Annotated in this window: 50 protein-coding genes and 1 pseudogene (1 of these 51 running past the window's edge); 25 read left to right on the forward strand and 26 right to left on the reverse strand. The window is 69.4% G+C overall.

Annotated elements, in window-relative coordinates:
* Positions 1-1,484, forward strand: a pseudogene (locus AB6807_RS05145) (hemagglutinin); the annotation flags it as partial.
* 33 nt (positions 1,485-1,517) lie between these two features.
* The gene (locus AB6807_RS05150; protein WP_371084155.1) at positions 1,518-2,474 is read left to right on the forward strand and encodes a YadA family autotransporter adhesin; all 957 of its coding nucleotides are present in this window, start codon (positions 1,518-1,520) and stop codon (positions 2,472-2,474) included.
* A gap of 144 nt (positions 2,475-2,618) precedes the next feature.
* Here the strand turns inward: AB6807_RS05150 and AB6807_RS05155 are convergent, their stop codons facing one another.
* The 10 genes from AB6807_RS05155 to AB6807_RS05200 all read right to left on the reverse strand — a co-directional run bounded on the left by AB6807_RS05155 (position 2,619) and on the right by AB6807_RS05200 (position 14,361).
* The gene (locus AB6807_RS05155; protein ID WP_371083730.1) at positions 2,619-4,214 is read right to left on the reverse strand and encodes a filamentous hemagglutinin N-terminal domain-containing protein; all 1,596 of its coding nucleotides are present in this window, start codon (positions 4,212-4,214) and stop codon (positions 2,619-2,621) included.
* Between the two features lie 156 nt (positions 4,215-4,370).
* Entirely contained in the window at positions 4,371-6,074 is a 1,704-nt protein-coding gene (locus tag AB6807_RS05160; protein ID WP_371083731.1) for a ShlB/FhaC/HecB family hemolysin secretion/activation protein, read from the reverse strand.
* A gap of 138 nt (positions 6,075-6,212) precedes the next feature.
* Positions 6,213-7,301: an ABC transporter permease gene (locus AB6807_RS05165; protein ID WP_371083732.1), complete on the reverse strand. Its 1,089-nt coding sequence runs from the start codon at positions 7,299-7,301 to the stop codon at positions 6,213-6,215.
* Positions 7,298-8,812 carry a sugar ABC transporter ATP-binding protein gene (locus AB6807_RS05170; protein ID WP_371083733.1) on the reverse strand — a complete coding sequence of 505 codons (1,515 nt, stop codon included), beginning with the start codon at positions 8,810-8,812 and terminating at the stop codon, positions 7,298-7,300. The genes AB6807_RS05165 and AB6807_RS05170 overlap by 4 nt, the downstream gene beginning before the upstream one ends.
* Before the next feature lie 17 nt (positions 8,813-8,829).
* Positions 8,830-9,930, reverse strand: coding sequence for a TMAO reductase system periplasmic protein TorT (gene torT, locus AB6807_RS05175; RefSeq protein WP_371083734.1), 1,101 nt, complete (start codon positions 9,928-9,930; stop codon positions 8,830-8,832).
* A gap of 63 nt (positions 9,931-9,993) precedes the next feature.
* Positions 9,994-10,980 carry a biotin-dependent carboxyltransferase family protein gene (locus AB6807_RS05180; RefSeq protein WP_371083735.1) on the reverse strand — a complete coding sequence of 329 codons (987 nt, stop codon included), beginning with the start codon at positions 10,978-10,980 and terminating at the stop codon, positions 9,994-9,996.
* Complete coding sequence (locus AB6807_RS05185; protein WP_371083736.1) at positions 10,970-11,881, reverse strand: allophanate hydrolase subunit 1; 912 nt, start codon at positions 11,879-11,881, stop codon at positions 10,970-10,972. Before AB6807_RS05185 ends, AB6807_RS05180 begins: the two co-directional genes overlap by 11 nt.
* Positions 11,878-13,284 (reverse strand): acetyl-CoA carboxylase biotin carboxylase subunit, encoded by a 1,407-nt coding sequence (locus AB6807_RS05190; protein WP_371083737.1) that lies wholly within the window; start codon positions 13,282-13,284, stop codon positions 11,878-11,880. Before AB6807_RS05190 ends, AB6807_RS05185 begins: the two co-directional genes overlap by 4 nt.
* A gap of 3 nt (positions 13,285-13,287) precedes the next feature.
* The gene (locus AB6807_RS05195) at positions 13,288-13,536 is read right to left on the reverse strand and encodes an acetyl-CoA carboxylase (protein WP_116907796.1); all 249 of its coding nucleotides are present in this window, start codon (positions 13,534-13,536) and stop codon (positions 13,288-13,290) included.
* Positions 13,537-13,587: 51 nt separating this feature from the next.
* Entirely contained in the window at positions 13,588-14,361 is a 774-nt protein-coding gene (locus AB6807_RS05200; RefSeq protein ID WP_371083738.1) for a 5-oxoprolinase subunit PxpA, read from the reverse strand.
* Positions 14,362-14,609: 248 nt separating this feature from the next.
* Between AB6807_RS05200 and AB6807_RS05205 the strand changes: the two genes are divergently transcribed.
* Positions 14,610-15,536, forward strand: coding sequence for a LysR family transcriptional regulator (locus AB6807_RS05205; protein WP_371083739.1), 927 nt, complete (start codon positions 14,610-14,612; stop codon positions 15,534-15,536).
* Between the two features lie 12 nt (positions 15,537-15,548).
* Here AB6807_RS05205 and AB6807_RS05210 read toward each other — a convergent pair whose 3' ends face one another.
* Positions 15,549-16,793: an MFS transporter gene (locus AB6807_RS05210; RefSeq protein WP_371083740.1), complete on the reverse strand. Its 1,245-nt coding sequence runs from the start codon at positions 16,791-16,793 to the stop codon at positions 15,549-15,551.
* Positions 16,794-16,883: 90 nt separating this feature from the next.
* The gene (locus AB6807_RS05215; RefSeq protein WP_371083741.1) at positions 16,884-17,867 is read right to left on the reverse strand and encodes a LysR substrate-binding domain-containing protein; all 984 of its coding nucleotides are present in this window, start codon (positions 17,865-17,867) and stop codon (positions 16,884-16,886) included.
* Between the two features lie 160 nt (positions 17,868-18,027).
* Between AB6807_RS05215 and AB6807_RS05220 the strand changes: the two genes are divergently transcribed.
* The gene (locus AB6807_RS05220; protein ID WP_371083742.1) at positions 18,028-18,894 is read left to right on the forward strand and encodes an NAD(P)H-binding protein; all 867 of its coding nucleotides are present in this window, start codon (positions 18,028-18,030) and stop codon (positions 18,892-18,894) included.
* A 19-nt stretch (positions 18,895-18,913) separates the two neighbouring features.
* On the opposite strand, the gene AB6807_RS05225 is transcribed toward AB6807_RS05220, so the two are convergent.
* Positions 18,914-19,801: a LysR substrate-binding domain-containing protein gene (locus AB6807_RS05225; protein WP_371083743.1), complete on the reverse strand. Its 888-nt coding sequence runs from the start codon at positions 19,799-19,801 to the stop codon at positions 18,914-18,916.
* Positions 19,802-19,879: 78 nt separating this feature from the next.
* Between AB6807_RS05225 and AB6807_RS05230 the strand changes: the two genes are divergently transcribed.
* Together AB6807_RS05230 and AB6807_RS05235 are read left to right on the forward strand one after the other, a co-directional pair.
* Positions 19,880-21,103: an MFS transporter gene (locus AB6807_RS05230; protein WP_371083744.1), complete on the forward strand. Its 1,224-nt coding sequence runs from the start codon at positions 19,880-19,882 to the stop codon at positions 21,101-21,103.
* Positions 21,100-21,720: a pyridoxamine 5'-phosphate oxidase family protein gene (locus AB6807_RS05235; protein WP_371083745.1), complete on the forward strand. Its 621-nt coding sequence runs from the start codon at positions 21,100-21,102 to the stop codon at positions 21,718-21,720. The genes AB6807_RS05230 and AB6807_RS05235 overlap by 4 nt, the downstream gene beginning before the upstream one ends.
* Before the next feature lie 49 nt (positions 21,721-21,769).
* Here AB6807_RS05235 and AB6807_RS05240 read toward each other — a convergent pair whose 3' ends face one another.
* From AB6807_RS05240 to AB6807_RS05250, 3 genes are all read right to left on the reverse strand, one after another.
* Positions 21,770-21,928: an HHHH-motif protein gene (locus AB6807_RS05240; protein ID WP_165840270.1), complete on the reverse strand. Its 159-nt coding sequence runs from the start codon at positions 21,926-21,928 to the stop codon at positions 21,770-21,772.
* A 161-nt stretch (positions 21,929-22,089) separates the two neighbouring features.
* Positions 22,090-23,394 carry an MFS transporter gene (locus AB6807_RS05245; protein WP_371083746.1) on the reverse strand — a complete coding sequence of 435 codons (1,305 nt, stop codon included), beginning with the start codon at positions 23,392-23,394 and terminating at the stop codon, positions 22,090-22,092.
* An 85-nt stretch (positions 23,395-23,479) separates the two neighbouring features.
* The gene (locus AB6807_RS05250) at positions 23,480-25,339 is read right to left on the reverse strand and encodes a M48 family metallopeptidase (protein WP_371083747.1); all 1,860 of its coding nucleotides are present in this window, start codon (positions 25,337-25,339) and stop codon (positions 23,480-23,482) included.
* A gap of 265 nt (positions 25,340-25,604) precedes the next feature.
* On the opposite strand from AB6807_RS05250, the gene AB6807_RS05255 reads away from it, so the two are divergent.
* The 11 genes from AB6807_RS05255 (at position 25,605) to AB6807_RS05305 (ending at position 38,520) form a co-directional block, all read left to right on the forward strand.
* Entirely contained in the window at positions 25,605-26,345 is a 741-nt protein-coding gene (locus AB6807_RS05255; protein ID WP_353506503.1) for an SDR family NAD(P)-dependent oxidoreductase, read from the forward strand.
* Positions 26,346-26,427: 82 nt separating this feature from the next.
* Positions 26,428-27,261, forward strand: coding sequence for a CmcJ/NvfI family oxidoreductase (locus tag AB6807_RS05260; protein WP_371083748.1), 834 nt, complete (start codon positions 26,428-26,430; stop codon positions 27,259-27,261).
* A gap of 10 nt (positions 27,262-27,271) precedes the next feature.
* Positions 27,272-28,627: an LLM class flavin-dependent oxidoreductase gene (locus tag AB6807_RS05265; RefSeq protein ID WP_371083749.1), complete on the forward strand. Its 1,356-nt coding sequence runs from the start codon at positions 27,272-27,274 to the stop codon at positions 28,625-28,627.
* 60 nt (positions 28,628-28,687) lie between these two features.
* A complete protein-coding gene (locus AB6807_RS05270) occupies positions 28,688-29,926 on the forward strand; it encodes a multidrug effflux MFS transporter (RefSeq protein ID WP_207786625.1) in 1,239 nt (412 codons plus the stop codon).
* Entirely contained in the window at positions 29,926-31,404 is a 1,479-nt protein-coding gene (locus tag AB6807_RS05275; protein ID WP_371083750.1) for an MFS transporter, read from the forward strand. Before AB6807_RS05270 ends, AB6807_RS05275 begins: the two co-directional genes overlap by 1 nt.
* A gap of 20 nt (positions 31,405-31,424) precedes the next feature.
* Positions 31,425-32,078, forward strand: a complete 654-nt coding sequence (locus tag AB6807_RS05280) for a paraquat-inducible protein A (RefSeq protein ID WP_116907782.1) — start codon at positions 31,425-31,427, stop codon at positions 32,076-32,078.
* Complete coding sequence (locus AB6807_RS05285) at positions 32,075-32,833, forward strand: paraquat-inducible protein A (protein WP_371083751.1); 759 nt, start codon at positions 32,075-32,077, stop codon at positions 32,831-32,833. Before AB6807_RS05280 ends, AB6807_RS05285 begins: the two co-directional genes overlap by 4 nt.
* Positions 32,830-34,494 (forward strand): intermembrane transport protein PqiB, encoded by a 1,665-nt coding sequence (locus AB6807_RS05290; RefSeq protein ID WP_371083752.1) that lies wholly within the window; start codon positions 32,830-32,832, stop codon positions 34,492-34,494. Before AB6807_RS05285 ends, AB6807_RS05290 begins: the two co-directional genes overlap by 4 nt.
* A complete protein-coding gene (locus tag AB6807_RS05295) occupies positions 34,491-35,144 on the forward strand; it encodes a membrane integrity-associated transporter subunit PqiC (protein ID WP_371083753.1) in 654 nt (217 codons plus the stop codon). Before AB6807_RS05290 ends, AB6807_RS05295 begins: the two co-directional genes overlap by 4 nt.
* Positions 35,145-35,414: 270 nt before the next feature.
* Positions 35,415-37,016 (forward strand): MFS transporter, encoded by a 1,602-nt coding sequence (locus AB6807_RS05300; RefSeq protein WP_371083754.1) that lies wholly within the window; start codon positions 35,415-35,417, stop codon positions 37,014-37,016.
* A gap of 10 nt (positions 37,017-37,026) precedes the next feature.
* Positions 37,027-38,520 carry a flavin-containing monooxygenase gene (locus AB6807_RS05305; RefSeq protein ID WP_371083755.1) on the forward strand — a complete coding sequence of 498 codons (1,494 nt, stop codon included), beginning with the start codon at positions 37,027-37,029 and terminating at the stop codon, positions 38,518-38,520.
* 4 nt (positions 38,521-38,524) lie between these two features.
* Here AB6807_RS05305 and AB6807_RS05310 read toward each other — a convergent pair whose 3' ends face one another.
* Positions 38,525-39,076: an HD domain-containing protein gene (locus tag AB6807_RS05310; protein ID WP_371083756.1), complete on the reverse strand. Its 552-nt coding sequence runs from the start codon at positions 39,074-39,076 to the stop codon at positions 38,525-38,527.
* 213 nt (positions 39,077-39,289) lie between these two features.
* Between AB6807_RS05310 and AB6807_RS05315 the strand changes: the two genes are divergently transcribed.
* The 5 genes from AB6807_RS05315 (at position 39,290) to AB6807_RS05335 (ending at position 45,242) form a co-directional block, all read left to right on the forward strand.
* Entirely contained in the window at positions 39,290-40,324 is a 1,035-nt protein-coding gene (locus tag AB6807_RS05315) for a TRAP transporter substrate-binding protein (protein ID WP_371083757.1), read from the forward strand.
* Positions 40,325-40,429: 105 nt separating this feature from the next.
* Positions 40,430-42,229, forward strand: coding sequence for a TRAP transporter large permease subunit (locus AB6807_RS05320; protein WP_116907890.1), 1,800 nt, complete (start codon positions 40,430-40,432; stop codon positions 42,227-42,229).
* Positions 42,230-42,262: 33 nt separating this feature from the next.
* A complete protein-coding gene (locus AB6807_RS05325) occupies positions 42,263-43,309 on the forward strand; it encodes a LacI family DNA-binding transcriptional regulator (RefSeq protein WP_116907778.1) in 1,047 nt (348 codons plus the stop codon).
* Between the two features lie 40 nt (positions 43,310-43,349).
* Positions 43,350-44,360 carry an NAD(P)-dependent oxidoreductase gene (locus AB6807_RS05330; RefSeq protein ID WP_371083758.1) on the forward strand — a complete coding sequence of 337 codons (1,011 nt, stop codon included), beginning with the start codon at positions 43,350-43,352 and terminating at the stop codon, positions 44,358-44,360.
* Positions 44,361-44,420: 60 nt separating this feature from the next.
* Complete coding sequence (locus AB6807_RS05335) at positions 44,421-45,242, forward strand: amidohydrolase (RefSeq protein WP_371083759.1); 822 nt, start codon at positions 44,421-44,423, stop codon at positions 45,240-45,242.
* Positions 45,243-45,379: 137 nt separating this feature from the next.
* Here AB6807_RS05335 and AB6807_RS05340 read toward each other — a convergent pair whose 3' ends face one another.
* Positions 45,380-47,452: an alpha/beta hydrolase family protein gene (locus AB6807_RS05340; protein WP_371083760.1), complete on the reverse strand. Its 2,073-nt coding sequence runs from the start codon at positions 47,450-47,452 to the stop codon at positions 45,380-45,382.
* An 87-nt stretch (positions 47,453-47,539) separates the two neighbouring features.
* Between AB6807_RS05340 and AB6807_RS05345 the strand changes: the two genes are divergently transcribed.
* From AB6807_RS05345 to AB6807_RS05355, 3 genes are all read left to right on the forward strand, one after another.
* The gene (locus AB6807_RS05345; protein WP_371083761.1) at positions 47,540-48,196 is read left to right on the forward strand and encodes a response regulator; all 657 of its coding nucleotides are present in this window, start codon (positions 47,540-47,542) and stop codon (positions 48,194-48,196) included.
* Positions 48,193-49,623 carry an ATP-binding protein gene (locus AB6807_RS05350; protein WP_371083762.1) on the forward strand — a complete coding sequence of 477 codons (1,431 nt, stop codon included), beginning with the start codon at positions 48,193-48,195 and terminating at the stop codon, positions 49,621-49,623. Before AB6807_RS05345 ends, AB6807_RS05350 begins: the two co-directional genes overlap by 4 nt.
* An 83-nt stretch (positions 49,624-49,706) precedes the next feature.
* The gene (locus AB6807_RS05355; protein ID WP_371083763.1) at positions 49,707-50,183 is read left to right on the forward strand and encodes a VOC family protein; all 477 of its coding nucleotides are present in this window, start codon (positions 49,707-49,709) and stop codon (positions 50,181-50,183) included.
* Positions 50,184-50,194: 11 nt separating this feature from the next.
* Here AB6807_RS05355 and AB6807_RS05360 read toward each other — a convergent pair whose 3' ends face one another.
* The 8 genes from AB6807_RS05360 to AB6807_RS05395 all read right to left on the reverse strand — a co-directional run.
* Positions 50,195-51,622: an MATE family efflux transporter gene (locus tag AB6807_RS05360; RefSeq protein WP_371083764.1), complete on the reverse strand. Its 1,428-nt coding sequence runs from the start codon at positions 51,620-51,622 to the stop codon at positions 50,195-50,197.
* Positions 51,619-52,245, reverse strand: a complete 627-nt coding sequence (locus AB6807_RS05365; RefSeq protein WP_371083765.1) for a DUF2239 family protein — start codon at positions 52,243-52,245, stop codon at positions 51,619-51,621. Before AB6807_RS05365 ends, AB6807_RS05360 begins: the two co-directional genes overlap by 4 nt.
* A gap of 63 nt (positions 52,246-52,308) precedes the next feature.
* Positions 52,309-52,806: an AsnC family transcriptional regulator gene (locus AB6807_RS05370; protein ID WP_371083766.1), complete on the reverse strand. Its 498-nt coding sequence runs from the start codon at positions 52,804-52,806 to the stop codon at positions 52,309-52,311.
* Positions 52,803-53,168, reverse strand: coding sequence for a GIY-YIG nuclease family protein (locus AB6807_RS05375; protein ID WP_371083767.1), 366 nt, complete (start codon positions 53,166-53,168; stop codon positions 52,803-52,805). The genes AB6807_RS05370 and AB6807_RS05375 overlap by 4 nt, the downstream gene beginning before the upstream one ends.
* A 60-nt stretch (positions 53,169-53,228) precedes the next feature.
* Positions 53,229-53,759 carry a hypothetical protein gene (locus AB6807_RS05380; protein ID WP_371083768.1) on the reverse strand — a complete coding sequence of 177 codons (531 nt, stop codon included), beginning with the start codon at positions 53,757-53,759 and terminating at the stop codon, positions 53,229-53,231.
* Positions 53,760-53,842: 83 nt separating this feature from the next.
* Positions 53,843-54,130, reverse strand: coding sequence for a hypothetical protein (locus AB6807_RS05385; protein WP_371083769.1), 288 nt, complete (start codon positions 54,128-54,130; stop codon positions 53,843-53,845).
* A 64-nt stretch (positions 54,131-54,194) separates the two neighbouring features.
* Positions 54,195-55,238, reverse strand: a complete 1,044-nt coding sequence (locus tag AB6807_RS05390) for a hypothetical protein (RefSeq protein ID WP_371083770.1) — start codon at positions 55,236-55,238, stop codon at positions 54,195-54,197.
* Positions 55,239-55,321: 83 nt separating this feature from the next.
* Positions 55,322-55,854 carry the 3' portion of a hypothetical protein gene (locus tag AB6807_RS05395; protein WP_371083771.1) on the reverse strand. Its footprint extends 157 nt past the window's final position, so 533 of the gene's 690 nt are visible here — the last part of the coding sequence; its start codon lies beyond the right edge, outside the window — the gene reads right to left on this strand; it ends in the stop codon at positions 55,322-55,324.

The following is a 55,854-nucleotide window of genomic DNA, read 5'->3' on the forward strand; positions in this document are numbered from 1 at the left end:
CGACGAGCGGGATCGCAAGTCTTTCGTCCGGGTTGAGCACTGCGACGAGCGGCATCAGCAGCCTATCGACCGGCTTGAGCACCACGAACAGCAACGTCGACAGTTTGTCGACCTCCACTTCTACGGGCTTGAGCACAGCCACCAGCGGAATCGCAAGCTTGTCATCCGGGTTGAGCACAGCGACAAGCGGCATCAGCAGCCTGTCCACCAGCTTGAGTACGACGAACAGCAACGTGGACAGCCTGTCGACTTCCACTTCAACGGGCTTGAGCACTGCAACGAGCAGCATCGACAGCCTGTCTACTTCGACATCGACGGGGCTCAGCACAGCCACAAGCGGAATCGCAAGCCTGTCGTCCGGCCTGAGTACCGCGACCAGCGGCATCAGCAGCTTGTCGACTGGCCTCAGCACCACGAACAGCAACGTAGGCAGCTTGTCGACCTCCACATCTACGGGCTTGAGCACGGCCACCAGCGGAATCGCGAGCCTGTCATCTGGGTTGAGCACGGCGACAAGCGGCATCAGCAGCCTGTCGACCGGCTTGAGCACCACGAACAGCACCGTAGACAGCTTGTCGACTTCAACCTCAACCGGCTTGAGCACGGCGACCAGTGGGATCGCGAGCCTGTCGACTGGCCTGAGCACCACCAACAGCAGCATCGACAGCCTGTCCACCTCCACCTCGACAGGCCTCAGCACCGCCACCAGCGGCATCACCAGCCTCTCGACCGGCCTCAGCACAACCAACAGCAACGTAGACAGCCTTTCCACCTCCACATCGACAGGCCTCAGCACCGCAACAAGCAGCATCGGCAGCCTGTCTACCTCCACCTCCACAGGCCTCAGCACAGCGGCAAGCGGCATCGCCAGCCTCTCGACCGGCCTGGGCACCACGAACAGCAGCCTGAGCAGCCTGTCGACTTCCACCTCGACCGGGCTGAGCACCGCAACGAGCAACATCACCAGCCTGTCGACCGGCCTGAGCACCACGAACAGCAGCGTGGGCAGCCTGTCGACCGGCCTCAGCACGACGAACAGCACGGTCAGCAGTCTTTCCACCGGCCTGAGCACCACGAGCAGCAGCATCGGCAGCCTGTCGACCGGACTCAGCACCACCAACAGCACCGTGGGCAGCCTCTCCACCGGGCTGAGCGCCACGACCAGCAACATCAGCAGCCTGTCGACAGGCCTGAGCACCACCAACAGCAACGTCAGCAGCCTGTCGACCTCGACGTCGACCGGGCTCAGCACGGCGAACAGCGGCATCTCCAGCCTGTCGAGCGGGCTCAGCAGCACCAACAGCAGCCTCAGCAGCCTGTCGACCAGCGTCATCGGCGCGACCACGGGCTACAACAGCCTGTCGACCGGGGTAAGCACGGCCAACAGCAACGTGAGCAACCTGAGCACGACGATCAACAACATCAACGACACGGGCACCAAGTACTTCCATGCCAACTCGACCGCGGGCGACGCCACGGCCAGCGGGGCAGAGGCGGTGGCGATCGGGCCGCAGTCGATGGCCAGCGGGGCGAACGCGTTCGCGGCCGGCAACGGCGCGAAGGCGACGGCCGACGGCACGGTGGCGGTGGGCTTCGGGGCGCAGGCCACGGGCGCCAACGCGATCGCGATCGGCACAGGCGCGCTGGCCACGGGCTCTCAGGCCATCGGCGCCAATGCACGCGCGGGCGGCGGCGGCGTAGCGCTGGGCGACAACGCCGACGCGGGCGGCACGCCGTTGAGCAAGGCGGGCGCCATCGCGCAGGGCACGGCCATCGGCTTCGGCGCGGTGGTGCAGCAGACCGGCGGTGTGGCGCTGGGCGCGAACTCGGTGGCGTCCACGGCCGCCGGCGTGGCCGGCTATGTGCCGGGCAGCGCCACGCCGCAGCAGGCCGCGGCCATTCGCGCGACCAACAGCACGCAGGCGGCGGTGTCGGTGGGCGACGCCGGCAGCGGGCAGTTCCGCCAGATCACGGGCGTGGCCGCGGGCACCGCCGACAGCGACGCGACCAACGTGGCGCAGCTCAAGGCCACGGCCAACGCGGTGGCCGCGGGCGGCGTGCAGTACGCCACCAACCCCGACGGCTCCATCAACTACAACCAGGTGACGCTGGGCAACGGCCAGGCGCCCAGCGGCACGCGCCTGTCGAACGTGGCGCCGGGCGTGCTGCCCAACGATGCGGCCACCGTCGGCCAGGTGGCGGGCATGCAGAACCAGTTGCAGGGGCAGGTGCGCGACGTGGCGCGCATCGCGTACTCGGGAGTGGCCATGGCCACGGCCATGAGCTCGCTGCCGCAGGCGATGACACCGGGCAAGAACCTGCTGTCGGTGGGCGTGGGCTACTACTCGGGCTACAGCGCGCTGGCCATCGGCTATTCGCGGCGCTCGGAAAGCGGCAACTGGGTCTACAAGATCAACGGCGGCATCAGCGCGCAGCGCTTCAACCTGGGCTTGGGCATCGGGTACGAATGGTGAAAGAAAAAAGGGTGCCACGCATGAGCGCGGCACCCTTGAAAGGGGCGGGGGGCTCCAGCAACAGCTGGTGGTGGCGCCGACGCCGAAGGCTTCAGTGGCGGTGTCCAGCTAGTTCAGGTGAGCCGCATGGTCTCCGGCTTGGCCTCAGTTCAGAGAATTGGGGGGTGTCCCGCTGTTCACCCACCAAGCCATGCCAGGCACTGCGAGGGGGCTTCCGTTGATGATGAGATCGAGGCCATGGAGGGACGGATCTCTGCTCGAACTGCGAGGGTTCAAGACGATGAATTTGCCGTGGTTTGGCCCTTCGCCGAATTTGCCGACAGACGTGAGTGTCGAGTGAGTCCCGTTGCTGAAGCTGAGCATGCCGGAGCTCGGCGAATACGACAGAGCAGTGAATCCGTCGTTGAAATTGACCACGTCCTCACCGGTCAGCCGAGCCGCGGTATGCACCCGGGCGCGCTGCTCCTGCTTGCTCCTGGCTTCTTCCTGCGCCGTTTTCGGCTTTTGTTGCTCCTCCAGTGCTTGCGTCGCAGCGAGCTGGCGGCTGCGTTCGAAGGCGGCTGTTTGCTCCTGGCGCCGCGCATCGTCCTCGCGCGAACGCGCCTGCAATGCCTGCTCGTCCTTCTTCTGAGCTGCCTCCCGTGCTTCTTGGCGCCCGCGTGCCAACATTGCTGCCTCCGCCGCCTGTTGCTGAGCGCGTCTTTGTGCCGCCTGCTCAGGGTTCTCCACGTCCGCCCGTAGCTGAGCTGTTGCTGTTGCCAAGCGCTGAGCGCGATCTATCGCCGCCTGTTTCTCCGCCTGCTGTTTAGCGCGTTCCTTTTCCGCTTCCTGCCGAGCGCGTTCCTGCACCATCTCTGCTCTCAGCTTTGCCACATCCATCCGCTCGGGCTTGGCTGCCGAAGGCCCGTGCGTGACGCCGCCTTGCGGTGAAACCTCCAGGCTGCCCGTCGACGCCTTCGCGGTACCGCCGACGTTCACGCCCACGCCCTGGCCGTTGCCCACCAGCGAGATGCCGCTCGAATACATGCCGCCCAGGTTGGACGCGTCCAGCACGATGGTGCTGCTCACGCTGTTCGACGTGCTCTTGCTCAGGTCGATGTCCGTATTGGCTGCGCCCGTGACGATGCTCGCCTGCCGCTTGCTATGCAAGCCGGAGACTTCGACCGCGTAGGCAATCAGGTCGACCTGGTCGACCGTGCTGGCGTCCAGGCCTTGCCCGTCGATCTTGCCCTTGGCGGTGTCGATGCGGGTGATGTTGCCGCTAGCGTCGAACACCGGCTTGCCGGTGGTCAGCGTGGCGCGCGACACGTTGACGAAGCTCGCGCCCTTGACGGTGATGCCATTCGGGTTGACCAGCACCAGCCGCGCGCGCTGCCCGGCGATTTCAGTCGCGCCGCCCAGCAGCGATGCCTTCGAGCCGATCACCTCGTTGAGGATGACCTTCGCGGCGCCGCCGCGCAGCGCAGGGTTGCCTGCGATATCGCCACCGAGCTTGGTGCTCACGCCCGCGGCGCTGTTGTTCAGGATGAGGCCCTGCGCGCCGACGTTGTAGTCGGTGAACCGGTTGTGCGACACGCCCGCGGCGTTGGGCGCCACGATGTTGACGATGGGGGTCTTGTTGCCGGCGGCGGAAAGTGTCGCCTGGCTTGATCCAGCGGCAGGCGCGAGTTGCGCGAGTGCTGAAGTCGACGAGAGCAGCAGAGAGGCTAGGGCCGCGATTCGGCGGTTGGTTTTTTTCATGGTTCCCTTGAAGAGTGAAGACGGAAGGCAGGCGGCAACGAAGGCGACCTGTATCGACGGAGCGTCGTGGGTGTGGGTGTGGCGTTGCCTGGTTTGCCCTTGCATCAAATGCCGATGAACCGATGGCCACGCCCGGCGCGGGCGCGATCGCAAGGTTCAAAAGCTGGTGGTTAAAAAAAAGTTCAGGAACGGCTTGCGGCTCTTCAATGCCTCCGGCTTGGTGACGGGCGCTCCCACTGAAAAGTCGTAGCCCATGCGACCCTGGCTGCCCCGCAAACCCAAGGCCGCGCCGGCGAGGCGGCGCGCGTTGTGCGGCGTGCCGCCGCCAGACACGGCCCCGGTGTCCAGCGCCGCGTAGGCCTCGCCGAAACCCGACGTGGACGCCGCTACCGGTATCGGCATGGCCAGTTCGTTGCGCCACAGCCATCCGCCGGGCGCGAACAACGTCGTGTTGCCGTCGAAGCCGCGCACGCTGTCTCGGCCGCCCAGTTGCAGGTATTCGGACGAAGGCAGCGGCGTGGGCGCGTGCTGCAGCAGCAGGCTGCCGCGGTAGCCGAACCGTTGCCCGCCTGCCTCGAACGGCAGGTCCGCGGAGGCCCGCGCCGTGGCGACGCGGTAGCGCCCGTTCCAGTCCGGGTGGTCCTGCACATGGCCCGGAAACCGGCTCTCGCCAGGCAGGCTGCCCCGCAGTCCGACGCCGAACTCGAACAAGGCGTCGTCGAACTTCTCGAGATGGCTGAACGCGAGGTCGAAGCCCGTGGTGTCGCGCCGTTGAACATCGAGCGCCTTGCCGTCGAACCAGCTGTTCTCCTGCCGGCGAAACAGCGAGAGCCTGAGCGTGCCCTTGCTGTGGCCCGAGCGATATGGCACATAGGCCATGCCCATCTCGAAGCGGCGCGCGCGCGAGGCATAGGGATACGTTCCCTCAGGGTCTTCGATGCGCTGCCGCGCGGCCCACTCGCTGGCACCGACGGAGAACGACGCGTACCCGATGGGCACGTTCCACGCGATGCTCCTTGCCGTCGAGCCTCGCGTGCGCCTGCGAAAGTGCGGGTCGCCGCTGAAGGTGGCGATCAGCTGGTCGTGCAGGTGCAACGGCGAGTCGACGGAAACCACGGCCCCCAACTGGTTGCGGCCCGACGCATCGACGCCCGCGTTGTCGGCGGTCAACACGCCGTGCACGCGCGCGGCGTCGGCGGGGTGCTTGAACACGATGTCGCTCTGGCCGGCCTCGGCGCCCGGCAGCAGGTCGAACGCCGTGGTGCGCTGGCCCGGCAGGCGGCGGATGTTTTCAAGCGCCTGGTCCAGGTCGCGCACGTTCAGCAAATCGCCTGTCGTGGGCGGTAGCACCGTGGCGGGCCATCCGATGCGGCCTTCGGCGTCGCGGATCTGGCCGATGCGGCCCGCGACGATCTCGATAAGCAGGCGACCCGTGGACAGATCCTGTTCGGGCACGACGACCTGCGTGGTCATGTAGCCCCTGTCGAGCAGCGCCCGTGCAATGGCCGTGCGGGCGACCCGCAGCCCCTGCGCGCCGAGGCAATGGCCTTCGATGGCGACGCGACCGGGCAGCCACGGAAAAGACGCGGCGCCGCGCCGTTCGATGGACGAAATCAGGAAGCAGGGCGTTTCGGCGGGGAACACGATCGGCGAAGCGGGGCCGGCTTGCGTGCGGGTCAACAGGTCGGGCCGCTCGGCCACGCGCGCCCTGGCTTCGTCGAGTTGCAGCCGCAGCCGCTGTTCGTTGTGAGCCGACGCATCGGGCGGTGCGATTTGTGCGTCAGCCTCCAGCGCGAACGCCAGGCAGAACGCCGCATGGAGCGAGGCGCACGCCGCCGCTTTTCTTCTTGTTCGATTCAAACTGTTCCATGCCGTGGCCAAACGGCGATTGAAGTTCAGTTCGACTTTTCGACGGCTAGGAGCGGGCTGATTCGGCTTTTGTTTTTTGCCGGGAACGTGGGGTTGTGTTAGCTAGCCTCCTTTGTTTTCATTTGCAGCTCAATGCCCCGCCGGCGCCACCATGCGATGGCGCAGCTGGTCGGCCACCACGGCCACGATCAGCAGCACGCCCAGCACCACCATCTGCAGGTACGAGCCGACGCTGGCCAGGTTCATGCCGTTCTGCACCAGCCCGATGAAGATCGCGCCCATCACCACGTTGGGCACGCGGCCGATGCCGCCGCGCAAGCTCACGCCCGCGATCACGCAGGCGGCGATGGACTCCAGCGCCACCGTGCCGCCCAGGTTGGCCTCGCCGGTCTCGACGCGCGCGGTGAGCAGCAGGCCGCTCACGGCCGCCAGCCCGGCGCACAGCAGGTAGGCCGTCAGCAGCACGCGGCGCGTGTCGATGCCCGAGAGCGCCGCGGCCTTGGCGTTGCCGCCCACGGCCAGCAGGTGCGTGCCCGCGGGCATGCGGCCCATGAGCACGGCCATGCCCGCGACGCACACGGCCGTGACCCACACAGGCACCGGCACCCCCAGCAGCGTGCCGAAGCCGAACAGGTCGCTGAAGCCGGCCGGCAGGCCCGACACCGGCACGCCGCTGGTGAGGTACAGCGCCAGGCCGAAGCCGATGGACTGCACGCCCAGCGTCACGATGAAGGGCGACACGCCGACCACGGCCACGCCGATGCCGTTGACCAGGCCCACCGTGAGCCCCGCGAGCAGCCCGCACGCGCAACCGGCGATCACCACGACCCAGGTCGCATCGGGCAGCGCCGCGCCCAGGGCCTGCATGGCCAGCGCCGACACCACCGAGGCGATGGCCATCACCGTGCCCACCGAGAGGTCGAAGCCGCCCGTGACCAGCGCCAGCATCTGGCCCATCGACACCAGCACCAGGTAGACCGACTGGCGCAGCAGGTTGACCATGTTCTGCACCGTGAGGAACTGGTCGGACAGGGTGCTGAACACCACGATGGCGATCACCAGCATGAAGGGCAGCACGCCCAGGCGCAGGAACAGGCCGCGCAGCATGCCGAGCACGCGTGCGCGCAGGCCGGGTGGAGCGGACAAAGGCGTGGCTGAAGGCATCGAGGAAGGCATCGAGGAAGGCATGGACGAAGGCAGGGAGGAGGGCGCGGTCATGGGTCTCTTTCGCTGGAACCGAAGAACAGGTTGAGCACGGCGGTCTCCTGGATGGCGTCGCCCCGCAGCTCGCCGGCGATCTCGCCGCGGCACATCACGTACAGGCGGTGGCTCAGGTGCAGCACCTCGGGCAGGTCCGACGAAATGACCACCACCGCCGCGCCGCCCTCGCAGAGCTTGCGAATCACCTGGTACAGCGCGGCGCGCGTGCCGATGTCCACGCCCACCGTGGGTTCGTCGAACACATAGAGCGCGGCGTCGCGCGTCATGCCCTTGCCGAACAGCACCTTCTGCTGGTTGCCGCCCGACAGCAGGCCCACCGGGCGGTCGAGGTTGCGCGGGGCCAGTTCCACGCGCTCGGCCGCTACCGCCGAGAGCTTGCGGCCCAGGCGCCTGCGCAGCCAGCCACCATGCCCGCGCAAGGGCCCGTGCACCAGCGGCAGCACGATGTTGGCGCGCGAGGCAAAGCCCAGCACCAGCCCCTCGCCCTTGCGGTCCGGCGGCAGGTAGAACATGCCCTCGTCGAGCAGCCGGCGCACCGTGGCGCCGGTGCGCGGCTGGCCCTTGAACAGCACGCGGCCTTCGCTGACCGCGTCGAGCCCGTACACCGCACGGAACAGCTCCGACTTGCCGCAGCCCACCAGCCCCGCCAGCCCGACCACTTCGCCGCGCCGCACCACCAGGCTCGCACGGCGCACGCCGTTGGGCGAGCTGAGTCCGTCGATCTGCAGCACCACCTCGCCAGGGCTGGACGCGATGCGCGGGTAGACCTGCTCGACCGCGCGCCCGCTCATCAGTTCGATCAGCCGGTCGGCGCCGGTCTCGCGCGCTTGCACGGTGGTCACCTTGCGCCCGTCGCGCAGCACCGTGATGCGGTCGGCGATCTGCGCAATTTCCTGCATGCGGTGCGAGATGTAGACGATGCCCACGCCGCGCACCTTCAGCCGCGCGACCAGCGCGAACAGGCGCTGTGTTTCGGTGTCGGTGAGCGAGGCGGTCGGCTCGTCGAGGTTCAGCACCGACACCTCGCCGCGCAGGCCCTTGGCAATTTCGACCATCTGCTGCTGCGCGCGCGACAGGCCCGCCACGGGTGCGTCGCAGTCGATGTCGAAGCCCAGGTCGGCCAGCATCGCGCGGGCGCGCTCGCGCAGCGCGCCGCGGTCGAGCAGGCCGGCCTTGCACGGCTCCTCGCCCAGGCTCAGGTTCTGCGCCACCGACAGCGTGGGAATGAGCGAGAACTCCTGAAACACCGCGCTGATGCCGTGGCGCCGCGCCTCGTGCACGCTCGGCAACTTCACCGGCGCGCCATGCATGCGGATCTCCCCGGCCGAAGGCACGTTGGCGCCGGCCAGCAGCGAGATCAGCGTCGACTTGCCCGCGCCGTTCTCGCCGAACAGCACGTGCACTTCGCCCGCGCGCAGGTCGAAGTCGACGCCGTCGAGCGCGATCACGCCCGGGTAGCGCTTGCCGAGCCCGATGGTCTGGAGCAGCGGTTGAGACGATGAAGGCATGGGCCCGCCCACCTTGGCTACTTGACCTCGAACACCGGCTTGAAGCCCGGCGGCGGCAAGATGTCGTCGAGCTTCACGCTCTTGATGTTGCCGCTGTCGACCACGAAGATCTTCGGGCCCACGTGCTTCACCAGCTCCTTGTTCTCCAGCAGGCGCACGGCCTGGTCGACCGCGATGCGGCCCTGCACCACCATGGAGTCGGCCGGGGAGGCGACGATGCGGCCCTTTTGAATACCCTCGTACACGCCCGGTGTCATGTAGAAGGACAGCACCTGCACCTTCTTGTCGAGGCCGCGCGAGCGCAGCAGGCCAGTGGCGGCCTCGGCGGTCACGGCCGTGCCGGCGACGTAGGCCAGGTCGGGGTTGCCCTGCAGCACGTCTTCGACCAGCTTGCTCTGCGCCTCCTTGCCGGTGTCGCCGTACTTGGGGTCGAGCACCACCACGGCGCTGCCCTTCACCGCGTCCATGAAGCCCTTGTGCGCGGCCTCGACCCAGCCGGCGCCGGCCGGGCCCGGGAACCAGCCGACCTTGACCGCCGGCGAGCCGGCCGGGTGCTTCTTCGCGAGGTACTCGCCGGTGGAATGGCCCATCGTGTAGAACGACACCAGCGACTTGGCCGACAGGTCGGGGGAGTTGATGCCGTTCACCAGGTCGATCACCGGCACCTTCTTCGCTGCCGCGGCCTTGATGACGTTGTTGAGCCCGTCGCCTGAAATCGCGCCGATGATCACCGCGTTGGCGCCGCGCGCCACGCAGTCTTCGATCTGCGAGACCTGCTTGCCCAGGTTGGTGTAGCCGCCCGCGTCGGCCACCTGCAGCTTCACGCCCTGGCGCCTGGCCTCTTCGATTACGCCGTAGTCCACGCCCAGCCAGTAGGCGTCCTTCATGTGCGGGAACGACACGCAGATGTCCCACTTCTTCGAGGCCTTGGCCAGGGGCGTGTAGTCGATGGGCTTCTTCGTGCCCTCGGCGGAGAAGGCCGGCTCGGTGGCTTCGGCCTTGTAGGGGAACCAGTCGGCGGCCGAGGCACTGGCGTGCCAGAGCAGGGCGGCGGCGAGCGAACTGGCGAGCAATGAAACGCGTGACAGGCGTGAAACGCGCAGGAGCGAGCTGTTCATGAAGAACTCCTAGGTGGCAACAACAGAAAAAGGAAAAGGCGAAAAAAGGCGGAAGGCGCGCGGCTAGTCCGGGAGCGCCGCGAGCGCCTCACGAAGGCGCGCGATGCGCTGTCGTCGCTCGGCGCGGGCTTCCAGCGCCTGCGCCATGTCGACCTCGACGAAGCGCGCCTTGTGGTTGGGCTGCATCTGCGCGATGAGGTCCATGTCGGCGCTGATCACCGTGCCCACCATGGCGTAGCCGCCGCCCGACACGGCGTCGCGGTGCAGGATGATGGGCTCGCGCCCACCCGGCACCTGGATCGACCCGTAGGGGTAGCCCGCGTCCACGATGTTCGACGGGTCGGCACCCGCGCCGAACGGCGGCTTGCGCTCCAGGAACTTCAGCGGCGTGCCGTTCTTGTAGCGGTACCCGATGCGGTCGGCTTCGGAGCCCACGCTCCAGGTGTCGGCGAAGAAGCTGTGCACCGATTCTTTCTGCAGCCGATGAAAGTAGATGCCCGGCAGCACGCGCAGCGCGACCTCCTTCGCGAGCACCGGCAGCAGTTCAGCGGGCGCGGCGCGGCCGGCCCTGGCGCGCGGCGATGGCGTGCCGACGGGCAGCCGGTCTCCGGCCAGCAGCTTGCGGCCGTTGAAGCCGCCGAAGGCGCCCAGGCCGTAGGTGGAGCGGCTGCCGAGCACCACCGGCACGTCGATGCCGCCCGCCACGGCAATGCACATGCGTGCGCCCAGCTTCATGAAGTCGAAGGCGAGCACGTCGCCGGCCTGCACCGCGAACGATGCGTTGCGCGGCGCCTCCTGCGCGTTGAGCTTCACCCTGGCCTCGGCGCCCGTGACGGCCACGATGGCCGGCGCGTCGAAGCGCAGTTCGGGCCCGAGCAGCGTCGTTTCCATTGCGGCAGCGCCCTCGTCGTTGCCCACCAGCAGGTTGGCCAGCACCAGCGCCTGCTGGTCGAGCGCACCCGACAGCGGAATGCCCAGGTGGTAGTAGCCGGGGCGGCCCGCGTCCTGCACGCTGGTCGCAAGGCCGGGCTTGATCACTTCAATGGCCATGGAGCACCTTCAGCAACTGTCGGTTGTAGCCGTCGGGGTCGGCCAGGAATTCGTCGAGCGAGAACGACACGGGTTCGATGCGCAGCGTGTACGTGCCGGCCTCCACCTGCGCGACCTGGCGGTCGTACTCGGCGCGGTCGATGGGCTTCCACTTCACGATGTCGCCGGGGCGGAAGAACACCATCAGCTCCTTCAGGTACGACAGGCGCTGCGCCGGGTCGAAGATGGGCGCGGGCGTGACGCCGAACATCTGGTAGCCGCCCGCGCCGCGCACCGAGTAGATGCAGCTGAAGCAGCCGCCGTGTCCCAGCGTGAGCCGGGGTGTGTCGGTGCGCGGGCTGAGGTACTTGGGCACCTCGATCTGCCGCTCGCGCTCCACCATCTGGAAAAGAAAGGGCAGCCCCGCCACGAAGCCGACCATCGACACGAACCACGGCGCGCCCGAGTGCGCGGCGATGAAGGCGTCGACCGAGGCGTGGCCGTTGATGCGCGCGGCGTATTCGATGTCGGTGCTGGCCGGGTCCTGGTGGCGCTCGCGAAAGCGCATGAGCGTCTCGTGCGTCCACGGGTCGTTGTAGAGCACCGGAATCTCCACGATGCGGGTCTGCAATTGCCGGTCGGCATCGCCCAGGCCGGCCTCGATCTCCTTCAGCGCATGGAGCAGCACGTCGGGCACGATCCTGTCGGGGTCGAAGCGCACCAGGTAGGCGGCGTTGGCGGGGCAGATCTCGGTCACGCCGACGAGCTCGCCCGCCTCCACGCGGCGGCGCAGCGCGTTGCAGATGGCCATGCCCTTGAAGAAGGCGGGCAGCGACATCTCCTCGCTGATCTCGACGAACAGGTGCTCGTCGCCGCCGAAGCTGTAGCGGGCCTGGGCGGGCAGGGTGGTGGCAGTGGTCATGCGGTGACTTTCAGAGCTGGAGCAGCCAGGGGGTCGACATCCACCAGCGGGTTCTCCGCGAGCCAGGGTTCCAGGAAGCCGGTGTGGAAGGCGGCCTTGGCAACGTTCGCGTCGTCGCACAGCGCGCGGTGCAGGGCAATGGTCGTGTGGATGCCTTCGACCTGCAGTTCGCCCAGCGCGCGGCGCATGCGGGCCAGCGCGCTGGCGCGGTCGCTGTCGTGCACGATGAGCTTGCCCAGCAGCGAGTCGTAGTAGGCCGGCACCGTGTAGCCGGGGTACAGCATGGTGTCGAAGCGCACCCCCGGCCCGCCCGGCACCACCAGCTGATGCACCGCACCCGGGCTGGGCATGAAGTTCTTCGCCGCGTTCTCGGCGTTGATGCGCACTTCTATCGCCGCGCCGGTGAGCCGGATGTCCTCCTGCCTCAGCCGCAACGGCTGGCCCAGTGCGATGCGCAGCATTTCTTTCACCAGGTCGATGCCGGTGACCATCTCGGTGACCGGGTGCTCGACCTGGATGCGCGTGTTCATCTCGATGAAGAAGAACTCGCGCGTGTCGTCGTCGTACAGGTACTCCAGCGTGCCCGCGCCGCGGTAGGCCACGGCATGGGCCAGGCGCAGCGCCGAGTCGCACAGCGCGGCGCGCGTGGCCTCGCCGATGGCGGCCGAAGGCGCTTCTTCCCACACCTTCTGGCGGCGGCGCTGCAGCGAGCATTCGCGCTCGAAGCAGTGCACCACGCGCTGGCCGTCGCCCAGTATCTGCACCTCGATGTGGCGCGCCCGGCGAATGAAGCGCTCCAGGTACACCTCGCCGTTGCCGAAGGCGGCCAGCGCTTCGGCCGTGGCGGTGGCGAACTGCTGCCGCAGCTCGGCCTCGCCCTGCGCCACCCGGATGCCGCGCCCGCCGCCACCGGCGGAGGCCTTGATCATGATCGGGTAGCCGATGTCCTTCGCCACCTCCACGGCCACGTCGGGGTCGCGCACCACGCCGGCGCTGCCGGGCACGGTAGGCACGCCGGCCTTCATGGCGGCGGCGCGCGCGGCGGCCTTGTCGCCCATGGTGCGAATGGCGTGCGGCGTGGGGCCGACAAAGACCAGCCCCGCGGCTTCGACGCGCTCGGCGAAGGCGGCGTTTTCCGACAGGAAACCGTAGCCGGGGTGCACCGCGCCGGCACCGCTCGTGGCTGCCGCCTGCAGGATGGCGTCGATGTCCAGGTAGCTCTTGCTCGCGTGGGCCGGGCCGATGCGCACCGCCTCGTCGGCCATCTTCACGGCCAGGCTTTGCGCGTCAGCGTCGCTGTACACGGCCACGGTCTTCAGGCCCAGTTCCCTGGCGGCGCGCACGATGCGCACCGCGATCTCGCCGCGGTTGGCGACGAGCAGCTTGTCGAATGCGGCAGCCATGGCTCAGGCGGTCTCGATGACGGCGAGCACCTGGCCCGGATCGACCGGCTCGGCGTTCTCCACGCCGAAGCGCACCAGCCGTCCCGCCGCGTCGGCCGTGACTTCGCTGAACTGCTTCATCACCTCGACCAGGCCCAGCACGTCGCCCACGGCCACCATGTCGCCTTCGGACTTGAACAGCGGCGCGTCGGGCGCCGAGCGGCGGTAGAAGGTGCCCGGCAAGGGGCTCAGGACTTCATGGGTAGCGGACATCGGTGCACTCCTGGAACAACAACAACGAAAACAAGAACAAGAAAAAGAGGCTCAGCCCAGCGCGGGCAGGCCCGCCACGCGAATGCCGTGCCCGGCCAGCGCGGCCCGCGTGGTGCGCACCAGCGCCAGCGCGCCGGGCGTGTCGCTGTGGATGCAGACCGAGTCGAAGCCGATGGCCACGTCCTCGCCCTCGACGGTGCGCACCACGCCCTCGGTGCAGGCGCGCACCACCTTGGCCGCGACGGCTTCCGCATCGAGCGCGCCGACGCGGCGCGTGAAGACGATGGCGCCGCTCAGGTCGTAGTCGCGGTCGGCGTAGAACTCGCGCACCACCGGCTGCCCCAGCTCGCGCGCCACCCGGCAGGTGACGGAGGCCTCCATGCAGAACAGGCGCAGCGTGGGCTCGATCTGCCGCAGCGCCGTGACCAGCGCGCGCGACAGCGCCTCGTCGCGCGCCGCATGCATGTACAGCGCCCCATGCGGCTTGATGTGCTGCAGCCGCAGGCCCTCGAGCCGTGCAAATTCGCGCAGCGCGCCCAGCTGGTAGACCATGTCGTTGACCAGCTCGTCGGCCGGCGCGTGCATGTGGCGGCGGCCGAAGCCCACGAGGTCGCGAAAGCCCGGGTGCGCGCCGATGGCCACGCCGTGCTCGCGGGCCAGGCCGACCATCCTGCGCATGATGTTCGGGTCGCCGGCGTGGAAGCCGGTCGCGATGTTGGCCGAGGTGATCAGCGGCATCAGCGCTTCGTCGACGCCGTCGCCGATGGTCCAGGGGCCGAAGCCTTCACCCATGTCGGAGTTCAGATCGATCTGCGTTTTCTTCACGGGTCGCGGCCTTTGTTCGGTGCGCATCGCCGGGGCGGCGGTGCAGGACGAAGCGAAGATTAGTCAGCACCCCCACGGCTGAAAAGCATTGTTTTCAGGCAGCCCGGTATCTGAAAAACAGATGCTGCGCCGGCGCGCGTTGGCCGCTACGCTGGAGGGGCGCGATGCGGCGGTATCGGCTTTGCGCCTGCGGGAGCACGCTGCCAGCGCGCTCGCGAATACCCTCGAACACCAGAAAGGCCTGCACCATGTCCCTGACGCTGCGTCAGCTCAAGTACTTCTCGGCCGTGGCCGAGGCCGGCCGCATCTCGCACGCGGCGCAGCAGCTCAACATCTCGCAGTCGGCCGTCACCACGGCCATTCGCGAGCTGGAGGACATGATGGGCCGGCAGCTGTTCGAGAGGCACCCCCACGGCGTGGAACTCACCAAGGCAGGCCGGCGCTTTCTGGGCCATGCCTACACGGTGCTGGCCGCCGCCGACGAGGCGCTGCGCATGCCGCACGAAGGCGCCGACGTGGAAGGCGCCATCACCATCGCCGCGAGCTACACCGTGCTGGGCTACTTCCTGCCGCACCACCTGCAGCGCTTCGAGCAGCTGCACCCGCAGGTCACGGTGAAGGTGCACGAGGTGGCGCGCGAGGCCATCGAGGAAGGGCTGATCACCCAGCGCTACGACATCGGCGTGCTGCTCACCTCGAACGTGGTGCTGCGCGAGCTGACGCTGGAAACCTTCTTCGGCTCGCAGCGCCGGCTGTGGGTGCCGGCCAAGCACCCGCTGCTGGACAAGCCCGAGGTCACGCTGGCCGACGTGGCGGCCGAGCCCTACATCATGCTCACCGTGGACGAGGCCGCGGCCACCGCGCTGAAGTACTGGAGCAAGACGCCGCTGCAGCCCAAGGTGCGCCTGCGCACCAGCTCGGTGGAGGCGGTGCGCAGCACGGTGGCCAACGGCCTGGGCGTGACGGTGCTGTCGGACATGGTCTACCGGCCCTGGTCGCTGGAGGGCAAGCGCATCGAGACCATCAACCTGCGCGACACGGTGCCCACGATGAACATCGGGCTGGGCTGGAAGCAGGGCGTGGAGTTTTCGCCGGCGATGACGGCGTTTCGCGAGTACTTTCGCCAGCAGTTCCTGGAGCCGGCCTCGGCGCGGCAGGTGCGAAGCCGGGGCTGAAGGGCGCGCGGCTCAGGCCGCCACCGGCAAGCGCCGCAGCCCCGAGACGCGCGAAGCAAAAATGATCGCGGCCTGCAACGCAAAGCCCGCGAGCGCCAGCAGCAGGCAGGCCAGCTCGCCCCACGCCGCGCCGACCACGCCGCCCAGCGCCGCGCCCAGGGGCCGCGCGCCGGTGTTCACCGTCAGGAACACCGCCGACACCCGCCCCAGCATGCTGGCCGGTGCCACGCTCTGGCGAAGCGTGGTCGAGGTGATGACCCAGACCATCGGCCCCGCGCCGAACAGGAAGAACGACAGCGCGGCCAACCCGGCACCTGCGGCACCTCCGGCCCCCGCAGCATTCGGCACCGCGAGCGTGGCCGCCATGACCGCCGCCGCCACCACCGCGACCGCGGGCCCGACCTGGATCGCGCGGCCGAACGGCAGCCGTGCGACCACGCGCGATGTCAGCAGCGCGCCGGCCACCATGCCCGCGCCGTACATCGCCAGCGTGAAGCCCACCGCCTGCGCGCCCAGCCCCAGCGCACGCACCGCGTAAGGCACATAGGCGGCCTGCAGCACGAACCACGAGATGTTGAAGACCGCGCCGGTCAGCAGCATGGGCCGCAGCAGCTCGCTGTGCCACACCAGGCGCGCGCCGTCGCGCACTTCCAGCAGCGGATGGCGGCCCGACGCCGGCGCGCGCGGCGCTTCGCTCAGCCGCAGCAGCAGGCCGACGGCCGCCACCGACAGCGCCGCCGCCAGCACGAAGGCCGCCGGCGCGCCGGCCCACGCGACCAGCGCGCCCGCCAGCGCGGGCCCGGCCGTGAAGGCGGCGCTGCGCGCCAGCTCGAGCCGACCGTTGGCCACCGCCAGCGATTCGCGCGGCACCAGGGCCGGCACCAGCGCGGGCGCCGCCACGCTGAAGCCCACGGTGCCGACCGCGCCCAGGAAGCCCAGCAGCGCCAGCCACCCGATGCCGAGCGTCGACGTGCACACCATGCCCAGCAACACCAGCAAGGATGCCGCGCGCAGCCCTTCGGCCGCGACCATCAGGCGCCGTCGCGACATGCGGTCGGCGAGCAGGCCCAGGGGCATCGACACGAGCAGGAAGGGCAGCGTCTGCACCGCCGCAAGAAAGCCTATGTCGCCCGGCCCCGCGCCGAGCGCGAGCACCGCGACCAGCGGCACGGCGGCCAGGCTCAGTTGTTCGGCGGACTGCGCGGCGAGGTTGGACCAGGCCAGGAAGACGAAGGGGCGGGGCAGGCGTGCGGGCATGGGATGGAAAGGAGATGAAGTGCGTGCGAAAACTTCATCTTGCGAGCCTCCGGCCCGTGGCGCTGGCCGTTTACGGACCTGCGAGCAAGCTCAGCGCGCGGGTTTGGCTTTCGGCTTCACTGGCTTCGTTGGCTTCACTGGCTTCGGGGCCCGCGCGGGAGCTGGCGTTGGCCCCGGCACGATCACGCTCATCACGAAATCGATGAACGCCCGCACCTTGGCCGCCGGCAGGTGCCGCGACGGGTACAGCGCGTAGATCGGCAGGCGCTCGTCGGGCCAGTCGGGAAACAGGTCGACCAGCTCGCCGCTGTCGAGCTGCGGCTGGATGCCCACCGCCTTGATCTGCGCCACGCAGATGCCCGCAAGCGTGGTCGTGAGCACGGTGCCGGGGTCGCTCAGCAGCAGCCGTCCGGTGGTGGGCACCGTGAGCTGCTTGCGCCCGCGGTGGAACTCCCATGTGTACGGCTGCCCGGTGACGGGGTTGCGCACCTGCAGGCAGGCGTGCGTTGCCAGGTCCGCCGGCCTGGCGGGGCGGCCGTGGCGCTCCAGGTAGGCCGGGGTGGCGACGGTGATCACGCGCGAGTCCATCAGCTTGCGCGCCACCAGCGACGAGGAGGGCGGCTCGCCGAAGCGCACCGCGATGTCGAAGCCCTCGGCCACCAGGTCGCCGAGCTGCTCGCGCGCGATGAGCTCCAGCGTGAGCTCGGGGTACAGCGCCACGAAGCGCGGCAGGTGCGGCGCCAGCAGCAGCCGCGAGGTGAAGGCGTCGGTGTTCACGCGCAGGCGGCCGCGCACCGCGCCGGACGCGCCCGAGGCCGTGGTGACGGCGTCTTCGATGCCCAGCACCAGCGGGTTGATGTTGGCGTACAGCAGCCGCCCCTCGTCGGTGAGATTCAGCGAGCGCGTGGTGCGGTCGAACAGCCGCACGCCGATGCGTGCCTCCAGCCGCGCGATGGAGCGGCTCACGCCCGAGGGCGTGAGGCCCAGCGCCGTGGCCGCGTTGGCGAAGCTGCCGCCCTCGACCACGGCGGCCAGCACGCTGACGTTGGAGAGAAGGCGTCCGTCGAGGGTCATGGGGCGGCTTTCGCGGTCCTGGCTGATTGGTGATTCGGCGTCATGAATGATACGACCGCAGGTCGCTTTACTCAAAGGTGAGCGCTTTCTACCATTCGACCCCAACGAGCCCGCCATGGGCTTGTCGTGAACCCACCCAGTCGAAAAAAGGAAAAGTCTCATGTACGCAATCACCGGTATCACAGGCAAGGTCGGCGGCGCCGCCGCACGCGCGCTCCTGGCCGCGGGCCAGCCCGTTCGCGCGGTCGTTCGCGACGCGGCCAAGGGCCGCTTCTGGTCGGAGCTCGGGTGCGAGGTCGCGCTGGCCGACATGCTCGACGTCGACGCGCTCACGCGGGCCTTCGCGGGCACGGCGGGCGTCTTCGTGCTGCCGCCGCCGCAGTTCGATCCGCAGCCGGGCTTTCCCGAGGCCAAGGCCGTCATCGCGGCGGTGCGGCAGGCGCTCGAGGCGGCACGGCCCGGCCGGGTCGTGTGCCTGTCGACCGTCGGCGCGCAGGCCGCCCAGCCCAACCTGCTGAGCCAGCGCACGCTGATGGAAGAGGCGCTGGCCACGCTGGCGCTCCCGGTCAGCTTCCTGCGGCCCGCCTGGTTCCTGGAGAACCTGGCCTGGGACATTGCGCCGGCGCGCGAGCAGGGCGTGCTGCAGAGCTACCTGCAGCCGCTGGACCGCGCCGTGCCGATGGTCGCCACGGCGGACGTGGGCCGGGTGTCGGCCGAGTTGCTGGTGCAGGCGGGCGGCGCGCCGCGCATCGTCGAGCTCGAAGGGCCGGCGCGGCTGAGCCAGCACGACATCGCTGCGGCGCTGGCCCGCGTGCTGGGCCGCCCGGTGCAGGCGCAGGCGGTGCCGCGCGAGACCTGGGCTGCCATCTTCAGCGCGCAGGGCATGCGCAACCCGCTGCCGCGCATGCAGATGCTCGACGGCTTCAACGAGGGCTGGATCCGCTTCGAAAGCGCTGAAGGCGCGGACGCCACCGTGCGCAAGGGCACGGTCGGCGTGGAAGAAGTGATCCGTTCGCTCGCGGCTTGAGGCTACGGCGCGGGCGCGCTCAGGCCGCCTCGGCCTGCATGCGCTCGAACCACTCGGCCACGTACGCCGCCTCCGGCGCGGCGTCGGGTGCCAGGCCGTAGTAGTAGCGCTCCAGCGTCATGCGCAGGGCCGGCAGCGGCGACTGCAGCCGGCCCGAGGCCAGGTCGTGCGACACCAGCGAGGCCGGCGCCAGCGCAATGCCCAGGCCGTCGACCGCGGCCTGCAGCACGAAGTGCAGGTGGTCGAACTGCAAACGGCCCGCCGGCCGTGCGCGGGGTGCGGCGAACTGCTTCTTCCAGGCGTCCCAGTCGTCCTTGCGCGTCCTGGCCGACAGCAGCACGTGCGAGGCCAGCCCGCGCAGGTCGGCCAGCGGGTGCTGCGCGAACAGCGCCGGCGCGCCGACCACCAGCACTTCGTCTTTCAGGAAGGGCCGCAGCTTGATCGACGGCGGCCAGCCCTCGCGCCCGCGGCGCACCGCGATGTCGAAGCTGTCGAGCGCCTGCTCGGGCATCACCGTGCTGGTGACCACCTGCGGCTCGATGTCGGGGAACTGCTCGACGAAGGAGGGCAGCCGCGGAATGAGCCAGCGCACCGCGAACGACGGCCGCACGTTGATGCGCACCGCGCGCGCCGGCCCCTGCGCCTGCAAGGCCCGCGCGGCCGCGCCGATCTGCGCGAGCGCGGGCTCGACCTCGGCGAAAAACTGCTGGCCCTCGGCGGTCAGCGCCACCTGGCGGATGCGGCGCTCGAACAGCGCCACGCCCAGGAATTCTTCAAGGCTCTTGATCTGCCGGCTCACCGCGCTGTGCGTGACGTGCAGTTCCACTGCGGCCCGCGTGAAGCTCAGGTGGCGGGCCGCCGCGGCAAAAGCGCGCACGGCGTTCAGGGGAGGTTCTCTGGACGGCATGCGTGCAATTTTCTCACGCATGCCGGGCGTTTATGTCGTTTGTCGGCACCGTGTGGTGCGGCGCACCATCGGGGTTCGATGTCTCGCACAACCTCTACTTCTTCCGCTCCCGCTCCCGCTCACGTTCCCGACCGAGCTCCTGGTTCCACCGACCTGAACTCCCGCCACGCGGCCATGGCGCTGGGCCTCTCCCTGCCGGCCGACGTGGTGCTGTATCTGCTGCTGCCCATGTACGCCAGCCAGTTCGGCGTGACGCTGGCCGAGGCCGGCATGCTGCTCGCGGCCAACCGGCTGGTGCGCATCGCGGGCTACGGCTACGTGGCGCGCTTCTACGCCCAGCATGGCGACCGGCTGACCTGCGGCATCGCCGTGGTGGCCGCCGCGGTGTGCGGCCTGGGCTACGCCACGCTGTCGGGCTTCTGGGCCTTGCTGCCGCTGCGGCTGATGTGGGGGCTGTGCTTTGCGGCGCTGAACCTGTCGACGCAGGCGCTGGCCACGGCCGACCCGCTGGGCGCCGCGCGGCGCAACGGGCGTTCGCGCGCCTTCATCGCGCTGGGGCCGGTGCTGGCGCTGCCGCTGGGGGCGCTGCTGGCGCACTGGAGCGGGCCGCGCGCCATCTTCGGCATCCTCGCGGTGTTCTCGCTGCTGGCCTGGTTCGTCACGCGGCGGCTGCCGGCGGCGCCGCACCCCATGCCCAACCCGGGCAAGGCCACCAGCCGCTTCAAGTGCCCCAACAGCCTCGACAGCTGGTCGTTCATGGAAGGCCTGACGCTCGACGGTCTCTTCATCGTCGGGCTGTCCTACCTGGGCAAGGACCTGATGCCCGGCGGCGCGGTGATCGTCGCGGGCGTGCTCATGGCGCTGCGCTATCTCGCCGAAATCTTGCTGAGCCCGGTGGGCGGCCACATGGCGGAGCGCTTCGGCGCCGAGCGGCTGCTGGTGTGGCTGTCTTTGGTGACGGCCCTTGCGCTGGTCGGCTTCGGGCTGGTCGGCTTCGGGCTGGGCTGGCTGTGGAGCTGCGCGGCGCTCATCGTGGTGCTGCGCGCCTTGCAACTGCCGCTGCTGCCGCCCATCGTGGCGCGCCGCACGCCGGGGCCCGAGCGGGTGCAGGCGCTGGCGGCGCGCTCGGTGTGGCGCGACATCGGCGCGGGCACCGGGCCGCTCATCGCGGGGCTGCTGCTGCCGGTGGCGTCGCCGCCGTGGATCTACGGCGTGGCCGCGCTGCTGCTGGCGCTGGCGGCGCTGGCCTGCGGCTGGAGCGCGTCGCAACCCTCCGTCAACATCCAGGAACGAAGCACATGACCACGCCCCATGCCATCGACACCGTCGCCAAGCTCGAGGCCCTGTTCGGCCAGCCCGGCGAGGCCTCGCTGAAAAAAGAGGTCGCGTACCTGCACTCGATGTACCAGGCGCTGATTGCCGCCTCGCCCTTCGCGGCGCTCGCCACGCTGGGCCCGGGCGGCCTCGACGTGTCGCCGCGCGGCGATCCGCCGGGCTTCGTGGCGGTGGAAGACGACAAGACGCTGCTCATGCCCGAGCGCCGCGGCAACAACCGCATCGACAGCCTGCGCAACATCGTGGCCGACCCGCGCGTGGCGCTGCTGTTCTTGATTCCGGGCGTGGGCGAGACGCTGCGCGTGAACGGCAGGGCGCGCATCACCGTGGCGCCCGAGCTGCTGGCGCGCTTCGCCATGGACGGCAAGCCGCCGCAGTGCGTGATCCGCATCGGCGTGGAGAAAGTGTTCTTCCAGTGCGCGCGGGCCATCCAGCGTTCGAAGCTGTGGGCGCCGCTGCCGGCCGATGCCCGGCGCGAGGTGCCGACGCCGGGCGCGATCCTGTCGGCGCTGACGGCGTCGGCGTTCGACGGGGAAACCTACGACAGGGAGTTGCCCGCGCGGCAGCGGGCGACGCTGTATTGAATTGAAAAAGCCCGCTTTCGCGGGCTTTTCTTGGCGCTTGCCGGCGCGTTCAACGCACCCAGTGGCACACGCGGTGGTGGTGGCGCGCGTCCCACTTGCACACCTTGTGCGGGCGGTGGTTGGGCGCTGCCGAGGCAATGCTGGGGGCCAGCACGGCGAGGCCGGCGAAAGCGAGGACGCTGGAGAGGATGAGCTGCTTGGTCTTCATGTGATTCTTTCTAAGCAATGGCATCGAGGGAAGGGAGGGTGCGTCTTTCAACGGGCGCCCTCACAGAACGGGCCGGGGCTGCATTCAGATGACGCCTGTTTACACATTCGTTGTCAAAATTCTTAGGGGCGAATTAGCCCTCAGCCCCAAGCCCTCAACCCTCAAGCCCGCCCACCCGCCGTGGCCGCCGCCTGCTCCGTGCGCGCGTCGTGCCCGATCACCAGCACCAGCACGAAGGCCACCACCGACAGCAGCGCCAGGAACACCACCGCGTACACGTCGTTGCCCATGCGGTCCTTCAGCGCGCCGAAGATCGTCGGGCCGATGTAGCCGCCCAGGTTGCCGATGGAGTTGATCCACGCGATGCCCGCCGCCGCCGCCGTGCCACTCAGGATGGCGGTGGGCAGGGTCCAGAAGGTGGGCAGCGCGCTGAAGATGCCGAACGCGGCGAGCGTGACCGCGGCCATCTTCGGAATGGGCGCGCTGGTCTGCGAGGCCAGCACCAGGCCGATGAAGATGCACGCCAGCGGAATCAGCAGGAACCACTTGCGCTCCTTGCGTGCGTCGGAAGCACGCGTCCAGAACAACATGGCAATGGCGCCCACCAGGTACGGAAACGCGTTGATGAAGCCGATTTCCACATTGCTCAGCCCGCCGAAGCCCTTGATGATCTGCGGCAGGAAGAAGCTCAGGCCGTACAGCGGCACGGTGATGCCCATGTAGACAAAGCCGAGCCCGATCACGCGCAGGTTCAGCAGCGACTGCTTCCACGAGATCTTGTTGATCGACTCGCGGTTGCGGCGCTCGGCGTCGAGCGTGGTCTGCAGCCAGCTGCGCTCCTCGGTGGTGAGCCACTTGGCGTCCTTCGGGCCGTCGGGCAGGTACATCAGCACGAAGAAGGTGAGGATGAGCGAGGGAATCGCCTCCAGGATGAACAGCCACTGCCAGCCGTGCATGCCGCCCACGCCGTCCATGTTGAGGATGTAGCCCGAGATGGGAGAGCCGATGACCGTCGAGATCGGAATGGCGAACATGAACCAGCCCACGATGCGCGCGCGGTACGCCGCCGGGAACCACAGCGTGATGTAGAAGATCACGCCCGGAAAGAAGCCGGCCTCCGCGATGCCGAGCAGGAAGCGCACGATGTTGAAGCTGGTCGAGCCGCCCACCCATGCCTGCGCGGCCGACAGAATGCCCCAGCTGAACATGATGCGGGCGATCCAGCGGCGCGCGCCGAAGCGTTCGAGCGCCATGTTGCTGGGCACCTCGAACAGGAAGTACGCCAGGAAGAAGATGCCGGCGGCGCTGCCGAACACGGCGGCGGTGAAGCCCAGGTCCTTGGACATGGCCGCGCCGGCAAAGCCGAGGTTCACGCGGTCGAGGTAGGCGATGAAGTAGCTGATCATCAGCAGCGGCAGCAGCCGCCAGCTGATCTTCGAGATGGTTCTCTGTTCGACGGGGTTCATGGTTTGTCTCCGGTGTTGGATGGTTTTATGGAGTGCGGAAAGGAAATCGCGAAGGGGGAGGGCGGCGTTGGCGCCGCCGGGGGTGTCAGTCTTGCGCTTGCTGTTGTCGGGCCCTCATGATCTGGTGGCGTTGCCAGTACTGTCCGGCGGCGGCCTTGAAGTTGTCCTTCTGCTTGCCCAGGCCCGCGAGCTTCACCTTGGTGGTGCGCGCGCCCAGCATGCCCTTGTCGTGGTGGGTGACGACGAGGGTGTCGCCGAAGCTGCTGTCCTTGTAGGTGAGGCCCTTCACCTCGTCCCATGCGATGAAGGCGCCGCCGTCCGCGGTGGTCTGCAGGCCGGCGTAGCTCACGTCGATGCGGTTGCCGCCCTTCAGCGCGAAGCCCACCGGCGGAAAGTGCCGCAGCACCACCGCGCGTTCTTCCTCGGTGGCGGGCTCGCAGCGGTAGGCCAGGCTCAGCTCGTGGTTCTGCACGAAGCGCTGCTCGTACGCGCCCCACAGGCGCTGCTCGATGGCGTGGGCGGTTTCTATCTCGTCGGCCCACGAGGCCTGCGGCACGGTCGCGACGATGGCGCCGTACGCGGCCTCGGGCACGTGGTGGCCCACGTTGCGCATGCGCTCCAGCAGGGGCGGATGGGTGTCGTAGGGGTGCGGCACGTCGGCCGTCTTCATGGCCTCGATGAAGGCCTCGGAGCGGGCATAGGGCGGCAGCCCGTCGGCCACGAAGCCCGCGATGCCGAGCGCGCCGTCGTGCTGGCGGTTCTGCGCGAAGAGCTGGTGCTCCACGTCGTTGCGGTAGCTGGCGTAGGCCGAGATCTTGATGAGCGACTGCACGATGGCGTGCGGCGCCGTGAGCCCGGCGGCCACGCGGTCGGCGCGGTACTCGCGCTCGCGGCTGTCGCGCGCCAGCGCGAAGGCGAAGATCATGCGGTACAGCCGCAGCAGGTAGTGCGCCACGATGGTGAGGCCGCCGCTGCGCATCTTCCAGGTGTACTGGTCGAACTGCAGCAGCTTGGGGCCCAGCGCCGCGCTGCTGCGGGTGTCGCCGCCGCCCAGGTGGGCCAGCTCGTGCGCCAGCACCGCATCGGCCTCGGCCTGGTCGAGCACGCGCAGCAGAGGCACGCTGACGAACAGCGTGCGGCCCTTCAGCGCGCGGCCCTGCACCTCGCACGGCGCCTCGGTCACGAAGAAGCTGGTGTCGATGCCCGCCACGATCTGGTCGGGCGGCGCGGTCTTCACGCGGCCGGCCAGCTGGCGCACGCGCTCCCACAGCCGCGGGGCGTCTGCCTGCGCGATGAGTTCGCCCTCGATCTCGTTGCCCGAGGGCAGCTTCCTGAACAGCGTGTAGATCGCATAGAACACCGCCGCGCCGGCCGCGATGCCCGCCAGCGCGATGAGCTTGATGTAGTAGCTCTGCCAGAAGTAGGCCGTGAGCCAGAACGACAGCCACACCAGCATCGCGCTCTGCAGCACCACCTCGAGCGCGCTGGACACCGTCATGAGCCGCCAGCCCGCCACGAAGCTGGCGTAGCGCAGCCCGCGGTTGGCGAAGGCCAGCGCGCCCAGCACCAGCGCCGCCACGAGCAGCGCGGCGCCCAGGCCGATGGTCCAGAGCGCGGCGCGGTCGGCCCAGTGGAACTGCCACTGCATCGAGTACGGGCTGCACACCTTGTCGTGGAAGTTGCGGTCTTCCGGCGTGGTGGCGTCGCAGGCCGTCGACAGCGGGTGGCTGCGATAGAAGCCGGTGGCTTCGGCCTTGTCCGCGGCCGACAGGCGCGCGTCGCCGGCGATGCGTTTTTCTACCGACTGCAAAAAGGCCGCGTCCTGCGAACGCAGCGCGTACTCGGTGAAGACCAGCGTGGCCGCCGGAATGGCGAACAGCCACACGAGCGTGAGAGCGAAGACGCGCAAGAGGTCGCGATGGACCGTGGTGCGTGCGAGGGCCATGACATGTTGCTCCTGGACGGCGGCTGCCGTGAGTTGTTATCGATGTGTTCCGGGAAGCGATAGCGTAGCGGGCACGGCGCATGGAGTGAAGCGTGGTTGCCCGTCAAGCCGTCGCGGTCACCGACCTGCCGCCGAATAAGGTTATCGCTTTTGGGTCGTTCCGCGCTCCGGGGTGCAGGTATAGCCTTCGCGCTCATCTATGACTGTCACCTCCGTCACGCCCCCTGGTTCTTCCACCCACGCTGGCCAATCACCGATTCCACCTGTGGCGTGGATCGCCGGTGTCGGCGCCAGCGCCGGCCTCGGTGCCGCGCTGGCGCGGCGCTTCGCGGCCGAAGGCTTCGTCGTCGCGCTCACCGGCCGCACGCAGGCGCAGCTCGACACCGTGGCCCGCGAAATCGCGGCGGCCGGTGGCCGTGCCCATGCCTTCGCGGGCGACGTGGCGAGCGAGGCCGAGATACACGGCATCGCGCAGAAGGTGAGGGCGCTGGGCCCGCTCACCGTGGCCATCTTCAACGCCTCGACCGGCGCGCGCGCACCCACGCTGGAGCTGTCGGTGGAGCAGTTCACGCAGGCCTGGCGCACCAGCGCGCTGGGCGGCTTCATCTTCGGGCACGAGGCGCTCGGCGGCCTGCTGGCCAACCCTTTCGAGGCCAACGGCGCGCGCGGGCGCGGCAGCCTGCTGTTCACCGGGGCCACGGCGGCGCTGCGCGGCAAGCCGCCGTTCGCGGCCTTCGCCGCGGCCAAGGCGGCCCTGCGTTCGCTGAGCCAGAGCCTGGCGCGCGAGTTCGGCCCGCAGGGCGTGCACGTGGCGCATGTGGTGATCGACGGCGGCATCGACGGCGAGCGGCTGCGTGCCGGCGCGCCGCAGCGCGTGGCGCAGGCCGGCGACGACGGGCTGCTGCAGCTGGAGGCCATTGCCGAGAGCTACTGGCAGCTGCATGTGCAGCACCGCAGCGCGTGGACGCAGGAACTCGACCTGCGTCCGTTCAAGGAACCGTTTTGAGAATTCTCAGGAGTCAGAGCGCATGAGCGTCGGATCGAACAGCGGATCGAGTGGGGGATCGGGCGTTGGCTCGAATGGCCAGATGTTGGCCGCGACACTGCCCGGCGTGGAGGCCGAGCTCAACTACCTGAAAGCGGGGCAGGGCCGGCCCGTGAGCTACACCTTCGAGCCGCCGCCCGGCACGCCATGGGTGACCGGCGAGCTGGAGGCGCGCCGCGTGACCATCCGCGACGGCCGCCCGCTGGTGGCGCTGAACGAACTGTCGCTCGACCGCAGCGGCTTCACGCAGATTTCGCACCGCAGCGTGGTGGCCGATTTTTCGCACGACGCCACCATCCGCGACATCTACTACCGCGAGGCCGAAGCCCTGTTGCGCGACGTGACCGGCGCCGAGAAGATCGTGGTGTTCGACCACACGCTGCGCGACAGCGCGCAGGGCTCGCGCCGCACGGCCGAGCTGCGCGAGCCGGTGCGCCGGGTGCACAACGACCAGACGCCGGCCTCCGCGCGGCGCCGGGTGCACGACCACCTGCCGGCCGACGAAGCCGAGGCGCGGCTGCAGCAGCGCTTTGCCATCGTCAACCTGTGGCGCCCGCTGGCCACGGTGGAGCGGCTGCCGCTCGCGCTGTGCGACGCGCGCTCCATTTCGCCCGAAGACCTGGTGCCCAGCGACCTGGTCTACCCCGACAAGGTGGGCGAAACCTATTCGTTCACCTGGAACCCCCGACACAGCTGGTACTGGTTTCCGCGGCTGCGGCCCGACGAGGCGCTGCTGCTGAAGATTTTCGATTCGCGCGAAGACGTCGCGCGCTACACGGCGCACATGGCCTTCGAAGACCCGACCGGTTCGCGCGAGGCGCCCGCGCGGCGCAGCATCGAGCTGCGCGCGCTGGTGTTCTGGCCCGCGGGCAAATGAAGGCGGCGCAATGAGTTCTGGCAAGGGTTCCGGCGAAGGCCCCCATAAGCAGCTGCGCCTCGGCGCCTTCATGCGCCCCGTGAGCATCCACACCGGCGCCTGGCGCTACCCGGGCGCGTGGCCCGACGCCAACTTCAACTTCTCGCACCTGAAGCAGCTTGCGCAAACGCTGGAGCGCGGGCGCTTCGACGCCTTCTTCATGGCCGACCACCTCGCGGTGCTGAACATGCCGGTCGAGGCGCTGCAGCGCAGCCACACCGTCACGTCGTTCGAGCCGTTCACGCTGCTGTCGGCGCTGGCGCAGCACACGCGGCACATCGGCCTGGTGGCCACGGCCTCGACCACCTTCGACGAGCCCTTTCACATCGCGCGGCGCTTCGCCTCGCTCGACCACCTGAGCGAAGGGCGCGCGGGCTGGAACATCGTCACCACCTCCAACCCCGACGCGGCGCTGAACTTCGGGCGCGACGACCACATGGAGCACGACGAGCGCTATGCGCGCGCCCGCGAGTTCTACGACGTGGTCACGGGCCTGTGGGACAGCTGGGCCGACGACGCCTTCGAGCGCGACGTGGACAGCGGCCGCTTCTTCGACCCGGCCAAGCTGCATGTGCTGGACCACAAGGGCAAATATCTGTCGGTGCGCGGGCCGCTGCACATCGCGCGGCCGGTGCAGGGCTGGCCGGTGATCGTGCAGGCCGGCGCGTCGGAAGCCGGGCGCCAGCTCGCGGCCGAGACCGCCGAGGCCGTGTTCGCCGCGCCCGGCACGCTGGCCGCGGCGCGCAGCCTGTATGCCGACATCAAGGGCCGCATGCGCCGCATCGGCCGCGACCCCGACCACCTGAAGATCCTGCCGGCCGCGTTCGTCGTGGTCGGCGACACGCTGGAAGAGGCTCGCGCCATTCGCGCCCGGCTCGACAGCCTGGTGCACTACGACAGCGCCATCGCGTCGCTGTCGATCGCGCTGGGCCACGACGCCTCCAGCTTCGACCCCGACGGCCCGCTGCCCGACGTGCCCGAGACCAACGCGAGCCAGAGCAGCCGCGCGCGCGTGGTCGAGCTGGCGCGCGCCGAAGGCCTTACCGTGCGCCAGCTGGCCCAGCGCCTGGGCGGCTACGGCGGCCTGGCGTTCGTCGGCACGGCGCAGACCATTGCCGACCAGATGCAGGAATGGCTGGAGAGCGAGGGCTGCGACGGCTTCAACGTGATGTTCCCGTGGCTGCCCGGCGGGCTCGACGCCTTTGTCGACAAGGTGGTGCCTGAGCTGCAGCGCCGCGGCATCTTCCGGCGCGAATACGAAGGCCGCACGCTGCGCGAGAACCTCGGCCTGCCGCGCCCCGGCAACCGATTCTTCGAACAGAATTAGCGCGCCGGGCCCGAGGCCCCACGCCTGCACCGATTGGCGCCGTTGGCGACAATCGGGCCAATGCGTTCTTCTCCTTTCTTCAAGATGGCCCTGTTGCTGGGCCTGCTCTCGGCCATCGGGCCTTTCGCCATCGACATGTACCTGCCGGCGCTGCCGGCCATCGGGCAGAGCCTGCGGGCCGACATCGGCGCGGTGCAGATGAGCCTCACGGCGTTCTTTCTCTCGCTGGGCGCGGGCCAGCTGCTGTACGGCCCGGTGTCCGACATGTTCGGGCGCAAGCCGCCGCTGTATGTGGGGCTGGTGGTGTTCGCGCTGGCGAGCGTGGGCTGCGCGATGGCCACTGACATCCAGACGCTGATCGTGCTGCGCTTCGTCCAGGGCCTGGGCGCCGCGGCCGGCATGGCCATTCCGCGCGCGGTGGTGCGCGACCTGCACACCGGCACCGACGCGGCGCGGCTCATGTCGCTGCTGATGCTGGTGTTCAGCGTGTCGCCCATCCTCGCGCCGCTCGCGGGCAGCGTGGTGATCGCATTCGCCGGCTGGCGCGGCGTGTTCTGGGCCGTGACCATCGCGGCCGTGGCGGGCCTGGCCATGACGGTGAAGCTGCTCGACGAAACGCGCCCGGCCTCGCAGCGCGTGGAAAGCAGCCTGGGCAGCGCGCTCGCGGCCTACTGGCTGCTGCTGCGCGACCGGCACTACCTGGGCCTGGTGTTCATCGGTGGCTTCGCGCTGGCGGGCTTCTTCACCTACCTGGCCAATTCGTCGTTCGTGATGATCGACCACTACGGCCTTTCGCCCGCGCTGTACAGCGTGGCCTTCGGCGTGAACGCGGCCGCCTTCATCGCGGCGTCGCAGTTCACCGGCGCGCTGGGCGAGCGCTACGGGCTGGTCAACCTCGTCAAGTTCGGCGTGGTGTGCTGCGGCGTGGCAATGGTGGCGATGTTCGTGTACTTCGCGGCCGGCGGCGACAGCATGTGGGTGCTGATTGCGCTGTACTTCATTGCCTCGGGCTTCATGGGCCTGGTGATTCCGACCACCGGCGTGCTGGCGCTCGAAATGCACGGCGCCATTGCCGGCACCGCCTCGGCGCTGCTGGGCACGCTGCAGATGCTCACGGGCGCGCTGGCCATGGCGGTGGTGGGCCTGTTCACCGACGGCCGGCCGCTGCCCATGGTGGCCGGCATGGCCGCCGGCGCGCTGATCGCCGGGGTGCTCACCTGGCTCACACTGGGCGGGGTGCGCTCCGAGCCGACCGCCAAGCCAGCTTCCACACCACAACAAAGGACACGGCAAGCCTGATGAACACGGTACGCGCAGGCGCCACGCTCCCGGTGGCCGAACACACGAAGCCGCACGGCGAGCCCATCGACGGCCTCGCCCCCACGGAGCGCCGCTGGGCCATGCTGGTCATCATCCTCGGGCTGATCGTGGCGGTGCTCGACGGCACCATCGTCAACCTGGCGTTGCCGGGCATCGCGCGCGAGCTGCAGGCCAGCCCGTCGCAGTCGATCTGGGTGGTCAACGCCTACCAGATCGCCACGCTGGTGATGCTGCTGCCGCTGGCTTCGCTGGGCGACCTGGTGGGCTACCGGCGCGTGTACCTGGTGGGCATGGCGGTGTTCACGCTGTCGTCGCTGGCGGCCACCTTCGCCAACTCGCTGGGCACCCTGATTGCCGCGCGCGCCTTCCAGGGGCTGGGCGCGGCCGGCATCATGAGCGTGAACGCGGCGCTGGTGCGCCTCACGTACCCGTCGTCGCAGCTGGGCAAGGGCATGGCGATCAACTCGCTGGTGGTGGCCACTTCGTCGGTGGCGGGGCCTTCGGTGGCGGCGGCCATTCTGTCGGTGGCCTCGTGGCCGTGGCTCTTCGCCATCAACGTGCCGCTGGGCATCGTCACCTTCGCGCTGGGCATGCGGGCGCTGCCGTTCAACCGCGTGGCCCCGGCGGCGGGGCTGCGCTTTTCGCCGGTCGACGTGACGCTCAACATCCTGATGTTCTCGCTGGTGTTCCTGGGCGTGGACCGGCTGGGCGTGCGCGAAGGGCCGGTGCAGGGCGCGGCCGGCGCGGGCGGCTCCGTGGGCTCGCAGGCGTCGGCCTGGGCCATTCTGGCGGCCGGTGTGGCGGTGGGGGTTGTCTACCTGATGCGCCAGCGCAAGCAGGCGGTGCCGCTGTTTCCCATCGACCTGCTGCGCATTCCGGTGTTCGCGCTCTCGATGGGCACCTCGGTGGCCGCGTTCTGCGCGCAGATGCTGGCGTACATCGCGCTGCCGTTCCTGCTGCTGGAGGTGTACGGGCGCAGCCACATCGAGGCGGGCCTGCTCATCACGGCGTGGCCTCTGGCCATCGTGGTGATGGCGCCCATTGCGGGGCGGCTCATCGGCCGCTACCCCGACGGGCTGCTGGGCGGCATCGGCCTGGCGCTGCTGGCCTCGGGGCTGGCGCTGCTCGCGGCGCTGCCGGCGCACCCGGGCAATGCCGACATCGCCTGGCGCATGGCGCTGTGCGGCCTGGGCTTCGGGCTGTTCCAGTCGCCGAACAACCACACCATCGTGACCTCGCCGCCGGCGCACCGCAGCGGGGCGGCCAGCGGCATGCTGGGCACGGCCCGGCTCACCGGCCAGACGCTGGGCGCGGTGGTGCTGGCGGCGGTTTTCAGCCTGTGGAGCCCGCACGGCGGGCACGGCCCGGTGGTGGCGCTGGTGCTGGCCGCCAGCTTTGCCGCGGTGGCGGCGGTTTTCAGCACCTTGCGGCTCAAGACGACAAGCCACGGCAATTGAATGGGTTAGGGTACTCACCCATGAAGGAAGTACCTGACACCGTGGTCTGCCCCGGCTGCGACGCGCTCTACAGCCGTGCGCCGCTGCACCCGCGCGACGTGGCGCGCTGCCCGCGCTGCGGCACGGAACTCGACCGCCACCCCGGCCGCCAGGAGCGCCGCATCCTCCCGCTGACGGTGGCCAGCCTGATCATGTTCGCCATCGCGAACCTGTTTCCCATCGTGGAGATCGAGCTGCGCGGCCTCACCAGCCAGACCACGCTGGCCGGCGCCGTGGTGGCGCTGAGTGCGGAGGGCATGTCGCTGGTGGCGCTGCTGGTGCTGGCCACGACCATTTTGTTTCCGCTCTTGCAGCTGTGCATCCTGGCTTATCTGCTGGTGCCGCTGAGCCGCGCGCACCGGCCCGTGGGCTTCGCGCTGCTGGTGCGCGCCATGCAGTCGCTGCGGCCGTGGGGAATGATCGAGGTGTTCCTGCTCGGCGTGCTGGTGGCCATCGTGAAGCTCTCCAGCATGGCGACGGTGGTGCCCGGCCCGGCGCTGTGGGCCTTCGTGGCGCTCACGGTGCTGCTCACCTCGGTGCTGTCGTTCAACCCGGGCGCGTTCTGGGGCATGGCGTTCAGGCCGAAGGACGCGCAGGGCGAAGAGGTCACGCAAGAGAACGGGGCAGCGTCATGAGGCTGTTCGATTTCGTTCGGCGCCGCAATCAAGCCAACGAGGCCGCCGCCCCCGGCGACACCCACGAAGACGAAGAACCCGCGCCCGTTGCCACTGCGGCCTCGCTCGGCCTCATGTCCTGCCGGCATTGCGCCGCCGTGTGGCAAGACGCGCAGGAGGGCGACGCCTGCGGGCGCTGCGGCACCCACATGCACACGCGCAAGCCGCAGAGCCTCACGCGCACCTGGGCCTTTCTGCTCGCGGCCTGCGTGATGTACATCCCGGCCAACCTGCTGCCGGTGATGATCACGCGCACGCTGTTCGGCGCGCAGTACGACACCATCCTGAGCGGGGTGATCTATTTCTGGGTGTCGGGCGCCTACGGGCTGGCCGCCATCGTGTTCATCGCGAGCTTCCTGGTGCCGTTGTTCAAGCTGGCGGTGCTCTTCCTGCTTGTGGTGACGGCCCAGCGCGGCAGCAGCTGGCGCCAGCACGAGCGGGCCAAGCTGTACCACATCATCGAGATCATCGGCCGCTGGTCGATGCTCGACGTGTTCGTGGTGTCGCTGCTGACGGGGCTGGTGCAGATCCAGGGCTTCGCGGTCATCACCGCGGGCGTGGGCATCGCGGCCTTCGGCTCGGTGGTGGTGCTGACCATGCTCGCCTCGCTGAGCTTCGACCCCAAGCTCACCTGGGACAGCAAGCCCACCCAGGACACATTGCAGGACAAGACGATGGCGCAGGCACATGACAACAGGGACCGTAAACCAGCATGAGTGAAGAAGACCAACCCCAGGAGCGGCCGGCGGCCCCCACACCGGCCGCCGGGCCAGCCTTGCCGAAGCCGCGCGTCACGCGGCGCCGCGAATGGCTGCCCTCGCTGATCTGGCTCATTCCCATCGTGGCGGCGCTGGTCGGCATCACGCTGGTGGCGCGCATCTTGATGGAGCGCGGCCCCGAGGTCGTGCTCACCTTCAAGACCGCCGAGGGCCTGGAGGCCGGCAAGACGGCCGTCAAGTACAAGGACGTGCAGATCGGCCTGGTCACGCACCTGCGCCTGGCGCGCGACCGCTCCCACGTGCGCGTGCTGGTGCAGTTCAACAAGGACGCCGAGGGCTTCACCGCCAGCGACTCGCGCTTCTGGGTGGTGCGCCCGCGGCTGGACACCTCGGGCATCTCGGGGCTGAACACCTTGCTGTCGGGCGCCTACATCGGCGCCGACGCGGGCGTGTCGAAGGAAACCGCCGGCGAGTTCACCGGCCTGGAAACCCCGCCCATCGTCACGCGCGACGACTCGGGCAAGCAGTTTCTGCTGCGCGCCAACGACGTGGGCTCGCTCGACGTGGGCTCGCCGGTGTACTACCGGCGCGTGAAGGTCGGGCAGGTGGCCGCGTACGAGCTCGACGGCGACGGCCGCGGCGTGACCATGCGCGTGTTCGTCAACGCGCCGTACGACAAGTTCGTGGGCATGAACACCCGCTTCTGGCAGGCCAGCGGCATCGACGCCCAGCTGAGCGCCAGCGGCTTCACGCTGCGCACGCAGTCGCTGGCCACCATCCTGCTGGGCGGCATCGCCTTCCAGGCGCCCGAAGGCGTGATGGGGCCGGTGGCCAAGGAAAACGCGTCGTTCACGCTCGCGCAGGACGAGGCCACCGCCATGAAGGAGCCCGACGGTCCTTCGCAAACGCTGCTCATGTACTTCAACCAGTCGCTGCGCGGCCTGGCGCCGGGCGCGCCGGTCGACTTCCGCGGCGTGGTGATCGGCGAGGTCAAGTCGATCGGCGTGGAGTTCGACCGCGCCGAGCGCGAGTTCCGCATGCCGGTGCTGGTGCAGGTGTACCCCGATCGCCTGCGCCGCCGCGAAACCGCGGGCGCCGAGCAGCCCGAGACGCGCGCCACCCAGCAGGAGCGCCTGCGCTTCCTGGCCGAGAAGGGCCTGCGCGCCCAGCTGCGCAACGGCAACCTGCTGACCGGCCAGGTCTACGTGGCGCTCGACTTCTTCCCGAAGGCGCCGGGCGCCAAGGTGGACGTGACCAAAAACCCGATCGAGCTGGCCACCGTGCCCAACAGCCTCGACGAGATCCAGTCGCAGGTGCAGGAAATTGCGACCAAGCTCAACAAGGTGCCTTACGAGCAGATCGCGACCGACCTGCGCACCACGCTGGCCACGCTCAACAAGACGCTCACCGCCGCCGAGCAGACCGTCAACCGCATCAACAGCGACGTCACGCCCGAGCTGGCCGCGGCCATGAAGGACGTGCGCAAGACCGTGAACACCGCCGAGCGCACGCTGGCCGACGACTCGCCGCTGCAGCAGGACATGCGCCAGACGCTGCAGGAACTCACGCGCGCGGCCGGCTCGGTGCGTGTGCTGACCGACTACCTCGAGCGCCACCCCGAGTCGCTGCTGCGCGGCAAACCGGACGACAAGAAATGAAGAAGACCCCCGCATTCCTCACACGCCGCGCCACCCCCGCGCTGGCGGCCGCGCTGGTTGCAATGGCGACGCTCGCCGGTTGCGCCAGCAAGCCCGACAACTACTACACCCTGGCCAGCCCGGTGGCCGCGGCCGATGCCGCGCCCTCGACGCTGGGCAGCGCCGCGCCGCTGTACATCGAGCTGGCGCCGGTGGCCGTGCCCGAGCGTTTCGCGCGCCCGCAGATGGTGGTGCGCCAGCCCAACGGCAGCGTGCAGGTCGAGGTGCTGGAGCAGCACCGCTGGGCTTCGTCTTTCGAGAATGAGCTGCGCGATGCGCTGTCGAGCGGCATTTCCACAAGGCTGGGCGCGCTCGACGTGACCAAGGGCGGCCGACAGACCTCGCAGCCGGTGTGGCGGGTGGCCGTGCAGCTGCGGCAGTTCGACGCGGTCGATGGCGGGCGCGTGGACGCCAGCTTCAGCTGGACGCTGCGGCGCTCCGACGAGGCGCGCACCGTGGTGTGCCAGGCGAATTTCGGCGAAGCGGTGGGCAGCGGGATGGACGCGGTGGCGCAGGGGGCGCAGCGCGTGACGTCGGCGGCTGCAGCGGCGATGGCGCGCAGTGTGGCGGCGGCGCGGGCGAATCCGGTGGGGACTGCTTGCGCTGGTTGAGGGGGTGAGTTTTTGCGGCTGCGCTTGTGGGTGCGCGGCTTCCAGTTGGGAGATGCCCCCATCCCAGCCTTCCCCCAGAGGGGGAAGGGGCAAATGCAAGATCGCGACGGGCTGAGCAATTGACTTTCTCCCTCCCCCTCTGGGGGAGGGCCGGGGTGGGGGCACGACGGCGCCTGTACATGCGCGGCATCCCGTCGGAAGATGCCCCCATCCCACCTTCTCTTGAAGAGGGAAGGCACAAGACAGGGCATCCCACCACAAGGAGACCTCATGGCACAGATCGGCAAGGCGCCCTGCGACGACACGCTGATCCTGCACGGCGTGCGCCCCGGGGACAGCGGCTGCCCCGCGGCGTCCAAGCCCTGGGTGCTCGCCGCGGCCATCGTCGGCTCCAGCATGGCCTTCATCGACGGCACGGTGGTCAACGTGGCGCTGCCCGCCATCCAGGCCGACCTGCACGCCACCGCCTTCCAGGCGCAATGGGTGGTCGAGTCGTATGCCTTGCTGCTCGCGGCGCTGCTGCTGGTGGGCGGCGCGCTGGGCGACCACTACGGGCGGCGGCGCATCTTCGCAATCGGGGTCGGCATCTTCGCGTTGTCGTCGGTGGGCTGCGCGCTAGCGGGCAGCGTGCACCAGCTGATCGCGGCGCGGGCGGTGCAGGGCGTTGGCGGGGCGATGCTGGTGCCGGGCAGCCTGGCGCTCATCAGCGCGTCGTTTCCCGAGAAAGAGCGCGGCAAGGCCATCGGCACCTGGTCGGGCTTCAGCGGCATCACGGCCGCGGTGGGGCCGGTGCTCGGCGGCTTCCTGGTCGATCACTTCTCGTGGACCTGGGCCTTTCTCATCAACGTGCCGATGGCGCTCGGCGTGCTGTGGATCGTGTGGCGGCACGTGCCCGAGAGCCGGGGCGCCTCGGCCGGCGGCGGGCTCGACGGGTGGGGCGCGCTCCTGGCCACGGCCGGGCTCGGCGGCATCGTCTACGCCTTCATCGAGGGGCCGACGCAGGGCTGGCGCGCGCCGGCGGTGCTCGCGGCGCTGGCCATCGGCGTGGCGGGCAGCGTGGGCTTCTTCGCCGCCGAGCGCAAGGTGCGCTCGCCCATGCTGCCGCTGGCGCTGCTGCGCATCGGCAACTTCAGCGGCGCCAACTTGCTGACGCTGCTGCTCTACGCGGCGCTGGGCGGCGCGCTGTACTTTCTGCCGCTCAACCTGATCCAGGTGCAGGGCTACTCGGCCACGGTCGCGGGCGCGGCGCTGCTGCCTTTCATCTTCACCATGTTCACGCTCTCGGGCTGGGCCGGGCAGCTGGTCGACCGCTTCGGCCCGCGCATGCCGCTGGTGGTCGGGCCGTCGATTGCCGCGGTGGGCTTCGCGCTGTTCGCGCTGCCGGGCGTGGGCGCGAGCTACTGGAGCGGGTTTTTTCCGGCGGTGGTGGTGCTGGGCTTCGGCATGACGGTGACGGTGGCGCCGCTCACCACCACCGTCATGAACGCTGTCGGCCCCGACCTGGCGGGCGTGGCCTCGGGCGTGAACAACGCGGTGTCGCGCGCGGCGGCGGTGTTGGCAATCGCGGTGTTCGGCGCGATCATGGCCTGGGCCTTCGACGCCGCGCTGGCCGGCCACCTGCGCGACATGGGCGCCTCCGCGCAGGTGTCGGCGTTTTTGGAAGGCGAGCGCAGCAAGCTGGCCGGCGCCGCGGTGCCGCCGGGGCTGGACGCCGCCACCGCCGCGGCCGTCAAGCGTGCGGTGGCCGAGTCGTTCGTGGCGGGCTTTCGCTGGGTGATGCTGGTGGGCGCGGCGCTGGCGGTGCTGAGTGCCGCGAGCGCGTGGCTGACGATCCGGGGCGGGCCCGCTGAAGGAAGCCCCGGCAAGACATAAGGAGCTTTCCATGTCGATGCAGCAGGAACAACACGTCGATGTGCTCATCGTCGGCGCCGGCCTCTCGGGCATCGGCGCGGCCTGCCACCTGCAGGCGAAATGCCCGGGGCGCAGCTACGCCATCCTCGAAGGGCGGGAGCGCAGCGGCGGCACCTGGGACCTGTTTCGCTACCCGGGCGTGCGCTCCGATTCCGAGATGTACACGCTGGGCTACCGCTTCCGCCCGTGGACGCAGCCCCAGTCGATCGCCGACGGCCCGGCCATCCTGAACTACCTGCGCGACACCGCCGCGCAGCACGGCATCGAGCGCCACATTCGCTTCAACCACCGCGTGGTGCGCGCCGCCTGGTCGACGCCCGACGCCTGCTGGACGGTCGACGCCGAGCTCGGCCCCGAGCGGCTGCCGGTGCGCCTGCGCTGCAACTTTCTCTTCCTGTGCAGCGGCTACTTCCGCTACGACGCCGGCTACACGCCCGCGTTCAAGGGCACGGCCGACTTCGGCGGGCGCATCGTGCATCCGCAGCAGTGGCCCGAAGGGCTCGACGTGAGCGGGCAGCGGGTGGTCGTCATCGGCAGCGGCGCCACCGCGATGACGCTGGCGCCCGCGCTCGCCGCCAGTGCGGCGCACGTCACGCTGCTGCAGCGCTCGCCGACCTACGTGGTGGCGCGGCCCGCCAAGGACGGGCTCGCCGGCGCGCTGCGGCGGGTGCTGCCGGCCCGGCTCGCCTACGGCATCACGCGCTGGAAGAACGTGCTGCTGGGCATGTTCTTCTTCAAGCTGGCGCGGCGCCGGCCGGAGCGGGTGAAGCGGTTGATCGTCGGTGGCGTGCGCCATGCCATGGGGCCGGGCTACGACGTGGCCACGCATTTCACCCCGCGCTACAACCCGTGGGACCAGCGCGTGTGCCTGGTGCCCGACGGCGACCTGTTCGCCGCGCTGAAATCCGGCCGCGCGTCGATGGTGACGGACCACATCGACACCTTCACGCCGGGCGGCATCCGGCTGCAGTCGGGCCGGGAGCTGCAGGCCGACCTGGTGGTGACGGCCACGGGGCTGGAGCTGGAGGTGCTGGGCGGCGTGCAGCTCGAGGTGGACGGCCGCCGTGTCGACCCCGCCGCCACCTTCAACTACAAGGGAATGATGTTCAGCGACGTGCCCAACCTGGCCTCCACCTTCGGCTACACCAACGCCTCGTGGACGCTGAAGAGCGACCTGACCTGCACCTACGTCTGCCGCCTGCTCGACCACATGCGCAAGCATGGCTGGCGGCAGTGCACGCCGCGCAACGACGACCCCGCGCTGGCGCCGCAGCCGTGGCTGGATTTTTCTTCGGGCTATGTGACGCGCGCGGTCGGCAGGTTTCCGAAGCAGGGTTCGCGCACGCCGTGGCGCGTGCACCAGAACTACGCGCGGGACCTGCTGAGCCTGCGCTTCGGGGCGCTGGAAGACGGGGCGATGAAGTTCTCGAACCCGGTCCGTCCATCGAAGCCCTCCAAGGTCTAGCCGGTCACGTCGGCGCGCGTTCCGGCAGCAGCAGGGCGTCGAGCTCCGCCCACAGCGCATCGCACTGGCCCGCGCGAAACGCGGCGGCGCGAAAGGTCGGCTGCTCGCCGCGGTACGTGTCCCACAGCGCGCGGTGCCCGTCGGCCACGCAGGCGCGCACGTTGGCCAGCCGGTCGGCCGCCTTCACCACCAGCGCGAGCTCTTCGTCCCCCGTGACCTGCGCCAGCGCCGCATAGGTCTTGGCCTTGCGCTCCTTGCGGTTGGCGCCGGGCGCGTCGGTCAGCAGCGACACGCAACGCGCGACCAGGTCGCCGAAGCGTTCCTGCACCTGCGAGACGGTGGCTTCGGTGTCTTCGACCACGTCGTGCAGGTAGCCGATGACCTGCGCCGTGTCGCCGTAGGGCTGGAGGAGGGCGACGACGGCGTCCAGGTGAAAGACGTAGGGGTGGGTGCCGTATTTCTGGTCGCCGTGCATCTGGACGGCGTAGGCGCGGGCAATCGTGGTTGCAGCGAGGGTCGAGGGCGTGGCGGATGTATCGGGTTTGGCAAGCGTCATGCAGCTCCTGAAGCGTCTTTGGCCGGTTCATTCTGCGCCGGCCTTCGCGTTGCGGGCCTGGGCGGCTTTACCTCGTTTACGAAGGAAAACACCTACCGCGAGCGCATTGCCGTCGTTCTTGTGTATCGATACAGTAAATCGTTGCACCAAGCGACCGAGCACGACCCGATCCACGAACAACAGATGGGCCATCGACCCACAGGAGACAACACCATGACCCCGATTTCACGCCGCAGGTTCGTCCAGTCATCGTCCGCCCTGTCGTTGGCCGCGGCCACGGCGGGCTTCTCGCCGCACGCGTTCGCGCAGCAGAAGACGGTGGCGCTGCGCCTGTCGTCCTCGCACGTGGCCGACCTCAATTCGTCACACTTCGCGTGGTCGCAGCTGATGCAGGCCAACCTGAAGAAGGCGGTGGGCGAGCAGATTCGCATCGACTACTTTCCCAACAACCAGCTCGGCAAGGAAAGCGACGTGGTGCAGCAGGTGAAGGTGGGCTCCATCGACATGATGCTCACAGGCTCGTCGATCTGGGCCACGGTCACGCCGCAGCTGGGCATGCTCGACCTGGGCTACCTGTTCGACAGCTACGACCACGTGTCGCGCGCGGTGGAGGCGGGCGTGGGCCCCAAGCTGAACGACATGCTGGTGAAGAGCACCGGCTGCCAGATCATCACCTGGGGCGCGCACTACGGCGCGCGCAACGTGTACACCAAGCAGCCGGTGAAGTCGCTGGCCGACATCAGGAACGTCAAGCTGCGGGTGCTGCCCACGCCGGCCTTCATCGAGACCTTCAAGATCATGGGCGCCATCCCCACGCCCATTTCGTTCGGGGAGCTCTACATGGCGGCGCAGACCGGCGTGGTCGACGGCTTCGAGCACGACGCGGGCACGGTGCTGGCCAACAAGCTCAACGAGGTGGTCAAGCACTGCTGGATGACCGAGCACCTGTTCAGCCCCATGGTCTGCGTGGCCGGCAAGCGCGCGATGGACCGCGTGCCCGCCGCGCTGCGCCCGGCCTTCCTGCAGGCCGCGGCCGACTCCACGCTGCAGCAGCGCCAGATCGGCAACGAGCGCACGCAGCAGGTGGTCGAGGAGCTGAAGAAGCTGGGCATCGGCTTCACGCCCATGGCGAAGAACGAGCGCGACCAGGTCCGCAAGGAAATGGAGGCCAAGCTCTGGGCCGGCTTCGCCAGGCAGTACCCCGAGACCGGGCCGCTGTTCGCCACCATCAACGCGGCGCGGGCCTGAGCGGCCATGTCGAGCATTTCGCTTCCCGTGCAACCGCTGCTGCCGCTGGAACAGGCCACCGGCTTCGACGCCAGCCACGCCACCGGCCGCTGGCTCGCCTGGCTGATGCGCATGACCGAGTACGTGGCCGGCGCGGTGCTGGCGGTGGACGTGGTGGTCGTGTTCGTCTCGGTGATCTTTCGCTACTTTCTCCACGACCCCTTCGACTGGGCCGAGGAGGTGGCGCGCGCGCTGATGGTGATCCAGGTGTTCTTCGGCGCGGCCACGGTGCTGGCGCGCAGCCAGCACGTGGGCGTGGACCTGTTCCGCGGCATGCTGCCGGCGCGCTGGCAGCCGGCGCTCATCCAGCTGGGCAGCTGGATCATCGTGGGCGTGTCGGGCAGCCTCTTTGCCTCGTCGTGCGAGCTGCTGGTCGACTCGTACAACATGACCACCTCCATCGGCCTGCCGCAGTGGATCTACGTGTACCCGGTGGCCATCGGCAGCCTGTTCATGACGCTGTTCGGCCTGGCCAACGCGGTGAACGGTCCGCGGCGCATGGTGTGGGGCACGCTGGGCGCGGTGGTGGTGGCAACGGCCGCGGTGGTCGCCTGGAACACCTTGAACAGCGAGCACGCCATACCGCCCTGGGCGCTGCTCACGGCCGGCTTCTTCGGCGGCATGGCGCTGGGCATGCCCATTGCCTTCGTGCTGGCGCTGTCGTCGCTGGTGTTCTTCATGGCCGACCCGTCGTTGCCGATGCTGGTGTATTCGCAGCAGGTGATGGCGGGCACCGACCACTACGTGCTGCTGGCCATTCCGTTCTTCGTGCTGGCGGGCCTGCTGATGGAGGCCAACGGCATGTCGTCGCGCCTCATCGAGCTGCTGCTGCGCATGTTCGGGCGGCTGCGCGGCGGGCTGGGGCTCATCACCATCACGGCCACGGCCTTCTTCTCGGGCGTGTCGGGTTCCAAGCTGGCCGACATCGCGGCGGTGGGCGGCATCATCATGCCGGCCGTGCGCAAGACCCGGCAAGACCCGAACGAGACCGCCGGCCTGCTGGCCTGCACCGCGGTGATGGCCGAGACCATTCCGCCCTGCATCAACATGATCATCATGGGCTTCGTGGCCAACATCTCGATCGCCGGGCTGTTCATGGCGGGGCTGGTGCCCGCGGTGGTGATGGCGGTGTCGCTGGCGGCGGTGACGATCTACGTGGGCACCAAGATCAACCCCGACGAGGCCTTCGACGTGCGCACGCCCACCTTCCGCCTGCTGGGCGGCGCGCTGGTGGCGCTGGTGATGGTGGCCATGATCGGCAAGGGCGTGACCTCGGGCATCGCGACCTCGACCGAGGTGTCTTCCTTTGCCGTGGTGTACGCGCTGGTGGTGGGGTGGCTGGCGTTTCGCGAACTCACCGTGAAGTCGGTCGCGCGGCTCTTCGTGCGCTCGGCGTCGATGGCGGGGGGCATCCTGTTCATCGTGGCGGCGGCGTCCAGCCTGTCGTTCGCGCTCACGATCCAGCAGATCCCGCAGTACCTGTCGGAGTTCATGGTGGGCTTTGCGCACTCGTACGGCAGCACCATGTTCGTGATGCTGTCGGTGCTCATCATGATCGTGTTCGGCGCCATCCTGGAGGGGGCGCCGGCGCTCATCATCTTCGGGCCGCTGCTGACACCCATCGCCTCGCAGCTGGGCGTCAATCCGCTGCACTTCGGCACGGTCATGGTCATTGCCATGGGCTTCGGGCTGTTCGCGCCGCCGGTCGGCCTGGGCCTGTTCGCCACCTGCGCCATCACCGGCACGCAGGTGAAGGACGTGGCGCGGCCGATGATGAAATACCTGGCCGTGTTGTTCGTTACCCTTGTGCTGCTGGTGCTGGTGCCGGCGTTTTCCACATGGCTGCCGACGCGCATGGGCATGTGAGCACACAACAGAGAGACGAACAGGAAGGATGCCGTGAGCAGAATCAGCGATGTAGCCCAGCGGGCGGGCGTTTCCACCAGCACCGTGTCGAACGTGCTGAACGGCCGCAGCGACCGCATGGCCAAGGAGACGCTGGAGCGCGTCGAGACCGCCATCCGCGAGCTGAAGTACCGGCCCAACACCTCGGCGCGGCAACTGAAGACGGGGCACACGCCGCTCATCGGCCTGCTGGTGCCGTCGATGGCCAACCCGATGTACGGCTTCATCGCGCGCGAGGTGGAAACGCTGGCGCAGGAGCGCTACGGCTTTCGCATCATGATCGGCAACACCTACCGCGACGCCGCCAAGGAGGCGCACTTCTTCGAGGACCTGATGGCCCACGGCGTGCGCGGCGTGATCATCATCTCGTCGCTGGTCGACGAGCAGCATGTGGAGGCCGCGGCCGAGCGCGGGCTGGTGGTGGTGAGCTACGACCGGCGGGCCACGCCCGATGCGTCGGGTGCATCGGTGATCGACCACGTGACGGTCGACAGCTTCGAGTCGTCGCGCATCGCCACGCAGCATCTCATCGCGCAAGGGCACCGGCGGCTGGCCTTCGTCACGCCTTCGGGCCGCACCATGAGCCGCAACGAGAAGATCGCGGGCTTTCTCGCCGCGGCGAAGGCGGCGGGCCTCGAAGCCAGCGCGCAGGTGGTCGAGGGCCTGCCGGTCGACGAGTACGGCGACTCGATGATGAGCGAGCTGGGCCGCATGCAGGCCGGCCTGATCGCCCGGCGCGAGCAGCGCCCCACCGGCGTGATCGGCGTGAACGACCTGCTGGCCTTCGGGCTGATGGCGGGCTTTCGCGACGCGGGGCTGTCGGTGCCGCAGGACGTGTCGGTCATCGGCATCGACAACGTGTTCCTGTCCACGCTGATGCACCCGGCCATGACCTCGGTGCGCGTGCCCGTGCCCGAGATGGCGCAGGTGATGGTCGAGCGCGTGATGAGCCGGCTGGCCGACCCGTCGATCGCCACGCAGGAGTTCGTCTTCGCGCCCACGCTGGTGGCGCGCGAGTCGGTGGCGCCGCCGCGCGACTGACGCAACGCTTCCTTGTTTCCATATTTCTTTCATTTCCTTCATGACCACGGTTTTCGTCAGCCATCCGCAAAGCAAGCTCGCCCACTACTTCGGAGACCGCGCCATTGCCGCCTTGCGCGCCAGCGCCCAGGTGAGCGACGTGCGCTTCAACCCGACGGACACCGACCTGTCTTCGCGCGAGCTCGCCGAGCTGGCGCAGGGCTGCGACGCCATCGTGTCGTACCGGCAGACGGTGGGCGACGAGGCGCTGTTCTCGGCACTGCCGCAGCTGAAGGCTTTCGTGCGCTGCGCCATCGACATCCGCAACATCGACCTGGCCTCGGCCAGCCGCCACGGCGTGCTGGTGACGCAGGCCAGCGCGGGCTTCATCGCCTCGGTGGCGGAGTGGATCGTGGGCGTGATGATCGACCTGGGCCGCCACGTGAGCGCCTCGGCCGAGGGCTATCACGCGGGCCGCCACGTGGTGCCGGTGATGGGGCGCGAGCTGCGCGGCAGCACGCTGGGCGTGATCGGCTACGGGCAGATCAGCCGCTACCTGTGCGACATCGCGCTGGCGCTGGGCATGCGCGTGGTGGTGCACGACCCGTTCACGCGCACCGGGCGCGCCGAGTTGGCCGAGACCGGGCTCGATGCGCTGCTCGCGCAATCGGACTTCGTGGTCTGCCTGGCCGCCGCCACCGAGGCGACCGAAAACCTGATGAACGCGCGCACCTTTGCCGCCATGCAGCCGCACGCCTTCTTCGTGAATGCCTCGCGCGGCAACCTGGTGGACGAAGACGCGCTGCTCGCCGCGCTGGACGCCGGCACCATCGCCGGCTGCGCGCTCGACGTGGGCCGCGCGCCCGACCAGATGCCGTCGCCGCGCGTCGCGGCGCACGCGCGCGTCATCGCCACGCCGCACATCGGCGGGCTCACGCCGCCCGCCGTGGAGCACCAGGCGATGGAAACCGTGTCGCAACTGGCCGAGATCTTCAAGGGCAGGGCGCCGAAGGGCGCGGTGAACGCGGCCGAGGCGTACCGCTGGCGACAGGCCTTCGGCGGGACTGCCTGAATTTGTCGATCTCCTTCACGCCCACCCACGAACTCCCCAGAAACTCCTCACGAAGCACCCATGGAACCCACCCGGAACACGCGCTACCCCGGCGCCTGCGACTGCCACGTCCACATCTACGAAGACCGCTTCGCGCTGGTTCCGAACGTCGCGTGGGTGCCGCCGCATTCGCCGGTGTCGGTCTACCGCGATCAGGTGCAGGTGCCGCTGGGCATCGAGCGCGCGGTGGTCGTGCAGCCCACGGGCTACGGCTTCGACAACAGCTGCACGCTCGACGCGCTGGCCCAGTTCGGTGACAGCGCGCGCGGCATCGCGCTGGTGGCGCCCGACGTGGCCGACGCGGAAATCGAGCGCCTGCACGCGGGCGGCATGCGCGGCGTGCGCTACATGATGATCGGCGGCGTGCTGGGCTGGGAGTCGCTCGAACCCATGGCTGCGCGCCTGGCCCATGCCGACTGGATGGTCAACCTGCAGCTCGACGGCCGCACCATGCCCGATCACGAAGAGGTGCTGAAGCGCCTGCCGTGCCGGCTGGTGCTCGACCACAACGGCAAGTTCCTGGAGCCGGTGGCGCCCAGCCACGCGTCGTTCCAGTCGCTGCTGCGCGTGATCGATTCGGGGCGCGTGTGGATCAAGCTCTCGGCGCCGTATGAAACCTCGAAGACCGGTGCGCCGGGCTACGACGACGTGAGCCTGCTGGCGCGCACGCTGGCCGAGACCTTTCCCGAGCGCTGCCTGTGGGCCAGCAACTGGCCGCACCCGGGGCGCGACCCGCGGCCGCAGAGCGCGCCGCTGTACGACCTGCTGTTCGACTGGGCGGCCAGCGACGACACGCGCCGCCGCATCCTGGTGGACAACCCGGCGGCGTTGTACGGGTTCTAGGCTGCGTCGAGGCGCAGCGCATCGGCAGCGTGGTGCGCGACCCGCGCGCCTCGCGCTACCGCACCGCACGCAACCTGGTCACCGACCACCACCGCCGCGCCGCTGGTGATGCGGGGCCGTGGCAACCCTGGCGAGCGCTATTGCTGCCGCGGCATCAGCTCGTAGAAGTCGAAGCCGTTGCTGCGCCCGCCCAGGCAGGTGGCGAGGGTGTCCTCGATCTTGCGCGACTGCGCGAGCCGGTTGCGCCACTTGCGCACGCCGTGGCCCTCGTCGGGGAAGCCCAGGAACTCGACCGGCCGGCCCAGCCTTCGCAGTTCGGCAACCACGTCGTCGGAGTCCTGCCGCAGCACGCGCACGTCGTTGCCGCCATGAATCACCAGCAGCGGCGCGGTGATGCGGTCGATCTGCGAAATGGGCGAGTCGGCGAGCATCTGCGCGCGCTCGTCGGGCTTGTTCACGTCGCCGAAGAACCGGGCAAAGTAGTGGCGGTTGCGCCAGAACGGCGGCCAGTTCTCGATCACGCGTGGCCAGTTGGCCACGCCCACCATGTCGACGCCGCAACGGTAGTCGTGCGGCTTCTGAATGAGCTGGGCCAGCACCGAATAACCGCCGAAGCTCGCGCCCAGCACCGCCATGCGCTGCGGGTCGGCCACGCCCTGGTCGATGGCCCATTGCACGGCCTCGGCGATGTCGCGCTGCAGGCGGTCGTTGGTCTGGCGGGCGCCGGCCATCATGAAGGCGCGGCCGTAGCCGGTCGAGCCGCGGTAGTTCACGTTGAGCACGGCGTAGCCGCGGTTGGCCAGCATCTGCGTGCCGTTGTAGCTGGCCGGGCGCCAGCGCTCGCGCAGCCACGGGCCGCCGTGGATGTCGACCACCAGCGGCGCCGGGCCCTGCACGCCGCGCGGGCGCACGAGGTAGCCGTGCACGGTCAGCCCGTCCGAGGCCTTGAACGAGAAGGGCTCCATGGGCGAGAAGATGTCGTTGGTCGGCGGGCGCGCCGGGCTCAGGCGCTGCACCTGCTGCGTGCCGCGGTCCCACAGGAGCTCGACGCCCCCGTTCTCGGTGACTGCGCCGATCACCATGCGCTGCCGGTCTTCGGTCATGCCCCACGGGCGTGCGATGACGGGTTCTTCCGTGAGCCACCCGCGCTGGCGCGCCTTCTTCACGGCGTCGGACACGTCGTTGCCCAGCGTGGGCTCCAGGTACTCGATGCGCGGCTTGCCCGTTTCGTACACATAGGCGAGCGGGCCGCCCTGCTGCGGCGGGAACACGCCGAAATCGAGGTCGACCTCGGCGTTCTCGGCCAGCACCTTCTCGTTGCCGGTGGCCAGGTCGGCCTCGACCAGTACGACCTTGTCGCGCCCCACGTTGGTCAGCGCCCAGAGCTTGCCGGCGGCATGGTCGATGCGCTGCGGCCAGAAGCTGTCGAAAGCCTGCACGGTCTTGAAGGCGCGCCAGCTGCCGTCGGGCTGCCGCAGTTCCAGCAGCAAGTCGGAGCCGTCGACCTCGCCGAGCTGCCGCATGCGGCCCGAAAGCTCGCGCTGCGCGTCGATGAACCAGCCCACCACGCGGCTGCCGGGCTCGCTGCGCGCCACCTCCTGCACGGTGCGCGTGCGGGCGTCGGCCTCGAACAGGTCCATGCTGGAGCGCTCGCGCTGGTTGTTCGCGAAGAAGAAGCGCGCGCTGCCGGGCGCGCCGGGCCCCACGAAGGTGGAGCGGATGCCGGCACCGGGCGACACGGCCCACGGCTTTTCGTTGGGCGACTGCGTGTCGAGCACGAAGATCTGCGTGTTCTCGTCGCCGGTGAAGTCCTTCAGGTAGGCGATGTGGCGGCTGTCGCGCAGCCAGCTGTAGGTGGGGCCGGAGATGAAGGACCGCGCCAGCGTGCCGGTGGCGAAGGTGCGCGTGCCGTTGCCGCCGGGTTCGCCCGCATCGGCGGTGCGGCGCACGCCCAGGCCCACGTCGGTGCCCACCGTCTGCGTCGACAGCAGCCATTGGCCGTCGGGCGACAGCACATGGCCGCTGACCACATCGATGTTCGCCACGAAGCGGCGCAGGGGCACCAGCGGCGGCAGCGTGTCGTTCTTCTGGGCGGCGACCAGCGCCGGGTGCGTGGGCGCGGTGGCGCAGGCGCCGAGCAGGGCGAGGGCGCCCGCGGCAAGCGCCATGGCCGCGATGCGGTGGCGAAGTGATCGTTGCGTGTTTCTCATGTCTCCGGTTCCCTTCCTTGTGTGACCGGATTCTGTGCGGCCCAACCTTTGGCAATGCCAAAGGTCGGCTCCCGCACAATCGCGCCCGTGCACATCCTGTTGATCGAAGACGACCTCGACCTCGGCCGCGCCCTGCAGGCCGCGCTGAAGGTCGACGGCCTGAGCAGCGAGTGGCGCCGGCGTGCCGCCGATGCGCCCCGCGTGCCCGACGCCGCGGTGTTCGACTGCGTTCTGCTCGACCTCTCCTTGCCCGACGGCAACGGCTTCGACCTGCTGGCGCGCTGGCGGCGCGAGGGCAGCGCGCTGCCGGTGATCGTCATCACCGCGCGCTCGGCGGTGGAAGACCGGCTGGCCGGGCTCGACGGCGGCGCGGACGATTTCGTCATCAAGCCGTTTGCCACGGCCGAGCTCATCTCGCGCATTCGCGCGGTGCTGCGCCGCTCGGCGCGCCAGGCCAGCGAAGCCTGGGCGCTGGGCCCGCTGACCATCGAACCACGGCGCCACACGGCCTCGCTGCACGGCGAGCCGCTGGACCTGTCGCCGCGCGAGTTCAAGCTGCTGCTGGAGCTGGCGCGCGAGCCCGGCGCGGTGGTGGCCAAGGGCGTGCTGGCGCAACGGCTGGAGCCGCTGGGCGAACCGCTGGACTTCGCGGCGGTGGAGGTGCACGTGTCGAACCTGCGGCGCAAGATCGGCAGCACCATGGTGCACACCGTGCGCGGCGTGGGCTACATGCTGGCGTCATGACGGCGGCGCTGGCCATGCTGCGGCGCTGGGCACGGCCCACCATCGGCCAGCGCGTGCTGCTCGCTTTGCTGGCGGCGTTCTTCCTGGTGTGGGCGATGCTGGTGCTGTACTTCTACATCCAGTTCCGCCAGCAGCTGGCCGTCGACCAGGGGCTGAAGAAGCTCGGCCGCGCGCTCACGGCGTCGCTGCACGAGGTGAAGGACGAGGCCGAGGCCCTCACGGTCATGAAGGCCGCGGCCACGCAGTTCGACACGCTGCGCATCAGCGGCAACCCGGGCGGCAGCACGCTGATGCAACTTCGCGAGGGGCACGAAGGCCGCGACGGTCGGCTGGTGTACGCGTCGCCGAACCTGGGCGCCCGGCAGCTCGAAGGGCCGTTGGGGCAGGTGACGGAGGCCGACCTGGGCGGTTCGCCGTACTGGGTCTACGGCAGCGACGCCGGCCGCTGGACGCTGCACCTGGCCGAGCCGCCCATCACCGGCGCCTGGGTGGTCGAGCGCAACGCGGGCCGGGTGCTGCCGCATCTGCTGCTGTCGTTTCCGCTGGTGCTGCTGCCGGTGTGGTTCGCGGTGCGCCACGGCCTGCGGCCGCTGCAGCAGCTGGCCGACCGCATCGCCCGGCGCGGCAAGACCGACCTGTCGCCCATCGGCTTCGATCCGCCGTATGCCGAGCTGAAGCCGCTGACCGCCGCGCTCGAACGCATGCTGCAGCAGCTGCGCGACAAGGTGGCGCAGGAGCGCGCTTTCGTGCACGACGCGGCGCACGAGCTGCGCACGCCCATGGCGGTCATCGCGGCGCAGGCGCATGCGCTGGCGGGCGCCGCCAACGCCGCCGAGCGCGAGCGCGCCCAGCTGCACCTGGAGCAGGCCATTGCGCGCGCCTCGCACCTCACGCAGCAGCTGCTCGATCTGGCGTTGCTCGACGACGCCCAAGGCGCCGCGCCCCGGCGCATCGACCTGGCGCAGTTCACGCGCCAGCTCATCGCGCAGGCGGTGCCGCAGGCGATGGCGCGCGGCATCGAGCTGGCCTTCGACGCGCCCGACAGCCTGCAGGCCGACATCGACGTGCCGGCTTTCCAGTCGGTGCTGGAAAACCTGCTGCACAACGCCATCCGCTATGTGCAGGACGGCGCGCAGGTGGCCGTCACGCTGCGCGAGGAAGCCGAGGGGTTGATGCTCTCGGTGGTGGACGATGGGCCGGGCATTCCGGCGGCGGAGCAGGCGCGGGTGTTCGAGCGCTTCTACCGCGGCGCGGACGGTGCCGCGCAGCAGGCCAGCGGCTCGGGGCTGGGGCTGGCGATCGTCATGCAGGCAGTGCACCGCATGGGCGGGCAGGTCTCGATCACCGAAGGGCTCGCGCCGGGGCGTGGCGTGGGGTTTCGCGTGGTGCTGCCGGTGGGTCTGCAGCGCATGACAACTTCCTGCTGACGGGTTTCGCACAGGTTGACACGCCCCTCCGGAGGCCTTGATACTGAACTCTCCGGTTCATCATCAACGCAAAAGGAGACCCCATGCAGAAGATCGTTCCCTGCCTCTGGTTCGACGGCAACGGCGAGGATGCGCTGAAGTTCTACAGCGCCATATTCCCCAACTCACGCGTGACCGACACGCTGCTCTGGGGCGACGTCAACCCCGCCAAGAAAGGCCAGCTGCTCACGGCCACTTTCGAGCTCGACGGGCAGGAGTTCATGGTGCTCAACGGCGGGCCCGAGTACAAGTTCAACCCGGCCATCTCGATGTACGTCAGGTGCGAGACGCAGGCCGAGGTCGACAACTACTGGAACAAGCTGCTCGAAGGCGGCGGCAAGCCGGTGCAGTGCGGCTGGCTCACCGACCGCTTCGGCGTGTCGTGGCAGGTCGCGCCCACGCCGGTGATCCGCATGTTCCAGGACAAGGACCCGGCCAAGGCCGCCCGCGCGATGCAGGCGATGATGAAGATGGTCAAGCTCGACATCGCCGAGGTGAAGAAGGCCTTCGACGGGGCCTGAACTTGCGGGGGCTACACCAGCCGGTGGATCGCCTTCTTGCGCCACACCAGCTGGTAGTAGCCGGTCTGCAGCAGCAGCATCGCGCCGAAGGTGGCGGGGTAGGCGATCCAGATGCCGTCCAGCCCCAGGCGATGGCTCATCACATACGCCACCGGCACCTCCACCCCCAGGATGCAGACGATGGAGATCAGCGTGGGCACCAGCACCGAGCCGCTGGCCCGCATGATCCCCGACAGGGCCGACGCCATGCCGAACAGCACCAGGCTCCACAGCATGATGTGCAGCAGCGTCTGCGCGATCTCGATGACCGGCGCGCTGGTGATGAAGAAGCCCATGAGGTGGCGCGAGAACAGGTAGCCCAGCAGCACCAGCCCGCCGGTGAGCACCAGGTTCATCAGCAACGCGGTCTTGGCGATGGCGCCCAGCCGGTCGGCGCGCCCGGCACCGATGGCCTGCGCACCCAAAATCGACGTGGTGATCGCGATCGAGATGGCCGGGAACTGCACGTACGCCACCACCTGGTTCACCGCGCCGTAGGCGGCCGTGGCGTTGGAGCCGTAGCTGTTGACCATCGACAGCAGCACCACTTCGGCCAGCGCCACCACGATCATCTGCACGCCCGTGGGCACGCCGATCTTCAACACCGCCTTCAGCAGCTGCGGCTGGATGCGCAGGTTGCGGAAGAATTCGGCATCGGGCGCCAGCGGGCTCTTGCGCTGGCGCAGCCTGAAGCCCAGCCACAGCGTGGCCAGCACAAAGGCCAGCACCGTGGCCCAGGCACCGCTGGCCACGCCCAGCTGCGGCAGGCCGCCCCAGCCGCGAATGAGCGCGGGCGTGACCACCAGCCCCACCAGCGTGGAAATGACCAGCGTGAACAGCGGCGTGATGGTGTCGCCCACGCCGCGCAGCATGGCCGTGGACATCAGGAACACGAACAGCCCCGGCATGGCGATGAGCATGATGCGGGCGTAGCGCGTGGAGTCGGCCAGCACGTCGGGCGGCGTGCCCAGCGAGGCCAGCATGGGCGTGGTGAAGATGCCGCCGAACACGGCAATCAGCAGGCCCATGAGGATGCCCACCGACAGCGTGGTGCCGGCCACGGCCTTGACCTTGGCGACATCGCGCGCGCCCCAGGCCTGGCCGATGAGCACCGACGCACCCGCGCCCAGCCCGATGACGAAGGCGATGAAGAAGAACATCACCGGAAAAAAGCTGGACACCGCCGCCAGCGCGCGCACGCCCAGCATCTGGCCCACGTAGATGTTGTTGAGCGTGCCCGACAGCGACTGCAGGATGTTGCTGAGCAGCATCGGCGCCAGGAAGAAAAGAAAGACTTTCCACAGCGGGCGCGGTGAATTGACGGGCGCCACGGGCACGCCTTGCAGGCCGCTCTGGCCGGCGGCACTGCTGCCGCCGGTGGTTTCGGGTGTTGTTCTCATTGAGGGGTGTTCCAGCCGGCGGCCGAGAGTTTTTGCAGGTGCGCGCGCAGGTCGGCGGGCCAGGGTTCGATCAGGGTCTGAAAGCGCGGTGCCTCGCCGGCGAACAGCGCGCGGGTGGCTTCCTCGAAGCCGGGCAGGTTGCCCGCGATGGCGGTCATGAAGCGGTAGGTGGCCTCGCGCGCGGCGCGCACGGTGTCGCGGTCGGCGTGCACGTGGCGCGCGTCGTCGACCAGCTTGCGCAAGGCGACCGATGCACCGCCGGGCTGGCGGCCCAGCCAGTCCCAGTGGCGCGGCAGCAGCGTGACTTCGCGCGCGACCACGCCCAGCTTGGGCCGGCCAACGCCGCGCGGGGCGTCGTCGCGGTGGGCGGGTGCCGCGCCATGGTTCGGCGTTGTCGCGATGTTCGGCGCTGGCCTTGCGTGCAGCTCGCGCGGGTCGAGGTCGAGCTGCTCGCCGGTCTGGTCGTCGAACGCGAGGTAGGGGCCGGGGTCGTCGCGGCGGCGCAGTTGCTCGATCACTTCGGCCTTGCTGCCCTGGGCGACGCGCTGGAAGCCGAAGAAGACGGTCAGCGTGGTCAGGGGAGTAGGGGCGGCCGGCGGCGTGAGGGGGTTGTCTGGTGACATGCGGGTATTTGTCTCCCGGTGTTCGGGCGAAAAAGCAGGTGCGTAATCTACCTGCTGTGGCGCTCAGGCGTGCAGTTCGTTGTCGCCGATGAGGGTCGCGAGAACTTCGTGGGCCGACTGAAGGCGCTCGTGCGCGACCGGCTGCACGAAGGCCTTGCAATGCGCCTCGACGGTGAGGAGCGCGGTCTGCGCCAGTTGCCGGCCCCCGGGGCGCAGGGCCGCGTGGCGGCGCGGGTCGGCGGCGGGGCCCGGCACGCGCTCGGCCAGGCCGGTTTTCTCGAGCAGCACCATCCGGCGCATCAGCGCGGACATGGGCAGGCCCAGGGTGCGTGCCAGGTCCACGAGCGGCACCAGCCGCACCCGCGGCACCCGCGACAGGCCGGCGCCCTCGGCGCGCAGCAGCACGCTCAGCAGGGTGAAGTCGCTGAAGTCGAGCCCGTGGAACGCGCCCAGGTCGTCGCCGAGCCGCAGGCCCAGGCTGGCGTGGGCGCGGCCCAGGGCGAGGCAGAAGTCGAGGGCGGTGGCGGTGTTCGCCGTGGTCGCCGTGTTCATGCTGCTCATGGCGTGTTGTAGCCCTGCGCGCCGAAGCATTGCAGTTCTTCCTGCCACAGCGCGAGCAGCTTCTGAAGTTCGTCGGCGCGGTCGAACGCGAGGTCGTCCGGGCGCTCCTTCACGCGGTCGATGGTTTCGAACGCGAAATGCGCCGCGCCGTTCGCGAGCCAGTCTTGCTGCAGCGCCTTGTTGCGGTGCGAGCGCAGGTTGAGCTCGAAGCGCGCCCGGTTCATGGCGCCTTCCACGTCCAGGCTGCCGGACACATAGACGCGCCCATTGCTCAGGTTGCGCACGACGAACACGCCGGCGGGCCGCGCGTTTTCCTTGTACTGGCGCGTCAACGCGCGCCGGGTGTCGGGGGAGAGGTTCATGCGACAAATATTACCCGGGCGAAATTAAATTCGCAATATACCCGGGTAAAAATAAGCCGCTCAACCTTCTCGCAACCGCCGCCAGCCGCGCGAGATGCGCCGGTTGATGGCCTTCACCGTGCGCCACGGCCGGCTCTGGCGCACCAGCGCGAGCACCTGGTCTTTCCACGCCTTCCAGCGCGGATACCAGCGCGCGAACCAGGGAATGCGCATCAGCGGTCCTTCGACCAGCTGGAAGATCCGCGCGACCAGCGCCGTGCCGACCAGCTTGGCCAGCACCAGCACCGTCAGCGCGGTGGCGGCATGCCCGTTGCTGAAGAGAAAAAGCGCCAGCACCTTCACCGGCAGCAAGACCAGCACCGGCACGAAGAACGCCAGCAGCGCGCCCCAGGGCGGCAGGCGGCGCAGCCGGTCTTCGAGGGCGGCCCAGAAGGGCAGGCGCGACAGCCGCGCGACGAGGGCGGCCAGCGGCTCCCAGCCCCATTCCTCGAAGAGCAGCAGCGGCACGACGATGACGGTGGCAATGGCGCGCAGCACCGCGCGCAGGAGACCGCCAAGGGAGCGCGCAAGAGAGCGCACAAGGGAGTTCATGCGCGAAGGGTACGGCAATGCGCGCGCCGGGTGGCGCGCGCGGTCGGTGAGCGGGGTGTCTTCCTACCTGCTTGCCTAACTGCCTACCTTCCGGCCGGCAGGAAGAACAGGTACTCGCCCCGGCCCAGCTCCGGCGTCACCTCGTAGCCCGGGCACAGGTCGGAAACGCACTGGATGATCACCACCCGCGGCCAGATCGTCGCGGAGGTCGGGTAGCCCGGCATGTACTGCGGCACGTGCCACACGCCCAGGTCGCCGACCGGCTCGGCGTTGTCGGTGCCCCGGGCGTTCTGCAGGCCGCTGCCCATGGGCATGCGCTCGATGCGCACGACGTTGAGGGGCGGCGGTGCGGCCGCCGCGACCGTTGCCATGCATGCAAGGCAAGCGGTCGCCGTCCAGAAAAGCAGTGTCCTTGTCATTTCGGACTCCTGCCGTTCACTGCGGGTAGTCCGTCGAGCGCGGTGCCACGGCCACGTCGCCGACCACCGATTCGCCCATCATCCGCGCGGCGCGGATGGCGGCCACGTCGGTCGGGTCGATGGCGGTCACCGTGGCGCTGGCGACCGGCGTCATCCGCACCTCGGGGAACACGGTGGCGGGCTCTTGCCGCGCGACAGGCGCAGCCTGGGCGACGGCGGCGGGCGCCTTCTCGGCGATGGGCGCGGGTGGCGCGGGCAGCGGTGCGGTCGCGGGGGCCGGGGTGGGTGCGGCAACCGGTTCGGCAGGCGCGATGGCGGCCACGGGCGCGGGCGCGGGTGCAGGTGCGGGCTGTGCCTGCGCCTGGGCTGCAGGGGCGGGTGCAGGCGCGGGCGCAGGCGTTGGTGCCGTGGCCACGGGAGCCACGGGTGCAACCGGAGCGGCCGGTATCGGCGCGACGGGCGCGACCGGTGCAACAGGCGCCACGGCCACCGGACGCGGCGCCGATGCGGAAAGCTGCGGCCCATAGGCGCTCACGCGTTCGTCCGCGGACATCGATTGCGGGCACTTGGTGCCGGTGAGCTCCAGCGCGGCTTGCGCGGCGGGGTCCATGCAGTCCATGGCCAGCGACGCGGCCTTCATGCCCTTGTTCCAGAGCTCGCGGCTCATCTTCAGGCGCTTGCAGTGCTCGTCCGTCCAGGTGGTGCCGAAGCTCAGGCCGACGCCCGGGCCATTGGCGCTCGCGCTGGTGCTGCCCATGCAGGTGTCGTTGCTGGTGGTGAGATTGGGGCCGTTGACCGACGGCACGTTCTTGATCGTGTAGCTGCCCTGGTAGTCCACCGTCTGGCTGGTGGCTCCGGTGTTGTTGACGTTCTGGTTGCTGGTCATCGTGGACGAAGACGTCACGCTGGCCGGGCTGGAGAAGGTCACGGCCTGGGTGTTGCCCTGCGCCGACGTGGTCGCCGAGCTGGTCGAGCCGTTGCTCGAACCGCCGTTGTTGGTGGTCTGGGCCGTGGCCGCGGCGCAAGCGGTCAGCAGTACGCAAAAAATCAGCTTCTTCATTTTTTCGTCTCCTTGGATGACCGGGGAGGGGCAGCGCCCCTCCCCATGAGAACAGCAACCGTTGCCTGAAACCCTTTCGGATCTCAGGGAGCCGATGCGCTGGCGCTGGCGCCAGCCGTGCCGCTGGTGCCGCCACCGTTGCTGAAGCCGCCGGCATTGCCGAACGCGAAGTTGCTCACGCCGAAGGAGCCGCCGTTGGAGCCTGCCATTGCCGAGGTGCTGGTGCCGTTGATCGGGCCGTTGATGGCGCCCGACGAGGCGTTGTAGCCCGAGGTGGTGGTCGACGTGCGGGTCACCACGGCCAGGCCGCCGCCAGGGCCGGCTGCCGTGGCGGCCGTGTTGTTGGTGGCCGAGGAAGCCGTGCCGGCGACCGCGCCGTTCACATGCGTCGCGCCGCCAGCCGAGTAGTTGGCGCTGCCGGCCGAAGCGGCGTTGGCCGAGGCATTGGCTGCGCCTGCGGCTGCGCCGTTGCCGGTCGTGAGCGCCATGCTGGTCACGCGGCCGGTGCTGGTGGCCGAGCCGTTCGTTGTAGCTGCGCCGGTAGCGAAGCCCGGGAAAGCGATGGCCCCGCCCGAAGCGCTGGCGTTGGCCGACGAACTCGAATTGGCCGCGTTAT

Origin of the sequence: Variovorax sp. RCC_210 (genome assembly GCF_041355175.1) — a bacterium.
Lineage (GTDB): Bacteria > Pseudomonadota > Gammaproteobacteria > Burkholderiales > Burkholderiaceae_C > Variovorax.

What these genes read in the sequence shown, in the direction of transcription:
- AB6807_RS05285 (WP_371083751.1), top strand. Translation starts at nt 32,075, where the DNA reads ATGAGGCTGTTCGATTTCGTTCGGCGCCGCAATCAAGCCAACGAGGCC.
- AB6807_RS05350 (WP_371083762.1), top strand. Translation starts at nt 48,193, where the DNA reads ATGACGGCGGCGCTGGCCATGCTGCGGCGCTGGGCACGGCCCACCATC.
- AB6807_RS05290 (WP_371083752.1), top strand. Translation starts at nt 32,830, where the DNA reads ATGAGTGAAGAAGACCAACCCCAGGAGCGGCCGGCGGCCCCCACACCG.
- AB6807_RS05155 (WP_371083730.1), bottom strand. Translation starts at nt 4,214, where the DNA reads ATGAAAAAAACCAACCGCCGAATCGCGGCCCTAGCCTCTCTGCTGCTC.
- AB6807_RS05375 (WP_371083767.1), bottom strand. Translation starts at nt 53,168, where the DNA reads ATGAACCTCTCCCCCGACACCCGGCGCGCGTTGACGCGCCAGTACAAG.
- AB6807_RS05220 (WP_371083742.1), top strand. Translation starts at nt 18,028, where the DNA reads ATGTACGCAATCACCGGTATCACAGGCAAGGTCGGCGGCGCCGCCGCA.
- AB6807_RS05150 (WP_371084155.1), top strand. Translation starts at nt 1,518, where the DNA reads ATGGCCAGCGGGGCGAACGCGTTCGCGGCCGGCAACGGCGCGAAGGCG.
- AB6807_RS05385 (WP_371083769.1), bottom strand. Translation starts at nt 54,130, where the DNA reads ATGGCAACGGTCGCGGCGGCCGCACCGCCGCCCCTCAACGTCGTGCGC.
- AB6807_RS05320 (WP_116907890.1), top strand. Translation starts at nt 40,430, where the DNA reads ATGCGCATGACCGAGTACGTGGCCGGCGCGGTGCTGGCGGTGGACGTG.
- AB6807_RS05360 (WP_371083764.1), bottom strand. Translation starts at nt 51,622, where the DNA reads ATGAGAACAACACCCGAAACCACCGGCGGCAGCAGTGCCGCCGGCCAG.
- AB6807_RS05370 (WP_371083766.1), bottom strand. Translation starts at nt 52,806, where the DNA reads ATGAGCAGCATGAACACGGCGACCACGGCGAACACCGCCACCGCCCTC.
- AB6807_RS05260 (WP_371083748.1), top strand. Translation starts at nt 26,428, where the DNA reads ATGTTGGCCGCGACACTGCCCGGCGTGGAGGCCGAGCTCAACTACCTG.
- AB6807_RS05210 (WP_371083740.1), bottom strand. Translation starts at nt 16,793, where the DNA reads ATGCCCGCACGCCTGCCCCGCCCCTTCGTCTTCCTGGCCTGGTCCAAC.
- AB6807_RS05195 (WP_116907796.1), bottom strand. Translation starts at nt 13,536, where the DNA reads ATGTCCGCTACCCATGAAGTCCTGAGCCCCTTGCCGGGCACCTTCTAC.
- AB6807_RS05355 (WP_371083763.1), top strand. Translation starts at nt 49,707, where the DNA reads ATGCAGAAGATCGTTCCCTGCCTCTGGTTCGACGGCAACGGCGAGGAT.
- AB6807_RS05240 (WP_165840270.1), bottom strand. Translation starts at nt 21,928, where the DNA reads ATGAAGACCAAGCAGCTCATCCTCTCCAGCGTCCTCGCTTTCGCCGGC.
- AB6807_RS05230 (WP_371083744.1), top strand. Translation starts at nt 19,880, where the DNA reads ATGTCTCGCACAACCTCTACTTCTTCCGCTCCCGCTCCCGCTCACGTT.
- AB6807_RS05190 (WP_371083737.1), bottom strand. Translation starts at nt 13,284, where the DNA reads ATGGCTGCCGCATTCGACAAGCTGCTCGTCGCCAACCGCGGCGAGATC.
- AB6807_RS05180 (WP_371083735.1), bottom strand. Translation starts at nt 10,980, where the DNA reads ATGGCCATTGAAGTGATCAAGCCCGGCCTTGCGACCAGCGTGCAGGAC.
- AB6807_RS05300 (WP_371083754.1), top strand. Translation starts at nt 35,415, where the DNA reads ATGGCACAGATCGGCAAGGCGCCCTGCGACGACACGCTGATCCTGCAC.
- AB6807_RS05245 (WP_371083746.1), bottom strand. Translation starts at nt 23,394, where the DNA reads ATGAACCCCGTCGAACAGAGAACCATCTCGAAGATCAGCTGGCGGCTG.
- AB6807_RS05335 (WP_371083759.1), top strand. Translation starts at nt 44,421, where the DNA reads ATGGAACCCACCCGGAACACGCGCTACCCCGGCGCCTGCGACTGCCAC.
- AB6807_RS05170 (WP_371083733.1), bottom strand. Translation starts at nt 8,812, where the DNA reads ATGCCTTCATCGTCTCAACCGCTGCTCCAGACCATCGGGCTCGGCAAG.
- AB6807_RS05185 (WP_371083736.1), bottom strand. Translation starts at nt 11,881, where the DNA reads ATGACCACTGCCACCACCCTGCCCGCCCAGGCCCGCTACAGCTTCGGC.
- AB6807_RS05280 (WP_116907782.1), top strand. Translation starts at nt 31,425, where the DNA reads ATGAAGGAAGTACCTGACACCGTGGTCTGCCCCGGCTGCGACGCGCTC.
- AB6807_RS05365 (WP_371083765.1), bottom strand. Translation starts at nt 52,245, where the DNA reads ATGTCACCAGACAACCCCCTCACGCCGCCGGCCGCCCCTACTCCCCTG.
- AB6807_RS05330 (WP_371083758.1), top strand. Translation starts at nt 43,350, where the DNA reads ATGACCACGGTTTTCGTCAGCCATCCGCAAAGCAAGCTCGCCCACTAC.
- AB6807_RS05295 (WP_371083753.1), top strand. Translation starts at nt 34,491, where the DNA reads ATGAAGAAGACCCCCGCATTCCTCACACGCCGCGCCACCCCCGCGCTG.
- AB6807_RS05165 (WP_371083732.1), bottom strand. Translation starts at nt 7,301, where the DNA reads ATGACCGCGCCCTCCTCCCTGCCTTCGTCCATGCCTTCCTCGATGCCT.
- AB6807_RS05265 (WP_371083749.1), top strand. Translation starts at nt 27,272, where the DNA reads ATGAGTTCTGGCAAGGGTTCCGGCGAAGGCCCCCATAAGCAGCTGCGC.
- AB6807_RS05215 (WP_371083741.1), bottom strand. Translation starts at nt 17,867, where the DNA reads ATGACCCTCGACGGACGCCTTCTCTCCAACGTCAGCGTGCTGGCCGCC.
- AB6807_RS05315 (WP_371083757.1), top strand. Translation starts at nt 39,290, where the DNA reads ATGACCCCGATTTCACGCCGCAGGTTCGTCCAGTCATCGTCCGCCCTG.
- AB6807_RS05305 (WP_371083755.1), top strand. Translation starts at nt 37,027, where the DNA reads ATGTCGATGCAGCAGGAACAACACGTCGATGTGCTCATCGTCGGCGCC.
- AB6807_RS05275 (WP_371083750.1), top strand. Translation starts at nt 29,926, where the DNA reads ATGAACACGGTACGCGCAGGCGCCACGCTCCCGGTGGCCGAACACACG.
- AB6807_RS05380 (WP_371083768.1), bottom strand. Translation starts at nt 53,759, where the DNA reads ATGAACTCCCTTGTGCGCTCTCTTGCGCGCTCCCTTGGCGGTCTCCTG.
- AB6807_RS05235 (WP_371083745.1), top strand. Translation starts at nt 21,100, where the DNA reads ATGACCACGCCCCATGCCATCGACACCGTCGCCAAGCTCGAGGCCCTG.
- AB6807_RS05270 (WP_207786625.1), top strand. Translation starts at nt 28,688, where the DNA reads ATGCGTTCTTCTCCTTTCTTCAAGATGGCCCTGTTGCTGGGCCTGCTC.
- AB6807_RS05390 (WP_371083770.1), bottom strand. Translation starts at nt 55,238, where the DNA reads ATGAAGAAGCTGATTTTTTGCGTACTGCTGACCGCTTGCGCCGCGGCC.
- AB6807_RS05340 (WP_371083760.1), bottom strand. Translation starts at nt 47,452, where the DNA reads ATGAGAAACACGCAACGATCACTTCGCCACCGCATCGCGGCCATGGCG.
- AB6807_RS05205 (WP_371083739.1), top strand. Translation starts at nt 14,610, where the DNA reads ATGTCCCTGACGCTGCGTCAGCTCAAGTACTTCTCGGCCGTGGCCGAG.
- AB6807_RS05250 (WP_371083747.1), bottom strand. Translation starts at nt 25,339, where the DNA reads ATGGCCCTCGCACGCACCACGGTCCATCGCGACCTCTTGCGCGTCTTC.
- AB6807_RS05310 (WP_371083756.1), bottom strand. Translation starts at nt 39,076, where the DNA reads ATGACGCTTGCCAAACCCGATACATCCGCCACGCCCTCGACCCTCGCT.
- torT (WP_371083734.1), bottom strand. Translation starts at nt 9,930, where the DNA reads ATGAACAGCTCGCTCCTGCGCGTTTCACGCCTGTCACGCGTTTCATTG.
- AB6807_RS05225 (WP_371083743.1), bottom strand. Translation starts at nt 19,801, where the DNA reads ATGCCGTCCAGAGAACCTCCCCTGAACGCCGTGCGCGCTTTTGCCGCG.